The sequence below is a fragment of the Actinosynnema pretiosum genome (genome assembly GCF_024171695.1).
Classification (GTDB): domain Bacteria; phylum Actinomycetota; class Actinomycetes; order Mycobacteriales; family Pseudonocardiaceae; genus Actinosynnema; species Actinosynnema pretiosum.
The window spans coordinates 56,978-107,683 of sequence record NZ_JAMTCF010000027.1; the positions used below are offsets into that span (position 1 = coordinate 56,978).

Below are 50,706 nucleotides of genomic sequence, written 5' to 3' on the forward strand. Positions count from 1 at the left end.
GTGCAGGCGCTGATCGCCCAGGACCCGGCCACGATCGGCAGGACCGGGGTCGAGCACGCGGTCGCCGCGATCGAGGGCAAGGAGGTCCAGCGCACCACCGAGACCGACCTGGTCGCGCTGACCAAGGACGACATGGAGTCCAAGTCGCGGTACTTCTACAAGCAGCGGTGCTGACGCGCGGCGGGGGCGGGGAGGCCTGAGCTCCCCCGCCCCCGCCCGCCGGCGGCCCTCAGCGGCGCCCGGCGCCCGTCACAGGTACTTGTTGGCCAGCTCGGAGTACTCGCGCTCCAGGTCGTCCGCCAGGTACGCCACGTACGCCCACGGCACGTCGTGCACGTGGTCGCGCATCCCGATCAGGTGCCGCTTGGCGCGCGGCGCGTCCTCGGCCAGCGCGAACGCCGCCGCGAACAGGTTGTGCGCCTGCAGCGCCCTGGGGTGCGACTGGAGCTGCGGCAGGGTCTGCGCGTCGGCCGAGGTCCACCGGTCGGCGGCGGCGGCCAGCTCGTCGCGCACCCGCCCGAAGTAGCGCATCTTCAGCGACGCGATCCGCAGCGCGCTGCGGTCCCCGACGGCCTCCTCGAACTTCTCCAGGAACACCTCGAAGTGCGCCAGCGGCAGCATCGCCACCACCGGGTTGCCGGGGGGCGCGGCGTCCACGCTGCCCTGCGCGAACGCCATCATCTCCTCGGCCGAGCCGCCCCACTTGGCGGCCAGTATCTGCAACCGGGTCCAGTGCGCCGGGTAGAGCGTCGGGCAGCGGGCGACGATCTCCCGCCACACCTCGTCCTTCTGCTCCCGGTCCACCTGCAGGCCGAGCCCGGCCACCTGGAGCTGCGCCCACGGCACCGCGTCGGCGGGCAGCAGCTTGGCCGACTCGTGCAGCGGGGCGACGGCCTTGCGCAGCGTGGCGAAGAAGACCTTGAACCGGTCCTTGCCCACCGAGTCGGCCCGCCCGGTCCCCCGCACCGCCCAGGCCTCGCGGATGAAGGCGGTGCCCGCCAGCAGCCACAGGTCGGGGTCCTCGTTGGACTTGGCCAGTTCGAGCAGCTCGTCGGCGTGCCCTATGGCGTGCTCGCCCAGCACCTCGACGCGCAGCGCCCTGACCTCGGGGTCGTCCCGGCACTCGGCGAGAACGGTGGTGGCGGCTCTGAGGTGCCCCGCGTCCATCTCCTCGGCGGCGATGTCCAGGATCGCGTCGTCGTAGGTGTGGTCGCGCACCACCTCGCGGGCGACCGCCGCCGGTCGCCTCCTCCGGAAAACTCCCACATCGGCGAGATTACTGACCGGTGGCGTGCCCGTGTCAGCACCACTGCCCACAGCTCAACGCCTTGTGACGTGCGGCACGGTGCGCTGAGGTGGGGCGGGAGAAACCACGGGAGGGGGAGGACATGCGCAGAACGCTCATCGTCGCGCTCGCGGTGCTGCTCGCGGGCTCGTCGTCACCCGCGCTGGCCGAGCCGGAGCAGACCGGTCCGGAGCAGGCAGGCCCGGAGCAGACCGGGCCACCGACGGGAGGCAAGCCGATCGCGGAGCGGTTCCTGACCCAGCGGATCGACTGGACGCCGTGCGCCGAGCCGGACCTGGCAGGCCTGGAGTGCGGCGACTACCGCACACCGCACGACTGGAACGCCCCCGACGACCCCAGGTCGGTGACGATCGCGGTCAGCAGGCTGCGAACAGCGGGCGGGGTCACCAGGAGCCTGCTGACCAACCCCGGCGGCCCCGGCGCCCCCGGCCGGTGGCTGCCGCTGCGGTTCGCCTCCCGCCAGCGGCTGCTCGCGAGCACCGAGATCATCGGGGTCGACGTGCGCGGCACGGGCGCCAGTACGAACCTGACCTGCGGGAACCTCGACTGGACGACGATCGCCGACCCGCGCGACCGCAGCCGGGCGAACACCGACCTGCTGTACGACGCGGCGCAGCTCCAGGCCCGCGCGTGCCAGTCCAGGTCGGGCGACACGGGCCGGGTGGTGACCACCGAGCAGACCGTGCGCGACCTGGACCTGCTGCGCCACCTGCTCGGCCGCCCGCAGGCGGACTGGGTGGGCTACTCGGGCGGGACGTGGATCGGCGCCTACTACGCGACGTTCTTCCCGAAGCGGGTCGGCCGGTTCGTGCTCGACTCGAACGTGGACTTCACCGCCCCCTGGAAGAAGATCCTCAACGACTCCTTCGGCCCCGGCTTCCAACGCCGGTTCGAGGTCGACTACCTGCCGTGGGTCGCGAGGCACGACGCCCACTACCGCCTGGGCTCGACCCCGCAGGAGGTGCTGAGGGTCTACGAGGCGGTGCGCGCGAAGGTCAAGGCCGAGCCGGTCGCGCTGGAGGACGGCACGGTCGTCAACGAGATCCTGTTCGACCTGCTGTTCGCCCAGACCCAGTACCTGAAGGAGCTGTTCCCCCAGCTCACCCCGCTGCTGTCCTACCTGGCGCACGCGCTGGGCGTGGTGGGCGGCGCCGAGGCCACCGGTTCCGCGACCGCGTCGAACGCGCTGGCGGCGCTGGCGGCGCGCCACCCGGACGCGTCGAACGCGACCCTGCACGCGATCGCCTGCAACGACACCCCGTTCCAGGGCGACCGCAGGAGCTTGGCCAGGGACGCGGAGCGCTCCGGCGCCCGCTACCCGTTCTTCGGCTACTACCAGCCCGTCGCCCCGTGCGCCTTCTGGAACCGCCCGCAGATCGCGCTGCCGACCCCGAACGGGAAGGGCGTGCCGCCGGTGCTGATGGTGCAGTCCGAACGCGACCCGGCGACCCCGGTCGAGGGCGCGACGCGGGCGCACCGGGCGTTCGCGGGCTCGCGCCTGCTGACCGTGGTGAACGAGGGCGACCACGGCCTGTACGCGAACGGCAACGCCTGCGTGGACGACGTGGTGGAGGCGTTCCTGGTGGACGGCGCCGTCCCGAAGCACGACCTGACCTGTGCGGGCCTCCCCCTCCCCGAGCCCGTCACGACGGAGTCCGCACCCACGCTCAAACCGGGTCTCACGTTCCCCCTGTGACCGCCACGGGGTGACGGGCAGCCTCGCGCTCCCGTCACCCCCGATACCACCACCCTGACCGTTCCAGGTCAGCACCTGTGCCCACGGGTGACTCCCTTGTGCCGTTCGGACACCGTGCGTTGAAGTTGGCGGCGGACCGAACCTCGAAAGGGGAGCACATGCGCACAACGCTCATCGCGGTGCTGACCGCGCTGCTCACCGCCCCCCTGTCACCCGCCCCCCTGTCACCCGCGCCCTTGTTACCCGCGCCCTTGTTACCCGCGCCCCTGTTACCCGCGCCCTTGTTACCCGTGCCCGCCTCGGCACAGCAATCCCCCGAGGCGGGCGCGGGGACGGCGGACAAGCCGGTGCCCGAACACCTGCTGCGGCAGCGGATCGACTGGACCCCGTGCGCGGAACCCGACCTGGCGGGCCTGGAGTGCGGCGCCTACCGCGCCCCGCGCGACTGGACCACCCCGAAGGACGCCAGGACCATCACCATCGCGGTGAGCAGGCTCCGCAACGACGGCGCGACCCGCAGCGTGCTCACCAACCCAGGCGGCCCCGGCGGTCAGGGCAGGTTCACCCCCCTGATGCTCCAGTCGAGGCAACGCCTGGTCGACTCGGCCGAACTGATCGGCTTCGACGTCAGGGGAACCGGCGCGAGCACCAACCTGACCTGCGGAAACCTGGACTGGGAACTGGTGGCCGACCCCCGAGACCGCAGCCGCCCCAACGTCAAGCGCCTCTACGACGCGGCAGAACTGCAAGCACAGGCCTGCCAAACCCTCTCCGGCGACCTGCACCGCGTGGTCAACACCGAGCAGACCGCCCGCGACCTGGACCTCCTGCGCCACCTCCTGGGCCGCGACCGGATCGACTGGGTCGGCTACTCCAGCGGGAGCTGGCTGGGCGCGCACTACACGGCCCTCTTCCCCAGGCGGGTGGGCCGTTTCGTGCTCGACTCGAACCCAGACCTCACCGCCACCTTCCAGACGATGTTCCACGACTACTTCGCCCAAGCCTTCCAACGCCGCTTCGACGTGGACTACCTGCCGTGGATCGCGAAGCACCACGACACCTACGGCCTGGGCAGAACCCCGGAGGAGGTGCGGCGGGTCTACGAGGCCGTGCGCGCGAAGCTGGCCGAGGCCCCGCTCCCCCTCCCGAACGGCACAACCCTGGACACGATCGCCTTCGACCGGGCCATGTTCCGCACGCAGTACCGAAAACTCCTGTTCCCCCTGGTCACCCCAGACCTGGCCGACCTAGCCCGCCTCTTGGGCGTGGTGTCCTCCTCCAAGGCACAGCAACCCAACCCCCCTGCCCCTGACGCGCTGACCGAACTCCACGCACTGACCGAACTGACCCGCCGGTACCCGGACGCGGAAACCGCCACCCTGTTCGCGGTGGCCTGCAACGACACCCCGTTCCACGGCAACCGCAAGACCTTGGCCAGGGACGCGGAACGCACCGGCACCCGCTACCCGTTCTTCGGCTACCACCAACTACTGGCCCCGTGCGCCTTCTGGCCCCGCCCAGAACTCACCCTCCCGAAGCCCACCGGCGAGGGCGCACCCCCGATCCTGATGGTCCAGTCGGAACGAGACCCGGCAACCCCAATAGAGGGCGCCCAAAAATCCCACAAGGCCCTCAAAAACTCCCGAATGCTGACCGTGCAAGACGAGGGCGACCACGGCATGTACGCGGTGGCGAACAACCCGTGCGTAGACCAAGCAGTGGAGTCCTACCTGGTGGACGGAACCACCCCACCCCAAGACCTGACCTGCCCAGGAATGCCCCTACCGGCACCAGCCGACCTGGGTGAAGCGGTCATGCTGCCGTTCCTGCCGATCGGCTCCCCGCTGTGACCTCGCGTTGAGCAGCAGAGGATTTCGGGGACATTTCGCAGGGACAATGCCCTCGACACCCTGACCAAAACATTACCAAAAGAATGACTTAACCATAACAGACACCATTGCAACCCGACTACGAAATGAAAAATCAGGCCTACACGCCACTTTTAGACAGCAAGAGCGGCTCGCCATACCTGCTCTCGCGCCATGTTCTCCCAACAACCGAGTCCAAGACACCACCATCGAGCTCGTAACCAAGCGCAGCTGCCAGGACATGCGCAGCCAGCCTGGGAGGAATAGCGTTCCCGATCTGCTGGGAAACATCTCTGCCCGACCACGGATAGTCAAGAGGAAAGGTCTGCAACCTGCCAGCCTCCGAATTAGTGAACCGGCTCAGTTCAACCCCGGATTCCGAAACAAGCCTATTTCTAGAAATTTTACCAGTCACAGTGGCCGAGGGCTCGAAAGAAGTTCGACGACCGCGCGCTTTAGGATCTCCACCAGTTCCGTAGTTTGAAATGACGGTGAAATTTTCACTTCTCCCAAGCGCCGCCCCCATGCTCTCCCATGGTCGAAGTTTTCCACCAACCACAGCACGGGGAACCCCCTTCCTGTACGGATGGTGGGTAGCTCCGGGAAGAGAAGGCTGCCGATCTCGACGTGCGATCAAAATGGCCCGCTTGCGCGTTTGTGGAACTCCAAATTCTTCAGTTTTCAAGATCCCACAACACGCCTTGTACCCAATACCTTCGAAAGCTTCCTTAAACCCTTCCCAGACTGGCAGCACGGCTGGAACCTGCTCCAGCACCACCACCTCGTAAGGGCGATTAATCCTGTGCGCTTCCAGCACCCAGCGCAATGGTTCGAGGACAAGGCCAGTGCGCTCGTCGTCCAGCGACTTCAAGTCCTCAAAAACACCGTCGTCCCCAGCCGCCATCCTTTTAGCGAAGGAGAGCACTTGATCCAACGCGCGACGCCCGGCACCACCACCGGCGACAGTATACGTTTGACAAGGGGGCCCTCCGGCAAGAATCGTCGCCTTCGGAAAGTCAGCAGGCCCATAGTCGCGAACATCGCCTTGACGTGTGCCAAGCCCGGCAGCAGCACGAGTCGCGCACGCGTTCGAGTCCCACTCGACCCCGTCCACCTCTACCCCGAGCCAGTGCGCGGCGACGTCCAACCCGCCCGGCCCCGCGAAGAGGTCAACCATGCGCCCCTGCGACCGTAGGGGGATCTGCAACTGCGAGGAGGACATGGCCACAGATTTTAGACGGTGACGCACAGAACACCCCGCTCGCAACGCCGCCGAGAAAACCCGTGATCAGAGGGCGATCGCGAAGGGACAGCCGGTAGCCCCGTCCGAGCCACGGGACTGCCGCAGAGGCTCTGCCACGCCCCTCGAAGACACTTGCGACACCAGCGGGGCTTCACTCCACCACCCACTCCTCAGTCCTCGATGCCCGCATCTTCCGAACAGCTCGACGTCACACGGGATACGGTTCACCGGTGACCGACGAAGCAACCCTGTTCAGCATCGAGGCCGCCGTTGGACCCACCGGTGGTGAAGATACCCGGACAGCACCCTCAGCTGATCCACCACTCAGCGCAGTCGAAGCCTGGTTCTCCAGCGAGAAAAACTACAAAGATCGTTTCGGCATGCTGCTGCGACAGTCTCTGGACGAGGTTCTTGACGGGCAGCGCACAGGACGCTACGACATTGAAAAACTTGAGAAAACAGAAAAAACTTACCTAGGCACCAAGGTGGAAATTCTGATACGACACGAGTTCGGCCTGCTAGCCGGCAATCAGATGGACTACCTGATCAGCGGACATGAAGTTGATTCAAAGTTCTCCATTCGCGGATCATGGTCGATCCCCACCGAAGCAGTCGGACACCTTTGCCTGCTCTCATCTGCGGATGACCGCAAAGGAATATTCAGCGTCGGCATCATTAGAATCACCGAAGAAATCTTGAATAAAGGAAAAAATAAAGATCAGAAGACAACCATCCGAGCTTCGGAAAGAAACCGGATACGCTGGCTCGCCCAGGAAGAGGCGCTCCCCGAGAACATCCTCCTCAAGCTGCCCCCGGCAACTGCCGATGCAATCATGCGGTCAAGTTCGGGACAGCAGAGAATAAACGAGCTCCTCAGGCGAGTACAAGGAAGGGTAATCGACCGAAATACGGCTATCACCGTAGCGAGGCAAGCTGACGGTCTCAAGCGGTGTCGTGACGCGCGCATACACCTCGCAAAAGAGGGGCTAGTCGTCCTGGGACATCAGGGAAATTCTCCAATAATCGCAGAAAGTCTAGGCCTCCCTACCCCCAGGAAGGGGACCTTCATCTCGGCTCGCTTGGTTCAAGTGAACGACAGTACTCCAGAAAGATCAGCCGCTAAAATCGGAGAAAAATATTACGCCCTGGCGCACGAGGACGACCCGGTTCACATCGCACCCAACATCAACTACTAGCCACCACAAATCCGACAAAACTCCAAACTGCCGAGGCGGTAGTTGACCAAAACTCGCTCTAGTAATGCTGGTACCCACCGGCCTGCCGCCGCTTGGCCGCGTAAACCCCGGCTTCCGTCCTCCGGTCAAACCCGAGCTTGTGCAGCAGCGACGACACGTAGTTCTTCACCGTCTTCTCCGCGAGGAACAACCTCCCCGCGATCTGCCGGTTGGTCAGCCCCTCCGCGATCAAATCCAGGATTCGCCGCTCCTGCGGGCTGAGCGACGCGTACCGGGGATCCTCCACCGGCCCCCCGCGCAACCGCTGCAGCACCGTCGCCGTCACCCCCGCGTGCAACAACGACCCGCCCGAGGCCAAAGTCCGAATCGCCGAGACCAGGTCATTCCCGGATACCTGCTTCAACATGTACCCGGCAGCCCCGGCCATGATCGCCCCGAACAGCGCCTCGTCATCGTCGTAAGACGTCAACATCAAACAAGCCGGCGGCGGCTGGTTGCCCGACCTGATATCCCGGCACACCCCCACCCCCGACCCGTCCGGCAGGCGCACGTCGATCACCGCCACGTCCGGCTTCAGCTCCGCCGCCGCGGCGACCGCGTCCGCCGCCGTCCCGGCCTCGCCGATGACGGAGATGTCCGCCTCCACCTCCAACAGCTGCAACAACCCCCGCCGGACGATCTCGTGATCGTCCACCAGCAGCACCGAGATCGTCATCCCGCGAGCACTCCCCACGTCGTCCGAACCCCGAGGGCTAGGCGGCCACCAGCGGAACCGACCACCGGATCACCACCCCCTGCCCCGCACCGCTCTCCACCTCGCACACCCCGTCCCACCGCTCGGCCCGCGCCCGCATGTTCACCAGCCCGCCGATGTGCCGCCCCTGCACACCGGGCAGCCCCGCCCCGTCGTCGGACACCACCAGCCGCACCGAGGTCGCCGCGCCGTCCACCGACAGCCGCACCCACACCCGCTCGGCCCCCGAGTGCCTGGCCGCGTTGGCCAGCGCCTCCCGCAGGGTGGCCAGCAGGTCGGGCCGGATCTCGTCAGGCACGAGCGAGTCGATCGCGCCCTCGACCACCAGCTCCGGCTCGAACCCGAGCATCCGCACCGACTCCTGCACGGCCGCCAGCACCTGCGAGCGCAGGCTGGACACCCCGGACGGCTCCTGCAGCGAGAAGATCGTCCGCCGGATCTCCCTGATCGTCTGGTCGACCTCGCTGACGAACTCCCCCAGCCGCTGGGCCACCACCGGCTGCTCGATCAGCCCGTTGAGCCCCTGCAACCCCAGCCCCAGCCCGAACAGCCGCTGCACCACCAGGTCGTGCAGGTCGCGGGCGATGCGGTCGCGGTCCTCCAGCACCGCGATGCGCCGCCCCGCGCCCTGCGCCTTGGTGAACTCCAGGATCAGCGCGGCCTGCCGGGCGAACGCCTCCACGAGCGCCACGTCGGCCCGGTCGAACGTGCTGCGCTCCGGCCCCCGGACCACGAGCAGCACGCCGAGCACCCGGTCGCCCGCCGCGAGCGGCACGATCACCACGGGGCCGGCGCGCCCGGCGTGGCCGGGCAGCTCGTCCAGCACCTTGGGCCTGCCGCTGGTGAACACCTCGCGGCTGGCGCTGCCCTCCCTGGACACCGTGAACCCGCGCAGCGCCCCGTCCTCGACCCGCACGTGCAGCTCGCCGTCCGCGTCGGGCATGGCCATGGCCGCGCTGACCGCGTCGGCGGCGATCCTGGCGCGCACCGCGACCAGGCGCAGCGCGTCGCGGTCCGGGGTGCCGGTGAGCAGCGCGTTGGTGACCTCGTTGGACGCGCGCAGCCACACCTCGCGCTGCCGCGACTCCTCGTAGAGCCGGGCGTTCTCGATCGTGATGCCCGCCGCGGCGGCGATGGCCGTGACGACCTCGCGGTCGGGGTCGGTGAACCCGCCGCCGCCGATCTTGTCGGTGAGGTAGAGGTTGCCGAACACCTCGCCGCGCACCCGCACGGGCACGCCGAGGAACGCCGGGTCTCCGGGGTCGAACGAGGTGGGCGCGCCACCGGCGCGCGCGGCGCCGTCCTCGCCGACGGTGAACTCCAGCAGCTTCCGGTCCGGTCCGACGACGGCGAGCGCGCCGTAGCGGGCGCCCGCGAGGTCGCACGAGGACTCGACCAGCCTGCGCAGCACGTCGGGCAGCGACAGGTCGCTGGCCAGCGACACGACCGCGCCGAGCAGCCTGCGCATCCGCTCCTGGGAGTCGACCACCTCGGCGGAGCGCTCGGTCAGCAGACCGACCAGCGCTTCTAATCGCGTCGCGTTCGGGTCCCCCACCGGGTCGAGGTTATCGGTCACGGCGCTGGAATGCGACGACCCGTCATGAGCTCGACGACCATGCTCAGGTAGTGGTCACCGCCCTCGATACCCCTGGTGGGCAGCTCCAGCGCGCGGGCCCGAGCCAGCGACCCCTCGTCCAGCAGCTCGGTGACGTGCCCGACCACCAGCACCGACCAGCCGGACGACAGGTCGTCGGCGATCTGGTCGACCTCGAACGCCACGATGCTGTCGCGGGTCCCCGCCGCGGCGCTGCCGCGCGGGACGCGCATGACCAGCGCTCCCCGGTCGACGACGTAGACCACCGGGTGGACGACGGGCAGCGCGTTGGCGGTGTACACCAGCCTGCCGACGCCCTGGGTGGCGAGCAGCCGCAGGCACTCCTCGTGCGGGAGCACCTCCAGCCCAGCCGAGTCCAGCATCGCACCCTCTTATCCATCCCCCGGATCGACCACGCCCCCGTTGCCGGGTGTCTAAGTTCGGGCACGGAGGGTGGAGCTGCCTAGGGGCATAAGACCCCCTGTCGTCATCTCAGCCCGTTGGTTCACCTGATCGGGGGATAGCGAATGGGCCTGCTCGACGTCGCGGGGCTGCTGCGGCGACTGCGCGTGGTGGCCGAGCCGCCGAGCGCGGACGCGCTGACCCGGTTGCACCGGGCGTTCGTGGCGCGGGTGCCGTACGAGAACTCGGAGATCCAGCTGGGCCGCCCCACCTCGGTGGACCCGGCGGAGACGGCGGCCAGGATCGTGGACCGGGGGCGCGGCGGGTACTGCTTCCACCTGAACGGGGCCCTGTCCGCACTGCTGCGGGAGCTGGGCTACCGGGTGACCGAGCACGCCGGGCACGTCCAGGGCCGCGCCGGGGAGCCGCCGGAGCTGAACCGCTCGCACCTGGCGCTGATCGTCTCCGGGCTGCCGTCCCCGGACGCCCCGGACGGCCGCTGGCTGGTGGACGTCGGCCTCGGCGACGGCCTGCGCTCCCCGCTGCCGCTGCGCGCGGGCGAGCACCGGCAGGAGGTCCTCGGGTTCGGCCTCGCCGAGTCGGCGCTGGTGCCGGGCTGGCGGTTCGCGCACGACCCGAGGGGCAGCTTCCACGCCGTGGACGTCGAGTCCGAGCCGACGACCACCGGGACGTTCGCGGCGCGGCACCACCACCTGTCGACGTCCCCGGACTCGCCGTTCGTCCGGGCGTTCACCGCGCAGCGGGTGGACGCGACCGGGCTCGACCTGCTGCGGTCGCTGACCCTGACCAGGCGCGAGGCCTCAGGTGACCGGACCCTGCTGCTGGAGTCGCGCCGGGACTGGGCGGCGGCGCTGGCCGACGTGTTCGGGCTGGTGCTCGACCCAGCGGAGCTGGACGTGGTGTGGCCGAAGGCGCTCGCCCAGCACGAGGCGCGCCTCGCGGTCCGGGAACGGCTCAGGTGAGCCCGATCGTGATCTGCTCGTCGACCACGCCCCGGTAGCGCGGCCCGGCGGCCTGGCGCAGCGCGCCGTCCAGCACCGGCAGCGCCGCGAAGCTGTCCGCGACCGGCAGCCGGTAGCGGCCGTCCTCGCGGCGCAGCAGGTGCGCCATCTCCGGGTGCCGCGCGGCGAAGCCGGGATCGCCGGGGAACAGGTCGAGCCGCAGGAACGTCCTGGGCACGCTCCTGCGCGCCATCCCGCCGTCCACCGACCGGGAGACAGACACCGCGCCCAGCTCGCCCCAGGCGACCGCCCACGGCTTGCCCTGCGGGTCGTCCCAGCGCACCCCCTGCGCCTCCACGACGAGCGCGCGCGGCCTGCTGAGCTTCTTCCAGGCGAGCAGCGGCAGCAGGCCGAGCGCGACGAGCCCGCCCCCGATCACCAGCAGGGCGAGCCCGCCGGTCGAGGCGAAGCCGACCAGCCCGAGCACGCCGAGCGCGAGCGCGACGCCCGCGCCGACCAGCGCCTTGCGGGTGGACGGGCCTGCGACGTCGATGACCACCGGGTGCACGGTGCTTCCTCCTGGACTGGCTGGTGGGGCTGCTCGGGACCGGGTCCGGGGTCTCAGGTCAGGCCGACCGAGAACCCCTCGTCGACCACACCCCGGTAGCGCGGCCCGGCGGCCTGGCGCAGCGCGCCGTCCATGACCGGGATCAGCCCGGCGGAGTCGCCCAGCGGCAGCCGGTACCGGCCGTCCGGCAGGGCGAGCCGCGCCATCTGCGGGTGCCTGGCCGCGAACCCGGCCGGGTCGGCGGGGAACAGGTCGAGCCGCACCATGGTCCGGCGCACGAGGTTGGACGGGGACACGATCGGCTCCTTGGTGCGGGAGACCGACACCGCGCCCAGCTCGACCCACCCGACCGCCCAGGCCGCGCCCTGCGGGTCGTCCCAGCGCACGCCGGGCGCCTCGAAGACGAGCTTGCGCGGTCGGCTGAGCTTCTTCCAGGTGATGATCGGCAGGATCCCGATGCCGGTGAACACCACGCCGATGACCAGGGCGATCGTGCCGCCGCCGAACTCGCCGTCCCCGTACGCCGACACCGCGCCGACCAGCGCCATGACGCCCAGCACGAGCGCGACGACACCGCCGATCAGCGCCTTGCGGGTGTCCCTGGTGCCGACGTCGATGACCACGGGGTGCACGGGGTTCCTCCTGGGGGTCTGCTGCCCGCCAGCCTCCCAGAAACCGCACCGCGCCCGCCGGGAGTCCGAAGCATTCCCCGCGCCGGGGGCGTGACCACGCTTACGCGGGGAGCCGCCCCGCCTCCTCAGCCCTTCGGCACCCGCACGATCAGCGCGTCGCCCTGCCCGCCGCCACCGCACAGCGCCGCCGCGCCGACGCCGCCGCCCCGCCTGCGCAGCTCCAGCGCCAGGTGCAGCGCGATCCGCGCCCCGGACATGCCGATCGGGTGGCCGAGCGCGATCGCCCCGCCGTTGACGTTGACCTTGTCCGCGCTGATCCCCAGCTCGCGCGTGGACACCAGCCCGACCGCCGCGAACGCCTCGTTGATCTCCACCAGGTCCAGGTCGGCGGGGCTGATGCCCTCCTTGGCGCAGGCCGCCTTGATCGCGTTGGACGGCTGCTCGTGCAGGCTCGCGTCGGGCCCGGCGACCACGCCGTGCGCGCCGATCTCGGCCAGCCACTCCAGCCCGAGCTCCTCGGCCTTGTCCTTGCTCATCACCACGACGGCCGCCGCGCCGTCCGAGATCTGGGAGGCCGACCCGGCGGTGATGGTGCCGTCCGCCGCGAACGCGGGCCGCAGCCGCGCGAGCGTCTCGACGGTGGTGTCGGCGCGCACGCCCTCGTCGGTGCTGACCAGCACCGGGTCGCCCTTGCGCTGCGGGACGGCGACGGGCGCGATCTCCTCGGCGAACAGCCCGGCCTCGGCGGCGCGCGCGGCGAGCCGGTGCGAGCGGGCGGAGAACTCGTCCTGCTCGGCGCGGGTGACCCCGTGCCCGGCGTTGTGCTTCTCGGTGGACACGCCCATCGCGACCTGGTCGAACGCGCAGAACAGCCCGTCGTTCGCCATGTGGTCGACCAGGGCGGTGTCGCCGTACTTGAACCCGCCGCGCGAGTCCTTGAGCAGGTGCGGGGCCTGGGTCATGGACTCCTGGCCGCCCGCGACGACCACGTCGAACTCGCCCGCGCGGATCAGCTGGTCGGCGAGCGCGATGGCGTCCACGCCGGACAGGCACACCTTGTTGATCGTCAGCGCGGGCACGGTCATCGGGATGCCCGCGTGCACCGCGGCCTGCCTGGCCGGGATCTGGCCCGCACCGGCCGTGAGCACCTGACCCATGATCACGTACTGGACCTGCTCGGGCGCGACGCCCGCGCGCTCCAGCGCGGCCTTGATCGCGACGCCGCCGAGCTGGGCGCCGGAGAAGTCCTTGAGCGAACCGAGCAGCCGCCCCATCGGGGTGCGGGCGCCGGCGACGATGACGGAACCACGGGACACGACGGCCTCCACGCGAGTGAACACTGGTTAACTCAGCGCCACCACGGTACCGGCCCCCGCAGACCACTACGGGTGTGAGGCAGGGCACAAGCCCCTCGGGGGGACCGCCGCTACGCTCCGCGAGCATGGAGCTGCTGAGCGGGTTGGTCACGGCGGTGGACCACGTGGGCATCGCGGTGCCCGACCTGGACGAGGCGATCGCCTTCCACCGCGACACCTTCGGCCTCGTCGTCGCGCACGAGGAGGTCAACGAGGAGCAGGGCGTGCGCGAGGCCATGCTGCGCGCCCCCGGCGACGACGGCGGCGGCACGGCGGTGCAGCTCCTGGCCCCGCTCAGCCCGAAGTCGACCATCGCGAAGTTCCTCGACCGCTCGGGCCCCGGTCTCCAGCAGCTGGCCTACCGGGTGTCCGATGTGGACGCGGCGGCCGAGCGGCTGCGCGCGGCGGGCCTGCGGGTGCTGTACGCGAGCGCCAAGCGCGGCACGGGCGGCAGCCGGGTGAACTTCGTGCACCCCAAGGACGCGGGCGGCGTGCTGGTCGAGCTGGTGGAGCCCGCCGAGCACTGATCCCCGGCCCGCCGGAGCCGCCGAGGGGGCGTTCCCGACCCGTCCGGAGCGCCCCCGAACGGACCACGCGCGGCGGCCCGCCCAGGTCCATGATCCTGATCTCGCAAGGGAGATCCGTCCCGCTGTGCGGCCTTCGAGTGCCGGTGGGACACCCGGAGCGGGTAGCGTTGGCGGCATGGGCCTCGCCGACGACCGTGACCTCGTTCCCCTCGGCTCCGGCTTCGACATCGTCAAACGCGGGTACGACCGCGGGCAGGTCGAGGAACACCTGGAGCGCCTCGATTCCGACCTCCGCCTGCTCGCCGCCGACCGCGACGCGGCCATGTCGCAGACCAGCGACCTGGCGCGCCAGCTGGAGGCCGCGCGCTCCGAGATGGCGGACCTGCGCAACCAGATCGACCGGCTGTCGATGCCCCCCACCACGCTGGAGGGGCTGAGCGAGCGGTTGCAGCGGATGCTGCGGCTGGCCCAGGACGAGGCCAACGAGATCAAGGCGCGCGCCGAGGCCGAGGGCGGGCACATCCGGGCCAAGGCCGAGTCGGACGCGGGCGCGCTGCGCAGCCGGTACGACGCGCTGATCGGCGAGCTGGACCAGCGCCGCGCCGACATGGAGAACGAGCACCGGGGCGTGCTGGAGGGCGCGCGCGCCGAGGCCGAGAAGATCGTCGCGGACGCGCGCGAGCAGGCGGGCCGGATCGACCAGGAGGCGCAGCAGCGCCGCACCACGGTCGAGGAGGACTTCGAGATCGCGATGGCGGCCCGTCGCGTCGAGTCGATGAAGACGCTCGCCGAGCAGGAGGCGGGCAGCAAGAACGAGGCCGAGCGCAGGCTCCGCGAGGCGACCGACGAGGCGGCCCGGATCAGGGCGCAGGTCGCCCAGGAGCAGGCGGCGGCGAACGCGGAGGCCCAGCGCCTGGTGCGCGAGGCCACCGAGGAGGCGAACCGCAGGCGGCACGACTCGCTGTCCGAGGCGACCGCGCGCGTGCAGGAGGCCACGGACGAGGCGAACCGCCGGGTCCGGGAGGCCACCGAGGAGTCCAACCGCAGGGTGACCTCGGCGACGCAGAAGGTCGAGGCGCTCAAGCAGCTGCGCAACCGGCTGTCGCAGCAGCTGCACTCGGTCCGCTCGGCGCTGCTCGACGTGACCCCGCTGCTGGACCCGCTGGACGACGAGCAGCAGGCCCGCGCCGCCGAGGAGGCCTCGGGCGCCCAGCCGCAGGTGGCGGCGACGCAGGTGGCCGCCTCGATCGCGACGTCCCAGGTGACCGCCGGTTCGCCGCCGAAGCCCGCGGGCGCGGAGGCGACCCAGCTGATGGCGCGCCCGAAGCCGGTGGACAAGAAGGCCGCCGAGGTCGACCCGGTGACCGTGCAGCTCGCGGGCAAGCAGGCCGAGCAGCAGGAGAACAAGCCCCCGCAGGCCCCGGACGGCCCGACCCAGAAGATGGTCCGCCCGATCCCGCCGAAGGCGCAGCCCGCCCAGCGCTGACCCCCGCGCCGAGCGGCGCAGACCCCGAAGGCAAGGCCCAGCGAAGAACCCCCGGCTCCGGTCGGGGGTTCTTCGCGTCGGGGGGTGGGCCGGGCGGGACGGCGACCGGACCGCCGCCCCGGCCCTACCTCCCGCAGCTCACCCCCCGCCGCTCACACCCCCGTCGCACGCCGCCACGCCAGCACCGCGTCCGCGAACGCCTCCGGCGCCTCCCAGGGCGAGAGGTGCCCGACCCCGGCCAGCTCGACGCACGTCCCCCCGACCTCCTCGGCCAGCGCGCGCGCCTGCTCCGGCGGGGTGAGCGCGTCGTGCTCGCCGACCACCACCAGCACCGGCACGCCCGCCTCCCGCAGCGCCCCGGTGGAGTCCGGCCGCGCGGCCATCGCCCGCTGCGCCCAGGCCACGTCCTCCGCCCGCTGCTCCAGCACCACCGCCCTGACCTCGTCCACCAGCGGCGACCCCGGCGCGAGCAGCCCGGTCACCGAGCCGACCACCGCGCCCACCCCGTCCTCCTCGACCTCGCGCGCCACCGCCAACCGCTTGTGGCGGGCATCCTCGGTGTCGGCGACGGCCTTGGTGTCGACCAGCACCAGCCCGGCCACCCGCTCGGGCGCGATCCGCAGCAGCGCCATCGCGACGTACCCGCCCATCGAGCACCCGCCGAGCACCACCCGCCCGATCCCGCGCCCGTCCAGCTCGGCCAGCACCCGTCGGGCCGCCCCCTCCAGGTCGGGCTCGCCGTGGGCGCGCTGGTCGGGCGTGATCGCGGAGAGCCGCTCGCGGACGCCGTCCCACATGCGGGAGTCGACGGGGAAGGCGTGCAGCAGGACCAGCGGCGCGTTTTCCATGCCCCCAATCTGTCAGACCCCACCGCTACCGTCGCCGCATGAGCGATCACGCGGCGCGCTACCCGGAGCGGGCGCGGACCGAACGCCTGCTGCTGCGCAGGACCACCGGGGCCGACCTGGGCGCGGTGACCGAGGTGCTGTCCGACCCGGCGGCGCACGCCCACAACCCGGCGCGCCCGAGGACGCCGGGGGAGGTGGCCGACCTGCTGGCGAGCTGGGAGGTCCACTGGCGGGACGACGGCATCGGCTACTGGGCGGTGCTCTCGCGGGAGGGCGGGGAGCTGCTCGGCGTCGGCGGCCTGCGCGCGCACGACCTTGGCGGCGAGCGGGTGCTGAACCTGTCGTACAGCTTCCGCCCGAGGCACTGGGGCCGGGGCTACGCCACCGAGATGGCGGGCGCGGCGCTGGGGCACGCGGCGGTCAGCCACCCGGCCTGGCCACCGGTGATCGTCACGGCGGCGGAGAACACCCCGGCCCAGCGGGTGGCCGAGAAGCTGGGCTTCGCGCACGCCGGCGAGGTGGCGCAGGACCCGGAGGAGGGCGAGCTGCGCGTCTACCGCAGGCCGTGAGGCCGCGCGTCCGGCCGGGCCCCGGCCCCCGCGACCAGCCCGGCTACCACCGCCGGGACGACGGTCCTCGCCGCGCGCGGGCGCTCCAGCAGGACTGGTGCCAGTGCCTGCGGTCCTCGACCGAGCCGTAGTCGGCGGCGGGCCAGGCCACCACGTGCGGGGTGCCCGGCCGGATCTCGTGGTCGCAGCCGGGGCAGCGGTAGGTCTTCGTCGTGCCCGCGCCGGAGATGTTGCGGACCAGCCACTCGCCGTCCGAGCCCGACTCGGACCGCGCCCAGCCGTGCCCGCCCGGAGTGGACGGCTCTCCGGTGTGCTTGGGGCGGTTGCGGCGCGGCACGCGACAACCGTATCCGCACCCGGCATCCCCCGAACGCACCAAGCCCCCCGACGGGCGGCGCACGGTCGGAGACCTCCATCACGCGACCGGGTTCACCCGTCCGAGGAGAGCCGGGGACCCTGGTGCCCACCGCGCACCCCGCGCGACAATGGTGCGGTGCCGACCTACGAGTTCCGCTGCCGCGCGTGCGGCTCGACCTTCGACGTCCAGCGCCCGATGAGCGAGGCGTCCGCCCCCGCGAGCTGCCCGGACGGGCACGAGGACACGGTGAAGCTGCTGTCGATGGCGGGCCTGAGCTCGGGTGTCAACGCGCCCCAGGGCGGTGGTGGCGGCGGCTGCTGCGGTGGCGGCTGCTGCGGCTGACCGCCCCCGGCTCCGCAGGGACCGGCCGGGCACGCGGCCCGACCGGTCCCGGAGCACGGCTCACCGAGGGGCCGGGCAGTCGAACGGGGCCGGTCCGGCGCTCGCGCGGGGCCGATGCCGCCGCTCCGAAGTCGTCGGTGCCGACCGGGACCGGCCCGGCGCACGGAGCCGGCCCCGGCTCACCTCGGGCCGATCACGGCTCCTCGGCCAGCAGCTTCTCCGCAACGGCCTTGCCCTGCTCGCAGATCGCCCCGTACTTGGCCGACCCGTCGATCACGATGATCCCGACCCCGCCCCCGGCGTAGTCCATGACCATCACGCACGACGGCTGCACGCTGGAGTCCGTGGTCCGGTCGAAGTAGGTGATCTTGCGCCCGTCGACGGTGTACTCGCCGTTGGTCTTGTCCAGCGTGATCGGCCGGTCCTCGCGGAAGCGCAGCGTCACGCCGACGTCCAGCGTGCCGGTGCTGTGCTGCCACTTGCAGGACTGGTCGAACTCCTTGTCGTAGCCGACGTCGGTGGGCGGGGCGGACTTGTCCGCCACCTCGTACGGCAGGTCGCGCCAGCTGATCAGGTCGCAGTAGTCCTGCGCGCTCGCGCTGTCGTCCCCGCTCGGCTTGGTGCTGCTGGGGCTGGTCGACGAGAACGGCTGCTCCACGTCGAGCACTCCCGGAACCGGGGTCCCGTTGACCGAGTGGGTGCACGCGCTCGTCGCGCCGAGCACCAGCACCATGAGTGAGATCACCGCGCGCCGCATGGCACCACCATGCCAAAAGGGTGAGCGCCTTGTCCCGCCAGGTGCGCCCACCGGCCCAACCTCCGCCGCCGAACCGCGCTGACCAGGGCTTCCGCGCACCCCCACCGACCGCTCCGCTCCGCCATCCGCCGGACCCCGGCCGGACGACCCCGCCCAGGTCCGGCTACGTCGGGTAGTCCGCCGCCGCTCACTCGCCGAACCCGCGCGCGGCCAGCGCGGTCACCCGCCGCACCGCCTCCCCGGCGTCGGCCCCGACCGCGACCACCTCCACCCGGTCCCCGCCGGTCGCACCGAGCCCGATCAGCTCCAGCACGCTGCGCGCGTCGACCTCCCGCCCGCCGTGCCGGACGACGACACGCGCGTCCAGCCCGACCAGCGCCCGCACGAGCAACCCGGCGGGCCGGGCGTGCAACCCGACGTCGTTGACCAGCGCCACCACCGCCCGCACCGCGCCATCCCCGGCAGCGGCATCCCCGGCAGCGCCACCGCCTGCCGCACCACCGCCGACCGCAGCGGCGCCGGCCGAGCTGCCACCGCCCGCAGTCCCGACCGCACCGCCGCCATCCGCACCGCCACCGCCCAGGCCTTCACCAGCCGCACCACCGGCAGGGCAGCCATCACCAGCGCCATCCCCGGCGACGCCACCGGTCACGCCACCGGCCCCCAGCGCAGCCGCCACCACCGCCTCCAGCGCCGCACCGCCCTGGGCCGCCACCGCCGCCGCGACGGCCCCGGTCACCAGCGGCGCGTCCACGACCACCGCGCCCCCGCCGCACTCCTCGACCGCCAGCTCGGCGACCATCCGGGCGCTCCCGAGGTCGAACAGCACCACGACCCCGTCGTCCCCACCACCCCCGGCGACCCCGAGCCCCTCCACCACCGCCGCGTAATCCGTCCCGAGCCCACCGCTCCCGTCCCCGCCGACGGCGACGAGCCGCACACCGGGCGCCATCTGCCCGGCCAGCTCCACCACCCCCTCGGCGAGCTTGCGGCTGTGCGACACCACCACGATCCCCACGCTCACCCGGCGGCCACCCGAGCCAGCGCCGCCAGCAGCAGCGCGGTCGACCGCGCGCCGGGGTCCACGTGCCCGACCGCCCGCTCCCCCAGGTACGAGGCCCGCCCCTTCCGCGCCACCAGCGGCGCGGTCGCCCGCGCCCCCTCGTCCGCCGCGGCGGCGGCAGCCGCCAGCACCTCGCCCACCCCGGCCGCGCCCAGCCCGGCCGCCGCCGCCGCGGCCGGGCTCAGCGCGTCCACCATCGTCTTGTCCCCGACCTGCGCCTTGCCCCGCGCCACCACCCCGTCCAGCGCCGCCCGCAGCGCGTGCGCGACGTCGTCCCCGGACAGCTCGGCCACCTCGCCGAGCGCCGTCGCGGCCCGCAGCAGCGCCGTCCCGTACAGCGGCCCGGCCGCCCCGCCCACGGTGGAGATCAGCGTCGTGGCGACCAGCTTCAGCACCGCCCCCGGCGTCGCGGGCGCGGCCAGCTCGACCTTCTCGGCGGCGGCCAGGAACCCCCGGCTCAGGTTCTCCCCGTGGTCCCCGTCGCCGATCTCCCGGTCCAGCCGCACCAGCTCGTTCCGGTGCTCCACCACCACGTCCGCCAGCACCCGGACGGCCCCGGCGACCTCGCGCGCCCCGCAGCCCATCACAGCCCCCAGCGCAGCGCGGCGGTGTGCACGGGCGCGTCCCACAGCTCGACCAGGTCGTCGTCCAGCTTCAGCAGGGTCAGGCTCAGCCCCTGCATCTCCAGGCTCGTCACGTACGACCCGACCAGCCGCCGCCGCACCACGATCCCGCGCTCGGCCAGCCGCGCCTCGGCGATCCCGTGCGCCAGGTACAGCTCGACCAGCGGTGTCCCGCCCATCCCGTTGGTGAGCAGCAGCACCTCGTCCCCGGCGGCGAACGGCAGGTCCTCCAGCACCGGCCCGAGCAGCGCGTCGACCAGCTCGTCGGCGCTGCCCAGCGGCGCCCGGCTGCGGCCGGGCTCGCCGTGGATGCCGATGCCGAGCTCCACCTCGCCGTCCCCGAGCTCGAAGCTCGGCTCGCCGACGTGCGGCACGGTGCCGGGCGCGAGCGCCAGCCCCATCGTCCGCACCCGGCCGACCACCTTGCGCGCGAGCGCCTCGCACCCGTCCAGGTCGACCCCGCGCTCGGCCGCCGCGCCGACGATCTTCTCCACCAGCACGGTCCCGGCGACCCCGCGCCGACCGGCGGTGTGCAGCGAGTCCGTCACCGCCACGTCGTCGTCGACCAGCACGGTCCGCACGTCCAGCCCCTCGGCGGCGGCCAGCTCGGCGGCGGTCTCGAAGTTGAGCACGTCGCCGGTGTAGTTCTTGACCAGCAGCAGCGCGCCGACGCCGCCGTCGGTGGCGGTGAGGGCGGCGAGCACCTGGTCGGGCGTCGGCGAGGTGAACACCGGGCCGGGGCAGGCCGCGTCGAGCATCCCGCGCCCGACGAACCCGCCGTGCAGCGGCTCGTGCCCGGACCCGCCGCCGGAGACGAGGGCGACCTTGCGGGACACCGGGGCGTCGGCGCGCAGCACGAGCGCCGGGTCGAGCCGCACGTCGAGCAGGTCGGGGTGCGCGGCGGCCACACCGCGCAGCGCGTCCACCACCACGGTCCCCGGATCGTTGATGACCTTCTTCACTGGAGCCTCCGATCGCCGCTGACCGTCCCTCCCATTCCTACCCGCTGGGAGGAGCGGGCACCGAGGGCCGAGGTCGACCGGGAACGCGGCCCTTCGGTGCTTGCGCCGGGGCCTCCGAGTGATCAGGATGGAGCGTTCGCCACGCCGGTCACCGCCCGCGCAGCACCCGCACCAGCCGCAGCACGCGCCGCACCGTCCGGTTCCCGCGCTCGTAGCTCATCGGGTCCAGCGCCCCGGCGAACCGCTGCCGCGACACCGCGTGCGCGTAGGTGAACTCGCGCAGCCCGTCCGCGCCGTGGATGCGCCCGAACCCGGAGTCGCCGACCCCGCCGAACGGCAGCGCGGGCACCGACGCGAACGCCAGCACCGCGTTGATCGACACCACCCCGCACCGCAGCCGGGCCGCCAGCTCCTCGCCGCGCGCCTTCGAGTACACCGCCGCGCCGAGCCCGTACCGCAGGGCGTTGGCCCGCCGCACCGCCTCGTCCGCGTCGGCCACCCGGTTGACCACCAGCGTCGGCCCGAACGTCTCCTCGGTGACCGCCGTCGAGTCCTCGGGCACGTCGAGCAGCACCACCGGCTCCACGTACGGCGGCCGGATCGACTCGCGCCCGCCGACCGCCGCCGTCGCGCCCCGGTCGAGCGCGTCGGCCACGTGCGCGGCGATGACGTCGACCTGCTTCGGCATGGTGATCGGCCCGAAGTCGGCGTCCGGCGACCCGCCGGGGCGCAGCTTCGCGGCCTTGCGGGTGACCAGCTCGACGAACTCGTCGGCGACGGCCTCGGCCACGTACACCCGCTCGACCCCGGCGCAGGACTGCCCGGCGTTGAACAGCCCGCCCCACACGGCCCCGCGCGCGGCGGCCTCCAGGTCGGCGTCCTCGGCGACGATCAGCGCGTCCTTGCCGCCGCACTCGACCAGCACGGGCGTGAGGGTGCGCGCGCACTCGGCCATGACCCGCCGCCCGGTGGCGGTGGACCCGGTGAACGCGAGCTTGTCGACGCCCGCGCCGCACAGCGCGGCCCCGGTCGGCCCGTATCCGGTGACCACCTGGAAGACCGGCTGCTCGGGCACGACCTCGGCGAACGAGTCGGCCAGGAACCGCCCGACGGCGGGGGTGTGCTCGCTGGGCTTGAACACCACGGCGTTGCCCGCCGCGAGCGCGTACGAGATGGACCCCATGGGCGTGAACGCCGGGTAGTTCCACGGCCCGATGACGCCGACGACGCCGAACGGCCGGTACTCCAGGGTCGCGGCGTGGTTGTGCATGACCAGGCCGGAGGCGACCTTGCGGCGGCCGAGGGTCTTGCGGGCGTGCTTGGCGGCCCAGTGCAGGTGGTCCAGGACGAGGGCGACCTCGATGCGCGCGTCGTCGGCGGACTTGCCGGTCTCGGCGCTGATCAGCGCGCACAGCTCGTCGGCGCGGCGGCTGAGCAGCCTGCGCCAGCGGTCGAGCCGGGCGCGGCGCCCGTCGAAGCCGAGGGCGGCCCAGTGGACCGACGCGTCGCGGGCCCTGCGGACGGCGGTGGCGACCTCGTCCGCGCCGTGCACGGGGTACCGGCCGACGACCTCGCCGGTGCGCGGGTCGTGCGAGGTGAGCTGCTCCGGCTCGTCCCCGCCTCGCTCGGACTTCGCCTCCGCGGTCTGCGTCATCGGGGGACCTCCACGATCGGGTGTTACCGAACGGTAACGGGTTGTGCTCCCCCTGTCACGCCCCGGTTCAGCCGCGCGGCAGCTTGGCGACCAGCGACTTGGCGACGGTGGTGATCGTCCCGCACCGGTCGTACTGGACGTCCTTGGCGCCCGAGGTCGTCACCCTGACGATCTCGGCGCCGCCGGTCCCGAGGTCGCGGTGCGTCCACTCGATCTTGCAGGAGGGGAACGCCGAGCCGCTCTCGTCCAGCACGCGCCCGGTGACGCCGCCGCCGAGGTCGACGTCGGTGGTCTTGTCGCCGGGGAGCTTCCTCGGCGCGGAGGCGAGCTGCTGGAAGGCGAGCATCAGGCTGCGCTCGCTGCTGCTCCAGCTGCACGTGGGCAGGCCGATCGGGACCTCCAGGACCGTCGAGCCGGACGCGCTGATCGCGGCCTCGACCACGGCCGGGTCGGGGGCGCGGCACGGGTCGACCGAGGCCAGCGAGCCCTTGGTGCTGGACTTGAGCGCCGAACCGGCCTTGACCCGCTTGATCGCCGAGGTCAGGAGCTCGCGGCCGATCTCGCAGTTGTTGTCGCTCTTGTAGCCGATCTGCGCGGTGAGGTCCATGGGCGGCTCGTCCTGGAACACGCCGGAGACGAAGCAGGCCTGCCCCTCCAGCACGTTCTCGCCGAGCTTGAGGCCCTCGATCCGCTTGTCGGACTTCGCGTACAGCGCGGACGAGCTGCGGAACGCCAGGGTGACGGACAGGCTCTTGCCCGCCTTGTCCTTCATGTAGTTGCTGCACTCGCCGAAGTTGTTGCTGTTCAGCTCGGCGGGCGTGCCGTACTTCCTGAGCACGGTCTCGTCCACCAGCTTGCACACGTCCGTGGCGCGCAGCTTCTCGCCGGTGAACTCGGCGGACACCGGGGCGCCGACCGAGCCGGGCGGGACGCCCTCGTCGTTGCCGCCGCCGTTCTCGTCCGCGCTGTTCGCGGCCGCGGCGTCGAGCGTCTCCCTCGGGTACGGGGAGTGCTTGGCGAGGTCGGTCCCGGAGCACCCGGCCACGACGAGGAGCAGGGCGCAGAGCACGGCGGCGGATCGGTGCACGAACTGCACGGTAGCGACCGTTCGGGTCCGGCGTGGCGGCATCGGGGTGTTCCGCCTCACGATGCGATCACAACACGCCTCGGAAACGATTCAGACGCCCCGTTCCCACGCGTCCGCGCCCTCCGCTCCGCCCACGTCCTCCGGGTCGGGCACCACGAGCGGTCGCAGCGCGGTCCACGCGCCGAACACCGCCGCGACCACGACCATGCCCGCCCCGGACCACAGGTTCACGTTCCACCCGTCCGCCTTCGCGAGGTCCGCGTCGTCGGTGAAGCCGAGCCCGACCACCACCAGCACCACCCCGTACACCGCGAACAGCGCCGCGATCACCAACCGCAGGTCGAACAACCCGGCAGTTCCGCGTGCCACGACTTCCCCCTCAGCTGAAAACGACGTTGAGCACGGCGGTCAGCAGCAGCACCCCGCCGCCGAGCAGCGCGGGCGACCGGTACCAGCCCGCGTCCTCGCCCTGCGTGCCGTGCGCGAGGTCGCCCTTGGGCGTGAGCCCGTAGACCAGTCCGGGCAACCGCTCCTGCGGCACCGGCTTGGTGAACAGGGTGACGACCACGCTGACCACGATGTCCACCACGAACGCGGCGGCGGCGCCCAGGAAGCTCGCGCCCTGGCCGGGCAGGTCGAGCACCCCGGTCTCGGCGAGCGCGAACACCAGCACGGCCGCGAGGGTGCCCGCGACCAGGCCGATCCAGCCCGCCGCGGCGGACATCCGCTTCCAGAACATGCCGAGGATGAACGTGGCGAACAGCGGGGCGTTGAAGAACGAGAACAGGGACTGGATGTAGTCCATGATGTTCCCGTAGCCCGCCGCCAGGAACGCGGTGCCGATGGCGATGACCGTGCCGCCGATCGTGGCCCAGCGGCCGACCTTCAGGTAGTAGCCGTCCGGCCGGTCCTTGCGGACGTAGTCCTGCCACAGGTCGTAGGTGAACACCGTGTTGAACGAGGACACGTTCGCCGCGACGCCCGCCATGAACGACGCGAGCAGGCCGGTGATGGCGATGCCGAGCATCCCGTTGGGCAGCAGGTCGCGCATGAGCAGCGGCAGCGCGTTGTTGTAGGTGACCCCGCCCGCCGCCTCGCCCGCCTTGAGCGCGCTCATCTCGGGCACGACGACGGCGGCGATGATGCCGGGGATCACGATGACGGCCGGGATCAGCGCCTTCGGGTAGGCGCCGATGATCGGGGTGCGCTTGGCCGCCGACATGCTCTTGGCCGACAGCGCGCGCTGCACCTCGGCGAAGTTCGTCGTCCAGTAGCCGAAGGACAGCACGAACCCGAGGCCGAACACGATGCCGATGACGCTCAGCACCGGGTTCTCGAACCCGGTCAGCTCGGTCGCCGGGTACGCGGACAGCTGCTCCTCGCCGCCGGGACCCGCGGTGACCTTGTCGACCAGGCCCTGCCACCCACCGACCTTGTGCAGGCCCGCGATGGTGAGCGGCAGCAGCGCGGCGATGATCACGAAGAACTGGAGGACCTCGTTGTAGATCGCGGCCGAGAGCCCGCCGAGGGTGGTGTAGGCCAGCACGATCAGCGCGGCGATCACCACGGACAGCGGGATGGGCCAGCCGAGCAGCAGGTTCAGCAGCAGGGCCAGCGCGTACAGGTTCACGCCCGCGATGAGGACCTGGGCGACGGCGAAGCTGATCGCGTTGACCAGGTGCGCGCCCTTGCCGAACCGGCGGCGCAGGAACTCGGGGACGCTGCGGACCTTGGAGCCGTAGTAGAACGGCATCATCACCAGGCCGAGGAACACCATCGCCGGGATGGCGCCGACCCAGTAGTAGTGCATGGTCGCCATGCCGTACTGGGCGCCGTTGGCGGCCATGCCGAGCAGCTCGATCGCGCCGAGGTTGGCGGAGACGAACGCCAGGCCGGTGACCCAGGCGGGCAGGGAGCGCCCGGACAGCAGGAAGTCCAGGCTCGTGGACACGGATCGGCGGGCGAGGAACCCGATCCCGAGCACCACGACGAAGTAGAGGGCGAGCAGGGCGTAGTCCAACGCCCCGGCATCCAGGCGAAGATCAGCTTCCGCGGCCAGCACGGGCACCTTCCGTTCACCTCCGGTGACGCACAGCGTCGCAGGGCCTCCGGGGTCTCGCGACCCGGAGTGGCGTCGAGCACCGGTATGAACTACCCACCTTCAAACCACGTACTCCATTAGGTGGACCAAGAAACCGAAAGCGCTGCTCAGGGGGTCGCGTACCGGTCGCGGGAGCTGCTGCCCAAGGAGCTGGACGCCTACACCGCCGCAGGTGGGTACGACCTGCGGTTCCTGATCCGCGACATCGGCTACCCCGAGGACCCGGTGTGCGTGAGCCACCACCCCGGCGCGCTGTCCGCCCACCAGGACGCGGGCAGGCTGGTGCTGCTGCGGCACCGCAGCGGTCCGGCGGACTTCGCGGGCGGCTACAACGCGGGCGTGGTGCACGCGCGGGCCGCGCTGATCGACGCCAGGACCCAGGGCTACCCGGAGCACCTGCCGCTGCTGTTCACCTGCGAGGCGAGGCCGAGGGGCGGCCCGGTGGACTACCTGCGCGGCGCGGCGGCCGTGCTGGGCGTGGAGCGGACGTGGCTGGCGGGCCAGCGGGACGTCGTGCACCTGGCCCAGGACGAGGGCGCGGCGGGCGGCTTCCTGCTGCTCGACGGCGGCGACCCGAGGGAGGGCATCGCGCTCTCCCGCAGACCGGACAGCCACATCTACCCCGGCCGGGTGCGGGCCGACCTGATCGACTGCCACGTGCCGCTGTCGGTGTTCGACCGGGGCACGGTCCTGGAGCAGCTCGCGGCGAGGCTGGACCTGTCCAGGGAGGGCATCCACGAGGCCCTCCTGCACGCCCGCGCAGGCGGTCGCGCCTGCGCTTGAGCCCAGGGGCGGGGACGGCTCAGCCGTCCTCGCCCTCCTGCTCGGAGTTCCCCCCGAGCCAGACGAGGCGCGCCCGGTTCCCGCAGGTCACCTCGAACACCTGCCGAGCAGCTTCGGCGTCCTCCGACGCGATCCGCACCCCGCCCACCAGCATGGCGCTCTCGGCCCGGTCCGCGTGCTCCAGCCCGTAGCCGATCACGCGCGCGTCGCTCCGATCACCGATCTCCTCCACGACGGCGAACAGCCGGGGCGCGTCGGCCTCGGCGATCTCCCGCACGTAGGCGTCGAACGCCGCGTCCAACGCGACGTCCCAGTCCCCGATGCCCCCGATGCCCGCTGTGCTCGCCGTGCTCGCGCTCTGGTTCACGAATACGTCCCTCTTCCGGGTCAAGCCCTGCCGAGTTCCCAGGTGACTACGGCGGGTTTACGGATCATCACCGCAGCGTCATGCAAGGATGCCTGCACAAGAAGATAAGTGCAAGCCTTGCATAAGCGAGGGTTGCACTTGCGTTCGAGTTTGAGGTGATCCCGAAACACAGCCACACTTGCGTGGCTCCCGAGGGGAGTTGGGGAAGAATTGGAGATCGTGGCCGCGAAGAAGAGCACTCCGACGATCCGCCTGCGCAGGCTGGCTCGTCAGCTCAGGCTGCTGCGCGAGGAAGCCGGCCTGAGCCGCGAGGAGGTCGAGGAGCAGACCGGCATCAACCAGGCCACCATCTACCGCATCGAGACCGCGAAGGTCCGTCCGCAGAACCGGACGCTGATGACGATGCTGACCACGTACGGCTGCCCCGACGAGGAGCAGGCGGCGATGCGGGCGCTGTCGAAGGAGTCGACCAAGCCCGGTTGGATCCGCCCGTGGCACGAGGGCCTGCCCGAGGGGTACACGACCTACATCAGCTTCGAGGACGAGGCGCAGGGCGTCCGGAACTACTCGTCGCTGTTCATCCCCGGGTTGCTCCAGACCGAGGACTACGCCCGAGCGGTCGTCCAGGGCGACCCTCACACCGCCGGGCCGGAGCAGGTCGAGGACCGGGTCAAGACGCGGGTGGAACGCCAAGCCGTCCTGCGCAAGGAGAAGCCGCTCAAGCTCTGGGCGGTGATCGACGAAGCGGCGCTTCGACGTGTGGTCGGCACCCCGGAGGTCATGCGCAGGCAGCGGGAGCACCTGGTCAAGGCCGCCGAGGAACCCAACATCACCATCCAGGTGATCCGGTTCAGCGATGGCGCCCACCCAGGGATGCCGGGGCAGTTCATCGTCATGGACTTCGAGGACCCGATGGACGGCGACCTGATTTACGTGGACAGCCAGGCGGGTGAGCTGTTCCTGGAGTCCGATGCCGACATCAGCCGCTTCAGGGCCAACTTCGACCACTTGGTCGCGATGGCGGCCAGCCCCAAGGACTCCGCGAGGTTCATCGCCGAGATCGACGCGAGTGACTGAGAAGGGCTAGAGATCATGCACGAGACAGGCCTGTCGAACGCGCCGTGGCGCAAGAGCAGCTACAGCGCCAACGGCGAGAGCTGCGTCGAGATCGCTCCCGCCGATGACGCGATCGCGACCCGCGACTCGAAGAACCCGACAGGCCCGGTGCTGCACTTCACCGCCACCCGTTGGACGGCTTTCCTGCGCGCGGCGGAGACCGGCACCCTCAAGCCGAGGTAGCCGACCGGGAGGTGTCGTCCATGCGCGACCTGAGGCCGTGGCGGAAGAGCAGCCACAGCGCCAACGGCGCGAGCTGCGTCGAGATCGCTCCCGCCGATGGCGCGATCGCAACCCGCGACTCGAAGAACCCGACGGGTCCCGTGCTGCTGTTCCCCAAGGCGAGCTGGTCGACCTTCCTGCGCACCGTCCGCTGATCACCGCGTGAGGACGAACGGGGCCTGGGCGTGCACAGGTCCGGCCCCGGCGTCGATGAACACCTGAGCCCCAACCCCGCGCAACGATCCGGGCACCTTCACCGCAACCCGCTCGAACCGCCCCGCGCCATCCACCACCCCATCCCCCACGGCAACCCCGTGAAAGGTGATGACCACCCGCTCCCCGGCGGGAAACCCGTCCCCGCTGACGAACACCTCGTCCCCACCCCCACCGGAAACGGGCTCGGCCACGATCCGCCCGTTCCCGACCACGGGCGCGGAAGCGGGCGCGACGGACAAGCTGACCGGCGAACTGAGCGGCAAGGCGGACGGCAACGGCATCCCCCCACCCCCGTCCCCGACGCACCCACCGGCAGCACCCACCACCAGCCCGACCGCCACGACGAGCACCAACCGTCTTCGCACCGAGGACCTCCTCAGCCACCGGGTCAGGGGCTCAGCAGCGTATCCCCGCGAAGGGCCCCCACCACGCGCCCGAACAGGCCATCCTCGAACTCTGCCCACGGGGGCAGTTCGGAGAACGACCTGTTCGGCGCAGCGGTGGCAGCCTCGGTCTCGATCAGTCGCGCGTCAGAACAACCGGAACTCGTCCGGCTCGATCCCCCGCAGCGCGTCGTAGTCCAGCACCACGCACCGGATCCCCCGGTCCTCCGCCAGCACGCGGGCCTGCGGCTTGATCTGCTGCGCCGCGAACACCCCCCGCACCGGCGCCAGCAGCGGATCCCGGTTGAGCAGCTCCAGGTACCTGGTCAGCTGCTCCACCCCGTCGATCTCACCCCGCCGCTTGATCTCCACGGCCACCGACTTGCCATCCGAGTCGCGGCACATCAGGTCCACCGGCCCGATCGCCGTCGGGAACTCGCGGCGCACCAGGGTCCACCCGTCGCCGAGGGTGGTCACGTGCTGGGCGAGCAGTTTCTGCAGGTCGGCCTCGACGCCGTCCTTCACCAGGCCGGGCTCGGGGCCGAGCTCGTGCTTCGAGTCGTGCAGCACCTCGTGCAAGGTGATGATCAGCTTCTCGCCCGCCTTGTTCTGCACGACCCACACGTCCGGGTCCTCGATGAGCCAGCACGGCGGGCTCATCCAGTTCAGCGGCTTGTACGCCCGGTCGTCCGAGTGGATCGACACCGAGCCGTCCGCCTTGATCAGCAGCAGCCGCTGGGCAGGCGGCAGGTGCGCCGTGAGGCGTCCGACGTAGTCGACCTGGCAGTGAGCGATGACGAGGCGCACGCGGGACAGGCTACGGGGTGCGACCGCCACCGCACCGGCAGGTACCTTGCGGGTGTCGCGCGCGGGCGGGGTCCCCGGTGGCGCCGCACGTGCCTTCGGCCTCCGGTCCCCCTACCGGGTGGTGGTGTACTTCGGGCTGCGGGCGGGGGCGCCCGCTGGTCGGCACAGGGAGAGTGAGAGTGGAGACGCTCGGGTCACGCCAGGTCTACGCGAACCCGTGGATGACGGTCCGCGAGGACCCGGTCCGCAGGGGCGACGGCAGCACCGGGATCTACGGCGTGGTGGACAAGCCGGACTACGCGCTGGTCATCCCGCTCGACGGGGAGCGGCTGCGCCTGGTCGAGCAGTACCGCTACCCGATCAAGCTCCGCCGCTGGGAGTTCCCGCAGGGCACGGCGCCGAACCTGGCCGCCGAGCCGCCGTCGGTGCTCGCGGCGCGGGAGCTGCGGGAGGAGACCGGGCTGCGGGCTGGTCGGATGGTGGAGCTGGGGATGCTCGACGTCGCGCCGGGCATGTCCAGCCAGCGCGGCCGGGTGTTCCTCGCGACGGACCTCGTGGAGGGGTTCCACGAGCGGGAGCACGAGGAGCAGGACATGCGCTCGGCGTGGTTCCCGAGGGCGGAGTTCGAGGCGATGATCGCGCGCGGGGAGATCACCGACGCGCAGTCGATCGCCGCGTACACCCTGCTCCTGCTGCACGAGAACTCGCAGCCGTGAGGCTGGTGACCGGGGACGGGCTGGGCGGCGCGGCGCCCGCGGGCGGCGGCGGTCCGGTGCGGGACGGCGCGGTGGAGCTGGGTTCCCCGCAGGTGCTGGCCGAAGCGCCCGCGCTGGCGGGGGTGCTGGTGGACGCGGTCGCGGGAGGCGCGTCCCTGGGCTTCCTGGCCCCGCTGACGCACGAGGCCGCCACGGCGTGGTGGCGGGCGCGGGCGGCGGCGGTGGCGAACGGGCGGCAGGCCGTGTGGGCGGCCAGGCGCGGCGGCGAGGTCGTCGGCACGGTGCTGCTGACCATGGCGCAGGCGGAGAACGGCCGTCACCGGGCCGAGGTGGGCAAGCTGGCGGTCCGCCGCGACGCGCGCGGCGCGGGCGTGGGCAGGTCGCTGCTGCGGGCGGTGGAGCGGGGCGCGGTCGCGCGCGGCGTCACCCTGCTCGTGCTGGACACCGAGACCGGTTCGCCCGCCGAGGGCCTGTACCGGTCGGCGGGCTGGTCGGAGGTCGGGTCGATCCCCGGCTTCGCGGCCGCCCCGTCCGGTGAGCCGCGCGCCACGACGGTGTTCTACAAGGCGCTGTGACGGTGCTCCGCGAGGCGCCGTGAGGCCGGTGGCCTGCGGGACCGCTCCGGTGGTCCCGCAGGCCACCTCACCTCAGTCGCGCCACTCGGCGTCCCGCTTCTCCAGGAACGCCGCCATCCCCTCGCGCGCGGCGGGGGTCTGCGACGAGGCCGCCATGACCTCGGCCGCGATCGCGTAGGCCTCGGCCTCCGGCCGGTCCAGCTGCGCGTAGATCGTCTGCTTGCCCACGGCCTTGCTCGCCCGGCTGCCGCGCGTGGCGCGGGCCATCAGCTCGTCCACCGCCGAGTCCAGCCACGCCGACGGCACCACCCGGTTCACCAGGCCCCACTCCAGCGCGGTCTGCGCGTCGATCGGGTCCCCGGTGAGCGCCATCTCCATCAGCCGCTTGCGCCCCACCGCGCGCGCCACGGGCACGGCGGGCGTGTGGCAGAACCAGCCGCCCTTGCCGCCGGGCAGCGCGAACGAGGCGTCCTCGGCGGCCACCGCCAGGTCGCACGAGGCCACCAGCTGGCACCCGGCGGCCGTGGCCACCCCGTGCACCCGCGCGATCACCACCTGCGGCACCGACTGGATCGTGCGCATCAGCTCTACGCACACCCGCAGCAGCTCCTGCACCCCGCCGAGGTCCCGCTCGGCGACGTCGGCGAAGTCGTGCCCCGAGCAGAACTCGGGCCCGTCCCCGGCCAGCACGACCCCGGCGGCGTCCGTGGCGGCCACCGCCCGGAACGCGGCCAGCAGCTCGGCGAGGTGGTCACCGGACAGCGAGTTCCGCCGCCGGGCCCGGTCCATGGTGATGCGCACGACGTCACCGGTGCGCTCGACGCTGATGTGCTCGCCCATGCTTCGACGCTAGTGCCGCGTGATCGTCCCCGCACGGCTCCGGTCACACTCGTCGCATGGACGACACCGCGCTGATCGTGATCGACGTGCAGCAGGGCTTCGCCGACCCGGTGTGGGGCGCCCGCAACAACCCGGACGCCGAGGCGAACGTCGAGGCGCTGCAGAACGCCTGGCGGGGCCCGGTGGTGCTGGTGCGGCACGACTCGGTGGAGGAGGGCTCCCCACTGCGCCCGGACCGGCCGGGGAACGCGCTGCAGGGGTTCCTGGACGTGGAGCGGGCGGATCTGGTGTTCGGCAAGTCGGTGAACTCGGCGTTCCACGGCGAGGTCGACCTGGACGGCTGGTTGCGGGCGCGGGGCGTCGAGGAGGTGGTGCTGGTGGGGATCCAGACGAACATGTGCGTGGAGACGAGCGCGCGGGTGGCGGGGAACCTGGGGTACCGGGTGACTGTGGCGCTGGACGCGACGTGCACGTTCGACCTGGAGGACCTCACGGCGGACCAGCTGTCCCACGCGACGGTGGTCAACCTGAGGGGCGGCGGCTTCGCCCGGATCGCGTCGACGGCGGAGGTCCTGGCGGCGCTGCGCTGACCACTGCCCGCTGACCGCAGCCCGCCGCCCACCACCCACGCGCGCCATTGCCGACCGGTGCGGGCGTGGAGGACCATTCAGGACCGTGACGACGCTCACCCCCGTGCTGCTGCTGGCGGTCGCCCTCGGCCTGCTGGCGCTGGTGCTGCGCTGGGCGTTCGGCGACGACAAGCGGGCCGTGCCGGACCACACCGGCACGGACTTCGGTCTGCTGCGCGAGGTCGCCCTGGTCCCGACGGAGGAGGCGGCCCAGGTCCTGCTGGCCCGCCTGCGCGCGGCGGGGTTGCGCGCGACCGCCGTCCGGCGGGACGGGGCCCATTTGCTGCTGGTGTTCCCGGCGGACGTGGCGGACGCGAAACTGCTGTTGCGCCGAGGGGCGTGAGAGCGCCGATTCCGGGTCCACGGGCTGAACGCGCGTCCTAAGCTGAGGCCGGGGGAATCACCGGAATCACCAGCTCAGGGGGGCAAGATCATGGAAGCGTGGAGCGCGCAGGCGATGGGCGCGATGGCGACGAGCGCCAACGCCTTGAAGGCACTGGCGTCCTCGGGCGGCTTCGCCATCTCGGGCAAGGGGGCGGAGCTCTACATCAAGGCGATCGACGAAGCACTGGTTGATCTACGAGGCATCCGTAGGGCGCTCGACAACATCCAACAGGAAACGAAGCTGGGAACGAGTCCTGACGCGATCGCCATGAGCAAGTACAACCTGGAGAACGCCACAGGCGGAAGAGGGACCATCGGCATAGTTCCAGCGATCCAGCAGCTCACCAAAGCCCTGACCGAGGCCAGAGCCGCTATGGAGAAAGCGGTGGAAAACTATGGAGAAGTCGAAACCGACGTTTCCGCCGGCCTCAAGTATTAGCAGATTGGTCTATACCGTGAAGCTCTCCAGGGCTCTGCCCGTCCTGCTCTGCATCGCAGCCCTCTCCGCGTGCACCAGCACCGAACGTGGAACCGCCTCACCGGCTGGAACTCCGACGCAGGCATCTCCCACCGGTTCGCCCTCTGCCTCTTCCGGTCAGGGCCTGAACGCGCTCGACGCCTGCGAACTGCTGAAGGGCATCAGCAGCACCGTCCCGACTCAAACCCCCAAGGAACTGGGGCAGCACGAGTGCGAGGCGGTCGTCAACCGCGACCACACGATCGCCGTCAACATCCGCCCGGAACTCGGCTTGGCCGACTACAACCTCGGCAGCCAGGCAGAGCCCTCGGACACCACTATCGGCTCCCACGAGGGCAAACTGGTCAAGAAATCACTGACCGACCTCGACTGCACCGTGGTCATCGGTGTCGGTGAGAAAGCTCGGGTGGACGTGGTGGGCATCTCGGACGCGTCGCTGGACGAGGCCTGTTCGCTCGCCACCGAAGTCGCCACCGCGATCGAGCCCGAACTCCCCTGAAAAGCGAAAAGCCCGGCGCCCCCCAAAAAACCAGGGCGCCGGGCCGACCCGCCAAACCTCAGACCGAAACCCGCTCCACAGTCGCCCCGAGCTTCCGCAGGTTCTCCACGAACCCCGGATACCCCCGCTCGATGTGGAAGATCTCGTAAACCTCCGTAGCCCCGTCCGCGCACAACCCGGCCAGCACCAACCCGGCCCCAGCCCGAATATCACTGGCCCACACCGGAGCGCTGGACAACCGCTCCACCCCCCGCACCACCGCGTGGTGCCCATCGGTCCGGGCGTCGGCCCCCAGCCGAACCATCTCCTCGATGAACCGGAACCTCGCCTCGAACAGGTTCTCCGTGATCATCGACGTCCCCGCCGACACCGCCGACAGCGCGATCGCGAACGGCTGCAGGTCGGTCGCGAAGCCCGGGTACGGCAGGGTCACGAAGTCCACCGACTCCGGTCGCCCCTCCTGCACCACCCGGAACTCGTTCTCCCCGGTCGTCACCGTCGCCCCGGCCGTCCGCAGCTTCTCCAGCACCAGGTTGATGTGCTTCGGGTCCACCCCGCGCACCGTGATGTCACCCCTGGTCATCGCCGCCGCGAACGCCCAGGTCGCCCCCACGATCCGGTCACCGATCACCCGGTGCTCGGTCGGGTGCAGCTCGGGCACCCCGTGCACGGTCAGCGTCGACGTCCCGGCGCCCTCGATCCGCGCCCCCATCTGCTGCAGCATCACGCAGATGTCGACGATCTCCGGCTCACGAGCGGCGTTGTCGATCACCGTCGTGCCGTCCGCCAGGACGGCCGCCATCAGGATGTTCTCCGTCGCCCCGACGCTCGGGAAGTCCAGCCACACCTGCGCCCCGTGCAACCCCTGGGCCTCGGCGACCACGCACCCGTGCTCGATCTCGCTGTGCGCCCCCAGCTTGCGCAAGCCGCTCTGGTGCATGTCCAGCGGCCTGCTGCCGATCGCGTCGCCGCCCGGCAGCGCGACCACGGCCCGCTTGCACCGGCCGACCAGCGGCCCCAGCACGCACACGCTGGCCCGCAGCTTGCCCATCGCCTCCGAGTCGGCCCGGTGGTTCAGCTCGGCCGGGGTGGTGATGGTCGCGACGTCGCCCTCGATCGTCACCTCGCACCCGAGGCTGCGCAGCACGTCCGCCATCAGCGGGACGTCCAGGATCTCGGGGCAGTTCGTGATGGTGGTGGTCCCCTCGGCCAGCAGCGCGGCGGCCATGAGCTTCAGGACGCTGTTCTTCGCCCCGACGACGTCGACCTCGCCGACCAGGCGCGCGCCGCCCTGGACCCGGAAGTGCTCACTCACCAACGAACTCCTCGACTCTGGGTGGCGCTCATCCTACGGAGCGACCGGAGCCCCCTGGTTCCGGGCGGCCTATGGTGCCCGCATGGCCGTTCACCTCACGAAGATCTACACGCGGGTAGGCGACGACGGGACCACCGGTCTCGGCGACTTCTCCAGGGTCCCGAAGACCTCCCCCCGCATCGCGGCGTACGCGGACGCGGACGAGACCGGCGCGGTGCTGGGCGTGGCGATGGCCCTCGGCGACCTCGCGGACGACGTCAAGGCCGTGGTCCTGCGCGTCCAGAACGACCTGTTCGACGTCGGCGCGGACCTGTGCGCCCCGATCGTCGAGAACCCCCAGTACCCGCCGCTGCGCGTCACCCAGGCCTACGTGGACCGCCTGGAGGCCTGGTGCGACGAGTTCAACGCCCGCCTCGGCAAGCTCGACTCGTTCATCCTCAGCGGCGGCACCCCCGGCGCGGCCCTGCTGCACCAGGCGCGCACGGTCTCCCGCCGGGCCGAGCGCAGCACGTGGGCGCTGATCGAGGCCGAGCCGGACACCACGAACCCGCTGACCGCGAAGTACCTGAACCGGCTGTCCGACCTGCTGTTCATCCTCGCCAGGGTCGCGAACCCGGACGGCGACGTCCTGTGGAAGCCCGCCGACAACGCCTGAGCGGCCCCACGCCCCGGAAAGCGCGAAGACCGCCCCGACCAGGTGTCGGCGGCGGTCTCGTCGCGTTCAGGGCCGTTCAGGAGGCCCAGGGGATGGATCGTCCCGGCGGGGCCGACTCCAGCCACGACAGGAACCCGGTCAGCGCGTCGGGCCCCATCGCGATCTCGACCTCGCCGGAGGCGGTCGTGCACCTGAGCACCTGGGCGCCCGCGGGCATCGCGTACGCCTCGGGCTCGGTCGGCTCGCGCCGGGTGTCGATCTCGAAGTCGGACCGGTGGATCGTCCGGTCGGGCCCGGCCCGCAGGCTGAACACCCGGTACCAGGCGAACTCGTCCCCCCGGTACCGCCCGACCCCGAGCTGCCAGCCGCGACCGTTCTCCTCGGCCCGCACGCGCAGGGCCACGTGCACCCCGCCCGCGCGCAGCAGGCGAACCCGCCGCCAGGCCGTGTAGGTCAGCACCAGCGCCGCGAGGAACAGGACCACCCCGACCACTTCGGCGATCCCCACCACGGCGCTGCCCCGTCTCCTCGGTCCAGGCCCGTCAGGCCGTGTGCCCGGCCGCCTTGATGCGGGCCTGCGCCTTGAGCCGGTCCGCCCCCTCGGCGGACTCCAGCTCCCGCTTGGCCGCGTCGACGTCGATCTCGCGGGCGAGGTCGGCCTCCTCGGCGAGCACGCTCACGCTGTCGGCGGTCACGGACAGGAACCCGCCGTGCACGGCCGCCGCGACGACCTCGCCGTCGGTGGTCCGCACCTTGACGATGCCGCCCTCGACGAGCTGGGCGAGCATGGGCTCGTGACCGGGCAGGATGCCGATCTCACCCTCGGTCGTCTTCGCGACCACCGACTTCGCAGAGCCGGACCACAGGCGGCGTTCGACGGCGACGAGCTGGACGGTCATCTCGGCCACGTGCATCTCCCTCACTACAGGTCGAGTCGAACGCAGTCTAAACGGTCGCCACGACCGCGTGCCGCACCAGCCACCCCAAGCAGGCCCGCAGGGGCGCGGAACGCGGCGGAACCGGTCAAGAACCGGGCAGGACCGCACAGGCTCCCCCGCACGAACCCGCCCTGACCTGCGCAAACGTCGACACCGCCGGACCAGCCCCGCACCACCGCGATTCCACTGGAAAAACGAATAGCACCCATAAGGCCCCGACCGCCCGGCCAGTGACGTCACGCAGTGGAGTGCGTCACACGAACGAGGGGCCCTCACCTCGGGAACGACCGGGGAAAAGCGAAGAGGACCGCCCCCGAAGGGACGGCCCTCTCAGCGAGAACCAGCGGGCGGAGCTCAGTTGCCCGCGAGCTTCTTGGCGTTGGCCTCGACGTCGTCCAACCCGCCGCAGGAGAAGAACGCCTGCTCGGGCAGGTGGTCGAACTCGCCCTTGCACACGCGGTCGAACGCCTCGATCGTGTCCTTGATCGGCACGAAGGAGCCGGGCTGACCGGTGAACTTCTCGGCCACGATGAAGTTCTGGCCGAGGAAGCGCTCCAGGCGACGCGCGCGACCGACGAGGACCTTGTCCTCCTCGGAGAGCTCGTCCATGCCGAGGATGGCGATGATGTCCTGCAGCTCCTTGTACTTCTGCAGGATGCGCTTCACCTCCTGGGCGACCCGGTAGTGCTCCTCGCCGACGATCGACGGCTCGAGGATCCGAGACGACGACGACAGCGGGTCGACGGCCGGGTAGATGCCCTTCTGGGAGATCGGACGGGAGAGCTCCGTCGTCGCGTCCAGGTGGGCGAAGGTGGTGGCGGGCGCCGGGTCGGTGTAGTCGTCCGCGGGCACGTAGATCGCCTGCAGCGAGGTGATCGACTTGCCTCGGGTCGACGTGATCCGCTCCTGCAGCTCACCCATCTCGTCGGCCAGCGTCGGCTGGTAGCCCACGGCGGACGGCATGCGGCCCAGCAGGGTCGACACCTCGGAACCCGCCTGGGTGAACCGGAAGATGTTGTCGATGAACAGCAGCACGTCCTGGTTCTGGACGTCGCGGAAGTACTCCGCCATCGTCAGAGCCGAGAGCGCGACGCGCATGCGGGTGCCGGGCGGCTCGTCCATCTGGCCGAAGACGAGCGCGGTGTCGCCGAGCACGCCCATCTCCTCCATCTCCAGGAGGAGGTCCGTGCCCTCACGGGTGCGCTCGCCGACGCCGGCGAACACCGACGTGCCGGAGAACTCGCGGGCGATACGGGTGATCATCTCCTGGATGAGCACCGTCTTGCCCACGCCCGCGCCGCCGAACAGGCCGATCTTGCCGCCCTTGACGTACGGGGTCAGCAGGTCGATGACCTTGATGCCCGTTTCCAGGATCTCGGTCTTGCCCTCGAGCTGGTCGAACGACGGCGCCTTGCGGTGGATGCCCCACTGCTCGCCGTCGCGGCCGAGGCCGGGGCTGTCGAGGCAGTCGCCGAGCGCGTTGAACACGTGGCCCTTGACGACGTCGCCGACGGGGACCGAGATGGCCTTGCCGGAGTCGGTCACCGGGGCGCCGCGGACGAGGCCGTCGGTCGGCTGCATGGAGATCGTGCGGACCAGGTTGTCACCCAGGTGCTGGGCGACCTCCAGGGTCAGCGTCTTGGCCACGGCCTCGTAGGTGATCTCGGCGTGGCAGGCGTTGAACAGCTCGGGCACGGCGTCGCGCGGGAACTCCACGTCGACGACCGCGCCGATCACCCGGACCACACGGCCGGTGCGGGTGGTGGTGGCAGTAGCACTCATGTCACTCATCACTTCCTGCGCCACCGGTAAGCGCGGAGGCGCCACCGACGATCTCGCTGATCTCCTGGGTGATCTGGGCCTGGCGGGCCGCGTTCGCCTGGCGGCTCAGGTTGCGGACCAGCTCGGAGGCGTTGTCAGTCGCCGCCTTCATCGCGGTCCGCCGAGCAGCCGACTCGGACGCGGCGGCCTCCAGCAGCGCGGAGAACAGCCTGGTCTTGATGTACTTGGGGAGCAGCGCGTCCAGCAGGCTGTCCGCGTCCGGCTCGAACTCGTACGACGCGTGCAGCCCCTCGTGCGGCTCCGCGTCGTACTCGACGGTGAGCGGGGCGATCCGCTTGGCCACCGGCTGCTGGCTGAGCATGGACTTGAACTCGGTGTAGACGACGTGCAGCTCGTCAACGCCCAGCACGCCGTCCGGCCCCGGCTCGTCGCCCTCGTCGTCGCTGCCCGCCATGAACGCCGTGACGAGCGCGTCGCCCGCCTCGGAGGCGTTCACGTAGTTCGGCGCCTGCGAGAAGCCGCTCCACTCGCCCGCGATCGCGCGGCGGCGGAAGTTGTAGTACCCCGCCCCCTTGCGCCCGGCGACGAAGAGCACCGGCTCCTTGCCCTCCGAGCGCAGGAGGGCGAAGAGCTCCTCGGCGGCCTTGAGCACGTTGGCGTTGTAGCCGCCGCACATGCCCTTGTCGCTGGTGACGATGAGGACGCCCGCGCGCCGGGGGTTCTTGCGAGCCTCCAGCAGCGGGTGGTCCAGGCTGGAGGCGCCCTCGGCGAGAGCGCGCAGCACGTGGGTGATCTCGTCCGCGTACGGGCGCGACGCCGCGACCCGCGACTGGGCCTTGGCCAGTCGCGAGGTCGCGATGAGCTCGTACGCCTTGGTGATCTTCTTGGTCGAGTTGACCGAGCGGATCCGCTGGCGAAGCTCCCGAATCTGTGCCGCCATGCCTACGTCACTTCTCGGTCGGAGCGGATCGGCTGGTCTTCACCGACTCCTGTCCGACCTTGTCGGCGGCCATGGCTTCTGCGGCGGCCTCGTTCACGACCGGCGCGCCACCGGTGGCGGTGAACTGCTTCTTGAACGCGTTGACCGCGTCCACGATGCCCTTCTCCGCGTCGTCCGACAGCTTCTTCGTGTCGCGGATCGAGGACAGCACCACGTCGTGGTTGCGACGCAGGTGGTCCAGGAACTCGCCCTCGAAGCGACGCACGTCGCCGATGGCGACCGAGTCGAAGTGGCCCTTGGTGCCGAGGTAGATGGAGACGACCTGCTCCTCCATCGGGACCGGCGAGTACTGGCCCTGCTTGAGCAGCTCGACCAGGCGGGCGCCTCGGTCCAGCTGGGCGCGCGAGGCGGCGTCCAGGTCCGAGGCGAAGGCGGAGAACGCCTCCAGCTCGCGGAACTGGGACAGGTCCAGGCGCAGCGAGCCGGAGACCGTCTTCATCGCCTTGGTCTGCGCGGCGCCACCGACGCGGGACACCGAGATGCCCACGTTGACGGCCGGGCGCACACCGGCGTTGAACAGGTCCGACTCCAGGAAGCACTGGCCGTCGGTGATGGAGATGACGTTGGTCGGGATGTACGCCGACACGTCGTTCGCCTTGGTCTCGATGATCGGAAGACCGGTCATCGAACCGCCGCCGAGCTCGTCGGACAGCTTCGCGCAGCGCTCCAGCAGGCGCGAGTGCAAGTAGAAGACGTCACCGGGGTAGGCCTCGCGGCCCGGCGGGCGGCGCAGCAGCAGCGAGATCGCGCGGTACGCCTCGGCCTGCTTGGTGAGGTCGTCGAAGATGATGAGGACGTGCTTGCCCTCGTACATCCAGTGCTGGCCGATGGCGGAGCCGGTGTACGGCGCCAGCCACTTGAAGCCCGCCGAGTCGGACGCGGGAGCCGCCACGATGGTGGTGTACTCCAGGGCCCCGGCCTCCTCCAGCGCGGACTTGACGCCCGCGATGGTGGAGCCCTTCTGGCCGATGGCGACGTAGACGCAGCGGACCTGCTGCTGCGGGTCGCCGCTCTCCCACGCCTTCTTCTGGTTGATGATCGTGTCGATGCAGACCGCGGTCTTGCCGGTCTTGCGGTCGCCGATGATCAGCTGGCGCTGGCCGCGGCCGATGGGGGTCATCGAGTCGATGGCCTTGATGCCGGTCTGCATCGGCTCGCCCACGGGCTGGCGCTGGAGCACCGTCGCGGCCTGGAGCTCCAGGGCGCGGTTGTCGTCGGCGACGACGTCGCCGAGACCGTCGATGGGCTGGCCGAGGGGGTTGACCACCCGGCCGAGGAAGCCGTCGCCGACCGGGACCGAGAGGACCTGGCCGGTGCGCTTGACCTCCTGGCCCTCCTCGATCTTGTCGAAGTCACCGAGGATGACCGCGCCGATCTCGCGGACCTCCAGGTTGAGCGCCACTCCGAGGACGCCGCCGGGGAACTCCAGCAGCTCGTTGGTCATCGTGCCGGGCAGACCCTCGACGATGGCGATGCCGTCGTAGGTCTCGGCGACGACACCGACCTCTTCCCGGTTGACCTCCGGGGAGTAGCTCGAGACGTACTTCTCGATCGCACTGCGGATCTCGTCCGACGAGATCGTCAGCTCCGCCATGTCGTTCCTGCTCTCACTTCGTTCATGGGAAAGGGGCTGGGCAAGCCGCGGTTCCGGGTTCGGGTCAGCCTGCGAGGTCGCGGCGGAGTGCCGCCAGGCGACCTGCGACGCTCCCGTCGATGACCTCGTCACCGATCTTGATGACCAGGCCGCCGACGAGCGAGGCATCGACCTCGACGTGCAGTGCGATCGGTCGTGAGTAGATGCGGGTCAGCGAGGCCGCGAGGCGGTCCTGCTGGTCCGCGGTCAGCTCGACCGCCGAGCGGACGTGGGCGACCGAGCGCTCGCGGCGCTTGGCCGCGAGGCCCGCCAGGAGGGTCAGGCCGTTGACCACGCCGAGGCCCCTGGGGAGCTGGACGAGCTGGGTGACCAGTGCCTCGGTCACCTTCTCGACCTTGCCCCTGATGAGGCCGTTCAGCAGGGCGAGCTTGCCGTCGGGCGAACCGGCCGGGTCGGTGAGGACCCGCTCCAGCTCGGAGTTCCCGGCGACGATGCGGCCGAGGCGGAACAGCTCGTCCTCGACGGCGTCGAGCCTGCCGTCGCGCTCCGCGTGCACCAGCAGCGCGGTGCGAGCCAGCGACTCGACCCCGTCCACCAGCTCGCGCGGGCTCGACCACTTGGCGGTGACCGCCGTGACGAGGACGTCCAGCGTGGCGTCCGCGACCTTGCCCGCCAGCAGGGAGCGCAGGAGGCGCTCCCTGCCCGCGGGATCGGACGAGGCGTCGCCGAACGCGCGCCGCAGCTGCGGCTGCGCGCTCAGCAGACCCACCACGGAGAACAGCTCCTGCCCCAGCGCGGACGGGCCGGTGGCGCCCTGGGCGCCCTCGACCAGCTCCAGCAGCCGCAGTTCAGCGGCTGCCAGAGCTTCGCGACTAGCGGCGTGCAGCGTCATGGACTCCCCTACTTCGCCGCGGGCGCCGCTGCGGCGTCCAGCTCGTTGAGGAAGCGGTCCACGGTGCCGCGGCGCAGCGCCTGGTCCTCCAGCGACTCGCCGACGACCTTGCCCGCGAGGTCGACGGCCACGCGGCCGAGGTCGGCCCGCAGCTCGGAGACGATGCGGGCGCGGTGCGCGTCGAGCTCGTTGTGGCCGTGGGCGACGATGCGGTCGTACTCCGCCTGCGCCCGGTCCCGCATCTCCTCGACGATCTGCTGGCCCTCGGCCCGCGCGTCGTCACGGATGCGGGCCGCCTCGGCGCGAGCCTCGGCGAGCTGCTCCTTGTACTCCTCCAGCTTGCGAGAAGCCTCGGCCTGAGCGGCCTCGGCCCTGGCGATACCGCCCTCGATCTTCTCGGTGCGCTCGGCCAGCACCTTCTGGAAGAGCGGTAGCACCTTCTTCCAGAAGACGAAGCCGATGATCGCCAAGCAGACCGCGGACCACACGATGTCGTAGACGGCCGGGATGAGGGGGTTAACGGGCCCCTCGGCCGCCAGGATCAGCGGTTCGGTCATGGTGGTCACCGCCTTGTCTGGGTCCGGTCGATCAGCTGAAGAGGAAGCCGGCGACCAGGCCCAGCAGGGCCAGGGCCTCGGTGAACGCGATGCCCAGGATCATCGTGGTGCGCAGCTGGCCAGCCATCTCGGGCTGACGGGCCATGGCCTCGACGGTCTTGCCCGCGACGAAAGCGACACCGATGCCGGGGCCGATCGTGGCGATGCCGTAGCCGACGGCGTTGAGGTTGCCTGCGACCTCAGCAAGGATCATTTCTGTCGTTCCCTTTCCGGTTGGCCCGCGCCGGTTCTCGGTGGCGCGGGTCGTCCAAGACCCTGGGTGTCCCCGGATCTCGGTGGGTCTCAGTGCTCCGCGTGGAGCGCACCGTCGATGTAGACGGCGGTGAGCAGGGTGAAGATGTACGCCTGGAGGAACTGCACCATCAGCTCGAACAGGGTGAACATCAGGCCCATGACGAGCGACAGGAAGCCTGCCGGCGCCAGGACCAGGTCCCCGGCCTGGAACATCAGGTACCACGCGGCGCTGAAGAACAGGACCAGCGCCATGTGCCCGGCGAGCATGTTCGCCATGAGGCGGATCATCAGCGTTCCGGGACGGATGAGGAACACCGAGACGAGCTCGATGGGCGTCACCAGAACGTAGAGCGGCTTGGGAACCCCCGGCGGGAACAGGTTCGACTTGAGGTAGCCGCCGACACCCTGCGCCTTGATGCCCGCGTAGTTGAACGCCAGGTAGGCGACCACCGCGAGCGCGAGCGGGAGCCCGATGCGGGCCGTGCTCGGCATGTTCAGGAACGGGATGATCCCGGAGAGGTTCGTCGCCCAGATCAGGAAGAAGAAGGTCGTCAGGAGCGGCAGGAACCGCTTGCCGTTCTCCTTGCCGAGGACGTCCTCGGCGATGTTGATGCGGACGAAGTCCAGCGCCATCTCGCCGAGGTTCTGGATGCCCCTCGGGACGAGCTTGGGCCTGCGCATGGCGATCAGGAAGAACGCCGCGAGGAGGACCGTCATCAGGATGCGGATCAGCATGACCCGGTCGAGCTCGAACGGCGTGCCTTCAAACAGCAGGGCAGGCGGGAAGAACTCTTCGATCGCCGGCTTGTGGAACTCCCCACCCTCGGCAAGCACCAAGGTGTCCAACTGGTCTCCCTGCGTCGCGGCCGGCACTTCCTCAGCCCTGACCGTGGCGTACATAGACGATGTAGAACCCCGTGACAAAGCCCACCGTTAGCCCGATCGGAGTGAAGATCTGGCTCTCGGTGGTCTTGTCGATTAGGAAGCCGATACCGCCCCACACCGCGGGGCCGGACACCAGCGTGCCGATGATCGACCAGACAGCACCGTCACCCCTTGGGGGTGGTTTGTCTGACTTGTCACTCATCTACGCGCACCCTACCAACCGGTGGTCCCAGGTCTGCACACGGGGGGTTAACGCGCATCGCCCTGACCAGTGCTGGAGGGGTTGAAGTACAGCATCCGGGCCTTGACCACGACCCAGGTCTCCGAGGCCAGGACGACGACGACCGCGATCATCACGACGGCGCCGAACACCGGTTTGGAGTAGAACGTCGCGTCCTTCAACAGGGCGAGTGCGACGAGCAGGACGATCACCTTGAGTAGCCAACCACCCATCATCGCCCCGCCGGTGACGGTCGGCGAGGCCTTGGCCGTCAGCAGCACCGTCAGCAGGGTGATGAGCAGGAAGCCACCGGCGATCCCGGCGCCGAGGAGCGCGCCCCACAGCCCTTCCCGGCCCGCGGTGAACCAGCCGACGAGCGCGGCGATCACCACCACCGGGGCGAGCACGAGGGCGGACTGGCGAAGCGCTTTGCGCGCTACGTCAGCGGCGTCGAGGAGTCGCGTCACCCCACCATTGTGGCTGCCCGCCCCCGCCGACACTCACCGGGTGTGCTTTAGACCTCACCCGGACGGTGCGCCGGGTGCCTGGCGCTGATCTGGGCGAACAGTGGGCGAACTTCGGGTGGCGCTGCGGTGGCGCGTCCTCCTGGGACATTTTTCGCGGCGGGTCCCGCGTACGTTCGAGGCTACCCGAAGGTGTGTTTCCCAGGAATGGTTCCGGGGTGATCCGACAGCGTTTTCACAGGGTAATGCGCGCGGTTCCGGAGGGTAATGCGCCGGTAATGCGGAAAACCCCGCCGCCGAGCGGAACCGGGCGGTACCGGCTGCTCAGGGGCGGGGTGGCGGGGTGGCGGCCTGCGGTCCCGGCCGCGCGATCCGGCGGACGATCTTGTCGCGGAGGGTGTTCCCGCGTCGCGGATGTCCACATTCTTCCCGGAAAGTGGAACGGTGGGCCGCCCGATCGGGCGACCCACCGTCACGCTCGGTTCTTGCGCGACTCGCGAAGTCTCGGCACCGCCGAGATGAAGAACGCGAGCAGCAGCCCGATGAGGAAGCACCAGGCGACCACGCCGGTGTCGAACACGGTCAGGGAGACCGCGCCGAACGCCAGCAGCCCGGCCCACAAGTAGATCAGCAGGACGGCGCGGCGCTGGGAGTGGCCGATCTGGAGCAGCCGGTGGTGCAGGTGCATCTTGTCCGCCGAGAACGGGCTCTGCCCCTTGCGGGTGCGCCGGACGATCGCCATCAGCAGGTCGAGCAGCGGCACGAACAGCACCGCGGCGACGACCAGCAGGGGCGACATCAGGCCGAGCACGTCGCTGGCGTTCAGCGACTCGTAGTTGAGCTTGCCCGACGCCGAGGTGGTCGCGGCGGCGAGCATCAGGCCGATCAGCATCGAACCCGAGTCGCCCATGAAGATCCGGGCCGGGTTGAAGTTGTGCGGAAGGAAGCCGAGGCACGCGCCCGCCAGGCACGCGGCGATCAGCGCGGGCGGGTAGGCGCCGACGTCGCCCTCGTTGTTGGCGAGGACGCCGCCGATGGAGAACGCGCAGGTCGCGGCGGCGGCGATCAGCCCGATGCCCGCGGCGAGGCCGTCGAGGCCGTCCACGAAGTTCATCGCGTTGATCATCGTGACGGCGAGCAGCACGCTCAGCAGCGCCCCCTGGTTCTGGTCGAGCACCAGCAGCGAGCCGGTGCCGGAGCCGTCGTCGCCCCACGGCACCCAGAACACGAACCACTGGAGGCCGTAGAGGACGAGCACGCCCGCCGCCGTCACCTGGCCGGCGAGCTTGGTGAGCGAGTCGAGCTCGAACCGGTCGTCGACTATGCCGACCAGCACGATGATGCCGCCGCCGAGGACGACGGCGTAGGGGTCGTAGGAGAAGTCGAAGGCTGAGCGCAGCACCGGCAGCTGGTGGGCGAGCATCATCCCGCCGAGCACGCCGCCGTACATGGCCAGGCCGCCCATGCGGGGCATCGGCTTGACGTGGACGTCGCGTGTTCGGGGGTGGGCGACCGCGCCGATCCGGAACGCGAGCGCGCGGACCAGTCCGACGAGGAGGAAGGTCACCACTGCGGCGGTGAGCGCGACGAGCAGGTACTCCCGGACCGGGAGGACGTTGGACGCGGCAGGCAACTGGCCCACGGGAGGCTATCCCCTCGGGGATTCCGGTTCGGACACTGGACCCACCACGCTACTCGGCTGCTGAAGATCCACTAGCGCGCGACCTCGACTTCGACGCCGAGCACCGAGGAGATGTCGGCGACCGGGACCGCGCCCTCGCGCAGCACCAGCGGGTCCGCCCCGGTGAGGTCGACGATCGTGGAGGCCACGTTCTCGCCGGAGGGCCCGCCGTCCAGGTAGACCTGCACGTCCTCGCCCAGCTGCTCGCGCGCCTGGGCGGCGCTGGAGGCGGGCGGGAAGCCGGACTTGTTGGCGCTGGAGACGGCCATCGGGCCGACGTCGCGCAGCAGTTCGAGCGCGACGGGGTGCAGCGGCATGCGCAGCATCACGGTGCCCCTGGTCTGCCCGAGGTCCCAGGCCAGCGAGGGCGCGTGGTGCAGCACCAGCGACAGCCCTCCCGGCCAGAACGCCTCGATCAGCGAGCGGGCCTGGCGCGGCACCGACAGCACGAGGCCGTCGATCGTGGTCCAGGAGCCGACCAGCACCGGGACGGGCATGTCGGGCCCGCGCCCCTTCGCGGCGAGCAGCGACCGCACGGCGGCAGCGTCGAAAGCGTCGCAGCCGATGCCGTAGACGGTGTCGGTGGGGAGGACGACGAGCCTGCCCGAGCGGACCGCTCCGGCGGCGGCGGCGAGACCCGCCACCCGGTCGTCCTGAACTCGGCAGTCGTAGACCGTACTCACCCGAGGAATCCTGGCACAGCGCGTGGAGTGACGGCCGTCAGCCTCCGCACCCACCCGAAATGTCGTCCTACCACGCAGGTGGGTAGGGGTGGCGGAGCGCGGAGGGCCGGGGTGGTGACGGGGAGTGGGGGTGGGGACCAGGCGGGGAGTGATGGACGGGGCGGGGTGGCGGGCTGCGCCGGAGGACGCGGTGGCGGGTGGGAACCGCGACGTGGGCGGAATTCAGCTCATCCGGCAGCCGGATCACCATCCACCCGGTGCATGGTCGGGGCGGGGGTTCGAGCGGGCGGATCGGGGCGCCGGGCTCCACGGTGGACCGCTGACCAGCGCACGTTCCGCGCACGGAAGCCATTTCATGCACCGGGTGCATGACCCTCATTCAGCGGATGCCGGTAGCGGATGGAGAACATGCGGCGGTCGCGGGGAGGTTCATGCGCCTGACGGGTTAACCCGACCGGGCCGGGGGCGTCGTCCTGGCCGCAGCAAGCGCTTTCCCCTGGGCACCGGCCCGGATCGGCCTCCGGGCGTGCCCGGTTCGAGGCGCGGATGAGGGGCAGGCCCATGCACGGCGCGCATGGATTCCGCTTCCGGCCACTCGCACCCGCACCGCCGTTGTCCGGTTCGCGGTTGCCCGCACCGTCCCGCGCCCTCTCCCTCGGAACACGGTGGTCCGGCCCCGCTCACGGGCGCTCAGCAGGTCCAGCGGGCGGCTGGTCAGCCGATGCAGCGAGTGCTCAACGGGTCCAGTGAGTGGCCGGTGCGGCGGGCGACCGGTCAGCCCGTCCAGCGGGCGGCCGGTACGACGGCCGGTCAACCTGTCCGATGGACGGTCAGCCGGTCCGGCGGGCGGTCGCGAAGCGGGAGCGGCCCGCCAGGTCGCGGTGCGGGGTCGCGTCGGTGAGGACCTTGCGGGTGGCCAGGAGGGCGGGCACGGCCTCGCCGTGGGTGTCGTCGTGCTCGATCGCCACGTGGCCGCCGGGCTTGAGCAGCCGGGCCGCCAGGGTCACCACGTGGCGGATGACGTCGAGCCCGTCCGGGCCGCCGAAGACCGCCGCGCGCGGGTCGTGGTCGGCCACCTCCGGCTGGACCTCGGTGGCGTCCGGCACGTACGGCGGGTTGCACACCACCAGGTCCACCGCGCCGTCCAGGTCGGACAGCACGCCCGGCGCGGTCACGTCGCCGTGGTGCAGGCGGATCGGGGTGTCGCCCGCCGCGCTGCGGGCGTCCGCGTTGCGGCGGGCCCAGGACAGGGCGGTCGGGTCCTTCTCCACCGCGTGCACGACCGCGTCCGGGCGGTGGTGGGCGATGCTCAGCGCCAGCGCGCCGGACCCCGTGCACAGGTCGACCACGACGGGCCGCTCGGCGCCGCGCACGGCGTTCAGCGCCCACTCCACCAGCAGCTCGGTCTCCGGGCGCGGGATGAACACGCCGGGCCCGACCGCGAGGTCGACGCCCCACAGGTGCGCCTCGCCGGTCAGGTGCTGGAGCGGGACGCGGGTGGCCCGCTTCGCCACGAGCGCGCCCAGCTCGTCCAGCACGCGCGGTTCGACCATGGGCGTGAGCACGAGCTTGCTCGGCGGCACGCCCAGCAGGTGCGCGGCGAGCAGGTGCGCGTCGGTGCGCGGGCTGTCGACACCCGCCGCGGCCAGCAGGCGCTCGGCCTCGATCAGCGCGGGCCGCAGCGGGTGTCGGTTCATGCTCGGAACTGTAGGCCGATCAGAAGTTGATCATGTGCCCGGCCAGGCCGTGCACCGCTTCCTTGACGGCCTCGCTCAGCGTCGGGTGGGCGTGGACGTTGCGCGCCACCTCGTGCACGGTCAGGTCCCACTGCTGGGCCAGGGTCAGCTCGGGCAGCAGCTCGGTGACGTCCGGGCCGATCATGTGGGCGCCGAGCAGCTCGCCGTGCTTGCCGTCGCTGATCAGCTTGACGAAGCCGCTGGAGTCGCCGATGCCGTGCGCCTTGCCGTTCGCGGTGAACGGGAACTTGGCGACCTGGACGTCGAAGCCCTTCTCGCGGGCCTGCGCCTCGGTCCAGCCGAAGCTGGCGATCTGCGGCTGGCAGAACGTCGCGCGCGGGATCATCGGGAAGTCCAGCTCCATGGTCTCCGCGCCCGCGATGGTCTCGGCGGCGATGATGCCCATGGACTCGGCGGCGTGCGCGAGCATGAGCTTCGCGGTGACGTCACCGATGGCGTAGATGTGCGGCACGTTGGTGCGCCCGCGCTCGTCGACCGCGATCGCGCCGCGCTCGGTCAGCGCCACGCCGGTCGACTCCAGGCCGTAGCCCTCGACGCGCGGCTGGAAGCCGATGGCCTGCATGACCTTGTCGGCTTCGAGCACCTCCTCCTTGCCGCCCTTGGAGACGGTGACGCGGACCTTGGCGCCGGAGTCGTCGATGGACTCGACGCGGGTGCCGGTGCGCACGTCGACGCCCATGCGCTTGTAGCGCTTGGCCAGCTCGGTGGAGACCTCGACGTCCTCCAGCGGCACCATCCGGTCGAGGAACTCGACGATGGTGACCTTGACGCCGTAGTTGTGCAGCACGTAGCCGAACTCGACGCCGATGGCGCCCGCGCCCGCGATGATGATGCTCTCGGGGAGGTCCTCGGTGAGGATCTGCTCCTCGTAGGTGACGACGCGCTCGGAGAGCTCGGTGTTCGGCAGCAGGCGGGTGGTGGCGCCCGCGGCGATGATGGCGTGCCCGAAGGTGATCGACTCGCCGTTGACCTCGATGGTGTTGGCGTCGGTGAAGGTGCCCCGGCCGTTGTACTCGGTGATGCCGTTCTTCTTCATCAGGAAGTGCACGCCCTTGACGCGCCCGTCCGCGACCTTGCGGCTGCGCTGGAAGGCAGCGCCGTAGTCGAACTTCACCGTGCCGTCGACCTGGATGCCGAAGGTCTTCTGCTCGTGCGTGAACAGGTGGGCCAGCTCGGCGTTGCGCAGGAGCGCCTTGGAGGGGATGCACCCGACGTTGAGGCACACCCCGCCCCAGTACTTCTCCTCGACGACCGCGGTCTTCAGCCCCAGCTGAGCCGCGCGGATGGCGGCGACGTACCCGCCGGGCCCAGCACCGAGGACCACGACGTCAAAGTGTGCGCTCATGCCGCACAGATTAGTGCGGTGACGGTGGGCGTTCGCCGGGTCAGGGGTGAGACCCCGGTGGCCCCGCCCACACCCGGCCACGGGAGTGGCCGGTACGGGTGTCGCTGGGGTGGGGAGGGTGGGGGCGGGGGTGTGGTGGTTGGTGGGCTGAACGGTAGCTGCGTGTGACCGGGGAGGGGGCGCGTCCGCCTTTGGTGGCGGGGGTGTGGGGAGGGTGGGGAGAGGGCTTGGAGAGGGCTGGAGGGGGCAGTTGGGAAGGGCGGGGAAACGGGCCTGAGGGCGGTGGACGGCGGGGGGTGGAGGAGCTGGGACGGGGGCGGGGCGGAGCCGAACGGACAGGGGCGCAGAGGCGGCGGCTGACGGCTCGCGACTGGCAACTGGCGGCTCGCGGGCAAGCGGCGGTTGGCAGGCGGCTCACGGGCGGGCGGCTCACGGCAGGCTGGCTGGCGGTGGGCGGGCTGGCGACGGGCTGGCTGGCGGCGGGCAGCTCGCGGCAGGCAGGCAGGCAGGCAGGCGGTGGGCGACTCACGGCGGGCAGCTCACGGCGGGCGGTCAGGCGCGGCGGGCTGCGGTCAGGCGCGGCGGGCTGCGGGCTGCGGGCTGCGGGCTGCGGGCTGCGGGCTGCGGGCTGCGGGCTGCGGGCTGCGGGCTGCGGGCTGCGGGCTGCGGGCTGCGG

59 protein-coding genes (1 of these 59 running past the window's edge) are annotated in these 50,706 nt (G+C 71.2%); 21 read left to right on the forward strand and 38 right to left on the reverse strand.

Features of this window, described 5'->3' with window-relative positions; genetic code table 11:
* Positions 1 to 174, forward strand: the 3' portion of a protein-coding gene (locus tag LV78_RS36950; RefSeq protein ID WP_253850819.1) for an ABC transporter substrate-binding protein. The gene continues 798 nt to the left of window position 1, outside the view; only the last 174 of its 972 coding nucleotides appear in the window; its start codon lies beyond the left edge, outside the window; it ends in the stop codon at positions 172 to 174.
* A gap of 75 nt (positions 175 to 249) precedes the next feature.
* Here the strand turns inward: LV78_RS36950 and LV78_RS36955 are convergent, their stop codons facing one another.
* Positions 250 to 1,266 carry a hypothetical protein gene (locus tag LV78_RS36955; protein WP_253850821.1) on the reverse strand — a complete coding sequence of 339 codons (1,017 nt, stop codon included), beginning with the start codon at positions 1,264 to 1,266 and terminating at the stop codon, positions 250 to 252.
* A 122-nt stretch (positions 1,267 to 1,388) separates the two neighbouring features.
* On the opposite strand from LV78_RS36955, the gene LV78_RS36960 reads away from it, so the two are divergent.
* Together LV78_RS36960 and LV78_RS36965 are read left to right on the forward strand one after the other, a co-directional pair.
* The gene (locus LV78_RS36960; RefSeq protein WP_253850823.1) at positions 1,389 to 3,002 is read left to right on the forward strand and encodes an alpha/beta hydrolase; all 1,614 of its coding nucleotides are present in this window, start codon (positions 1,389 to 1,391) and stop codon (positions 3,000 to 3,002) included.
* Between the two features lie 158 nt (positions 3,003 to 3,160).
* Positions 3,161 to 4,852 carry an alpha/beta hydrolase gene (locus LV78_RS36965; RefSeq protein WP_253850825.1) on the forward strand — a complete coding sequence of 564 codons (1,692 nt, stop codon included), beginning with the start codon at positions 3,161 to 3,163 and terminating at the stop codon, positions 4,850 to 4,852.
* A 139-nt stretch (positions 4,853 to 4,991) separates the two neighbouring features.
* Here LV78_RS36965 and LV78_RS36970 read toward each other — a convergent pair whose 3' ends face one another.
* Positions 4,992 to 6,047: a DNA cytosine methyltransferase gene (locus LV78_RS36970; RefSeq protein ID WP_253850826.1), complete on the reverse strand. Its 1,056-nt coding sequence runs from the start codon at positions 6,045 to 6,047 to the stop codon at positions 4,992 to 4,994.
* A 296-nt stretch (positions 6,048 to 6,343) separates the two neighbouring features.
* On the opposite strand from LV78_RS36970, the gene LV78_RS36975 reads away from it, so the two are divergent.
* Positions 6,344 to 7,309, forward strand: coding sequence for a NaeI family type II restriction endonuclease (locus LV78_RS36975; RefSeq protein ID WP_253850828.1), 966 nt, complete (start codon positions 6,344 to 6,346; stop codon positions 7,307 to 7,309).
* A gap of 58 nt (positions 7,310 to 7,367) precedes the next feature.
* Here the strand turns inward: LV78_RS36975 and LV78_RS36980 are convergent, their stop codons facing one another.
* The 3 genes from LV78_RS36980 to LV78_RS36990 are packed head-to-tail and all read right to left on the reverse strand — an operon-like array spanning position 7,368 to position 10,040.
* Complete coding sequence (locus LV78_RS36980) at positions 7,368 to 8,024, reverse strand: response regulator (RefSeq protein ID WP_253850830.1); 657 nt, start codon at positions 8,022 to 8,024, stop codon at positions 7,368 to 7,370.
* A 37-nt stretch (positions 8,025 to 8,061) separates the two neighbouring features.
* Positions 8,062 to 9,618 carry a GAF domain-containing protein gene (locus LV78_RS36985; protein WP_253850832.1) on the reverse strand — a complete coding sequence of 519 codons (1,557 nt, stop codon included), beginning with the start codon at positions 9,616 to 9,618 and terminating at the stop codon, positions 8,062 to 8,064.
* A gap of 17 nt (positions 9,619 to 9,635) precedes the next feature.
* Positions 9,636 to 10,040 (reverse strand): pyridoxamine 5'-phosphate oxidase family protein, encoded by a 405-nt coding sequence (locus LV78_RS36990; RefSeq protein WP_253850834.1) that lies wholly within the window; start codon positions 10,038 to 10,040, stop codon positions 9,636 to 9,638.
* 144 nt (positions 10,041 to 10,184) lie between these two features.
* On the opposite strand from LV78_RS36990, the gene LV78_RS36995 reads away from it, so the two are divergent.
* Positions 10,185 to 11,042 carry an arylamine N-acetyltransferase family protein gene (locus tag LV78_RS36995; protein ID WP_253850835.1) on the forward strand — a complete coding sequence of 286 codons (858 nt, stop codon included), beginning with the start codon at positions 10,185 to 10,187 and terminating at the stop codon, positions 11,040 to 11,042.
* On the opposite strand, the gene LV78_RS37000 is transcribed toward LV78_RS36995, so the two are convergent.
* From LV78_RS37000 to LV78_RS37010, 3 genes are all read right to left on the reverse strand, one after another.
* Positions 11,035 to 11,589, reverse strand: coding sequence for a hypothetical protein (locus LV78_RS37000; protein WP_253850837.1), 555 nt, complete (start codon positions 11,587 to 11,589; stop codon positions 11,035 to 11,037). The genes LV78_RS36995 and LV78_RS37000 overlap by 8 nt on opposite strands.
* Positions 11,590 to 11,642: 53 nt before the next feature.
* A complete protein-coding gene (locus tag LV78_RS37005) occupies positions 11,643 to 12,221 on the reverse strand; it encodes a hypothetical protein (RefSeq protein ID WP_253850840.1) in 579 nt (192 codons plus the stop codon).
* A 125-nt stretch (positions 12,222 to 12,346) separates the two neighbouring features.
* Complete coding sequence (locus tag LV78_RS37010; RefSeq protein WP_308208797.1) at positions 12,347 to 13,537, reverse strand: acetyl-CoA C-acetyltransferase; 1,191 nt, start codon at positions 13,535 to 13,537, stop codon at positions 12,347 to 12,349.
* A 125-nt stretch (positions 13,538 to 13,662) separates the two neighbouring features.
* Between LV78_RS37010 and mce the strand changes: the two genes are divergently transcribed.
* Together mce and LV78_RS37020 are read left to right on the forward strand one after the other, a co-directional pair.
* Positions 13,663 to 14,103: a methylmalonyl-CoA epimerase gene (gene mce / locus LV78_RS37015; RefSeq protein WP_253850842.1), complete on the forward strand. Its 441-nt coding sequence runs from the start codon at positions 13,663 to 13,665 to the stop codon at positions 14,101 to 14,103.
* A 175-nt stretch (positions 14,104 to 14,278) separates the two neighbouring features.
* Positions 14,279 to 15,589: a coiled-coil domain-containing protein gene (locus LV78_RS37020; RefSeq protein ID WP_253850843.1), complete on the forward strand. Its 1,311-nt coding sequence runs from the start codon at positions 14,279 to 14,281 to the stop codon at positions 15,587 to 15,589.
* 152 nt (positions 15,590 to 15,741) lie between these two features.
* Here the strand turns inward: LV78_RS37020 and LV78_RS37025 are convergent, their stop codons facing one another.
* Complete coding sequence (locus tag LV78_RS37025) at positions 15,742 to 16,437, reverse strand: alpha/beta fold hydrolase (protein WP_253850845.1); 696 nt, start codon at positions 16,435 to 16,437, stop codon at positions 15,742 to 15,744.
* 38 nt (positions 16,438 to 16,475) lie between these two features.
* Here LV78_RS37025 and LV78_RS37030 point away from each other — a divergent pair, with 38 nt between their 5' ends.
* Complete coding sequence (locus LV78_RS37030) at positions 16,476 to 17,006, forward strand: GNAT family N-acetyltransferase (protein ID WP_253850847.1); 531 nt, start codon at positions 16,476 to 16,478, stop codon at positions 17,004 to 17,006.
* Between the two features lie 43 nt (positions 17,007 to 17,049).
* Here LV78_RS37030 and LV78_RS37035 read toward each other — a convergent pair whose 3' ends face one another.
* Complete coding sequence (locus LV78_RS37035; protein ID WP_253850849.1) at positions 17,050 to 17,343, reverse strand: Rv1322 family protein; 294 nt, start codon at positions 17,341 to 17,343, stop codon at positions 17,050 to 17,052.
* Positions 17,344 to 17,499: 156 nt separating this feature from the next.
* Between LV78_RS37035 and LV78_RS37040 the strand changes: the two genes are divergently transcribed.
* Positions 17,500 to 17,706 carry an FmdB family zinc ribbon protein gene (locus tag LV78_RS37040; protein WP_253850852.1) on the forward strand — a complete coding sequence of 69 codons (207 nt, stop codon included), beginning with the start codon at positions 17,500 to 17,502 and terminating at the stop codon, positions 17,704 to 17,706.
* 193 nt (positions 17,707 to 17,899) lie between these two features.
* On the opposite strand, the gene LV78_RS37045 is transcribed toward LV78_RS37040, so the two are convergent.
* From LV78_RS37045 to LV78_RS37080, 8 genes are all read right to left on the reverse strand, one after another.
* A complete protein-coding gene (locus LV78_RS37045; RefSeq protein ID WP_253850853.1) occupies positions 17,900 to 18,463 on the reverse strand; it encodes a DUF3558 family protein in 564 nt (187 codons plus the stop codon).
* Between the two features lie 187 nt (positions 18,464 to 18,650).
* Complete coding sequence (locus tag LV78_RS41905; protein WP_253850855.1) at positions 18,651 to 19,487, reverse strand: HPr family phosphocarrier protein; 837 nt, start codon at positions 19,485 to 19,487, stop codon at positions 18,651 to 18,653.
* Positions 19,484 to 20,110: a dihydroxyacetone kinase subunit DhaL gene (dhaL, locus tag LV78_RS37055; protein WP_253850908.1), complete on the reverse strand. Its 627-nt coding sequence runs from the start codon at positions 20,108 to 20,110 to the stop codon at positions 19,484 to 19,486. Before dhaL ends, LV78_RS41905 begins: the two co-directional genes overlap by 4 nt.
* Complete coding sequence (gene dhaK / locus LV78_RS37060; protein WP_253850856.1) at positions 20,110 to 21,111, reverse strand: dihydroxyacetone kinase subunit DhaK; 1,002 nt, start codon at positions 21,109 to 21,111, stop codon at positions 20,110 to 20,112. Before dhaK ends, dhaL begins: the two co-directional genes overlap by 1 nt.
* A gap of 148 nt (positions 21,112 to 21,259) precedes the next feature.
* A complete protein-coding gene (locus tag LV78_RS37065) occupies positions 21,260 to 22,765 on the reverse strand; it encodes an aldehyde dehydrogenase family protein (RefSeq protein WP_253850858.1) in 1,506 nt (501 codons plus the stop codon).
* A gap of 67 nt (positions 22,766 to 22,832) precedes the next feature.
* On the reverse strand, positions 22,833 to 23,852 hold the full coding sequence (locus LV78_RS37070; RefSeq protein WP_253850860.1) for a DUF3558 domain-containing protein: 1,020 nt from the start codon (positions 23,850 to 23,852) through the stop codon (positions 22,833 to 22,835).
* A 90-nt stretch (positions 23,853 to 23,942) separates the two neighbouring features.
* A complete protein-coding gene (locus tag LV78_RS37075) occupies positions 23,943 to 24,221 on the reverse strand; it encodes a hypothetical protein (protein WP_253850862.1) in 279 nt (92 codons plus the stop codon).
* Between the two features lie 10 nt (positions 24,222 to 24,231).
* Entirely contained in the window at positions 24,232 to 25,920 is a 1,689-nt protein-coding gene (locus LV78_RS37080; protein WP_253850864.1) for a sodium:solute symporter family protein, read from the reverse strand.
* Positions 25,921 to 26,034: 114 nt separating this feature from the next.
* On the opposite strand from LV78_RS37080, the gene LV78_RS37085 reads away from it, so the two are divergent.
* Positions 26,035 to 26,736 (forward strand): hypothetical protein, encoded by a 702-nt coding sequence (locus tag LV78_RS37085; protein WP_253850866.1) that lies wholly within the window; start codon positions 26,035 to 26,037, stop codon positions 26,734 to 26,736.
* A gap of 19 nt (positions 26,737 to 26,755) precedes the next feature.
* Here the strand turns inward: LV78_RS37085 and LV78_RS37090 are convergent, their stop codons facing one another.
* Positions 26,756 to 27,103 (reverse strand): hypothetical protein, encoded by a 348-nt coding sequence (locus tag LV78_RS37090; RefSeq protein WP_253850867.1) that lies wholly within the window; start codon positions 27,101 to 27,103, stop codon positions 26,756 to 26,758.
* A 219-nt stretch (positions 27,104 to 27,322) separates the two neighbouring features.
* Here LV78_RS37090 and LV78_RS37095 point away from each other — a divergent pair, with 219 nt between their 5' ends.
* The 3 genes from LV78_RS37095 to LV78_RS37105 are packed head-to-tail and all read left to right on the forward strand — an operon-like array spanning position 27,323 to position 28,596.
* Positions 27,323 to 28,180: a helix-turn-helix domain-containing protein gene (locus tag LV78_RS37095; RefSeq protein WP_253850868.1), complete on the forward strand. Its 858-nt coding sequence runs from the start codon at positions 27,323 to 27,325 to the stop codon at positions 28,178 to 28,180.
* Between the two features lie 15 nt (positions 28,181 to 28,195).
* Positions 28,196 to 28,402, forward strand: coding sequence for a DUF397 domain-containing protein (locus LV78_RS37100; RefSeq protein ID WP_253850870.1), 207 nt, complete (start codon positions 28,196 to 28,198; stop codon positions 28,400 to 28,402).
* 20 nt (positions 28,403 to 28,422) lie between these two features.
* Positions 28,423 to 28,596, forward strand: coding sequence for a DUF397 domain-containing protein (locus tag LV78_RS37105; RefSeq protein ID WP_253850872.1), 174 nt, complete (start codon positions 28,423 to 28,425; stop codon positions 28,594 to 28,596).
* On the opposite strand, the gene LV78_RS37110 is transcribed toward LV78_RS37105, so the two are convergent.
* Positions 28,597 to 29,022, reverse strand: a complete 426-nt coding sequence (locus tag LV78_RS37110) for a hypothetical protein (protein WP_253850874.1) — start codon at positions 29,020 to 29,022, stop codon at positions 28,597 to 28,599.
* Positions 29,023 to 29,187: 165 nt separating this feature from the next.
* Positions 29,188 to 29,847: an endonuclease NucS gene (gene nucS, locus LV78_RS37115; protein ID WP_253850875.1), complete on the reverse strand. Its 660-nt coding sequence runs from the start codon at positions 29,845 to 29,847 to the stop codon at positions 29,188 to 29,190.
* 179 nt (positions 29,848 to 30,026) lie between these two features.
* Here nucS and LV78_RS37120 point away from each other — a divergent pair, with 179 nt between their 5' ends.
* Complete coding sequence (locus tag LV78_RS37120) at positions 30,027 to 30,563, forward strand: NUDIX domain-containing protein (RefSeq protein WP_253850877.1); 537 nt, start codon at positions 30,027 to 30,029, stop codon at positions 30,561 to 30,563.
* Complete coding sequence (locus LV78_RS37125) at positions 30,560 to 31,138, forward strand: GNAT family N-acetyltransferase (protein ID WP_253850879.1); 579 nt, start codon at positions 30,560 to 30,562, stop codon at positions 31,136 to 31,138. The genes LV78_RS37120 and LV78_RS37125 overlap by 4 nt, the downstream gene beginning before the upstream one ends.
* A 72-nt stretch (positions 31,139 to 31,210) precedes the next feature.
* On the opposite strand, the gene LV78_RS37130 is transcribed toward LV78_RS37125, so the two are convergent.
* A complete protein-coding gene (locus tag LV78_RS37130) occupies positions 31,211 to 31,978 on the reverse strand; it encodes an enoyl-CoA hydratase-related protein (RefSeq protein WP_253850881.1) in 768 nt (255 codons plus the stop codon).
* Between the two features lie 56 nt (positions 31,979 to 32,034).
* On the opposite strand from LV78_RS37130, the gene LV78_RS37135 reads away from it, so the two are divergent.
* The 4 genes from LV78_RS37135 to LV78_RS37150 all read left to right on the forward strand — a co-directional run bounded on the left by LV78_RS37135 (position 32,035) and on the right by LV78_RS37150 (position 33,968).
* Positions 32,035 to 32,568, forward strand: coding sequence for a cysteine hydrolase family protein (locus LV78_RS37135; RefSeq protein ID WP_253850882.1), 534 nt, complete (start codon positions 32,035 to 32,037; stop codon positions 32,566 to 32,568).
* Between the two features lie 85 nt (positions 32,569 to 32,653).
* A complete protein-coding gene (locus LV78_RS37140) occupies positions 32,654 to 32,950 on the forward strand; it encodes a hypothetical protein (protein WP_253850884.1) in 297 nt (98 codons plus the stop codon).
* A gap of 90 nt (positions 32,951 to 33,040) precedes the next feature.
* The gene (locus LV78_RS37145; protein ID WP_253850886.1) at positions 33,041 to 33,430 is read left to right on the forward strand and encodes a hypothetical protein; all 390 of its coding nucleotides are present in this window, start codon (positions 33,041 to 33,043) and stop codon (positions 33,428 to 33,430) included.
* Positions 33,431 to 33,446: 16 nt separating this feature from the next.
* Positions 33,447 to 33,968 (forward strand): DUF3558 domain-containing protein, encoded by a 522-nt coding sequence (locus LV78_RS37150; RefSeq protein ID WP_253850888.1) that lies wholly within the window; start codon positions 33,447 to 33,449, stop codon positions 33,966 to 33,968.
* Positions 33,969 to 34,026: 58 nt separating this feature from the next.
* On the opposite strand, the gene murA is transcribed toward LV78_RS37150, so the two are convergent.
* On the reverse strand, positions 34,027 to 35,283 hold the full coding sequence (gene murA, locus LV78_RS37155) for a UDP-N-acetylglucosamine 1-carboxyvinyltransferase (protein WP_253850890.1): 1,257 nt from the start codon (positions 35,281 to 35,283) through the stop codon (positions 34,027 to 34,029).
* A gap of 82 nt (positions 35,284 to 35,365) precedes the next feature.
* Here murA and LV78_RS37160 point away from each other — a divergent pair, with 82 nt between their 5' ends.
* Positions 35,366 to 35,938 carry a cob(I)yrinic acid a,c-diamide adenosyltransferase gene (locus tag LV78_RS37160; protein WP_253850892.1) on the forward strand — a complete coding sequence of 191 codons (573 nt, stop codon included), beginning with the start codon at positions 35,366 to 35,368 and terminating at the stop codon, positions 35,936 to 35,938.
* Between the two features lie 76 nt (positions 35,939 to 36,014).
* Here the strand turns inward: LV78_RS37160 and LV78_RS37165 are convergent, their stop codons facing one another.
* From LV78_RS37165 to lpdA, 15 genes are all read right to left on the reverse strand, one after another.
* A complete protein-coding gene (locus LV78_RS37165; RefSeq protein WP_253850893.1) occupies positions 36,015 to 36,446 on the reverse strand; it encodes a DUF2550 domain-containing protein in 432 nt (143 codons plus the stop codon).
* Positions 36,447 to 36,480: 34 nt separating this feature from the next.
* Positions 36,481 to 36,846, reverse strand: a complete 366-nt coding sequence (locus LV78_RS37170; RefSeq protein WP_253850894.1) for a F0F1 ATP synthase subunit epsilon — start codon at positions 36,844 to 36,846, stop codon at positions 36,481 to 36,483.
* Between the two features lie 384 nt (positions 36,847 to 37,230).
* A complete protein-coding gene (atpD, locus tag LV78_RS37175; protein WP_015804827.1) occupies positions 37,231 to 38,667 on the reverse strand; it encodes a F0F1 ATP synthase subunit beta in 1,437 nt (478 codons plus the stop codon).
* On the reverse strand, positions 38,660 to 39,598 hold the full coding sequence (locus LV78_RS37180) for a F0F1 ATP synthase subunit gamma (RefSeq protein ID WP_253850895.1): 939 nt from the start codon (positions 39,596 to 39,598) through the stop codon (positions 38,660 to 38,662). The genes atpD and LV78_RS37180 overlap by 8 nt, the downstream gene beginning before the upstream one ends.
* Before the next feature lie 7 nt (positions 39,599 to 39,605).
* Complete coding sequence (gene atpA / locus LV78_RS37185; protein WP_253850896.1) at positions 39,606 to 41,252, reverse strand: F0F1 ATP synthase subunit alpha; 1,647 nt, start codon at positions 41,250 to 41,252, stop codon at positions 39,606 to 39,608.
* 64 nt (positions 41,253 to 41,316) lie between these two features.
* Positions 41,317 to 42,144: a F0F1 ATP synthase subunit delta gene (locus LV78_RS37190; RefSeq protein WP_253850897.1), complete on the reverse strand. Its 828-nt coding sequence runs from the start codon at positions 42,142 to 42,144 to the stop codon at positions 41,317 to 41,319.
* Positions 42,145 to 42,152: 8 nt separating this feature from the next.
* Positions 42,153 to 42,701, reverse strand: coding sequence for a F0F1 ATP synthase subunit B (locus LV78_RS37195; RefSeq protein ID WP_253850898.1), 549 nt, complete (start codon positions 42,699 to 42,701; stop codon positions 42,153 to 42,155).
* A 31-nt stretch (positions 42,702 to 42,732) separates the two neighbouring features.
* Positions 42,733 to 42,954 (reverse strand): ATP synthase F0 subunit C, encoded by a 222-nt coding sequence (locus LV78_RS37200; protein ID WP_015804832.1) that lies wholly within the window; start codon positions 42,952 to 42,954, stop codon positions 42,733 to 42,735.
* 89 nt (positions 42,955 to 43,043) lie between these two features.
* Positions 43,044 to 43,841: a F0F1 ATP synthase subunit A gene (gene atpB, locus LV78_RS37205; protein WP_253850899.1), complete on the reverse strand. Its 798-nt coding sequence runs from the start codon at positions 43,839 to 43,841 to the stop codon at positions 43,044 to 43,046.
* Between the two features lie 31 nt (positions 43,842 to 43,872).
* Positions 43,873 to 44,082 carry an AtpZ/AtpI family protein gene (locus LV78_RS37210; protein ID WP_015804834.1) on the reverse strand — a complete coding sequence of 70 codons (210 nt, stop codon included), beginning with the start codon at positions 44,080 to 44,082 and terminating at the stop codon, positions 43,873 to 43,875.
* Positions 44,083 to 44,129: 47 nt separating this feature from the next.
* Complete coding sequence (locus tag LV78_RS37215) at positions 44,130 to 44,567, reverse strand: Cg1360 family ATP-synthase-associated protein (RefSeq protein WP_041837137.1); 438 nt, start codon at positions 44,565 to 44,567, stop codon at positions 44,130 to 44,132.
* Positions 44,568 to 45,036: 469 nt separating this feature from the next.
* A complete protein-coding gene (locus tag LV78_RS37220) occupies positions 45,037 to 46,206 on the reverse strand; it encodes a glycosyltransferase family 4 protein (RefSeq protein WP_015804836.1) in 1,170 nt (389 codons plus the stop codon).
* Positions 46,207 to 46,277: 71 nt separating this feature from the next.
* On the reverse strand, positions 46,278 to 46,928 hold the full coding sequence (locus LV78_RS37225) for an L-threonylcarbamoyladenylate synthase (RefSeq protein ID WP_253850900.1): 651 nt from the start codon (positions 46,926 to 46,928) through the stop codon (positions 46,278 to 46,280).
* A gap of 830 nt (positions 46,929 to 47,758) precedes the next feature.
* Positions 47,759 to 48,625 (reverse strand): peptide chain release factor N(5)-glutamine methyltransferase, encoded by an 867-nt coding sequence (gene prmC, locus LV78_RS37230; protein WP_253850901.1) that lies wholly within the window; start codon positions 48,623 to 48,625, stop codon positions 47,759 to 47,761.
* A gap of 19 nt (positions 48,626 to 48,644) precedes the next feature.
* Positions 48,645 to 50,030, reverse strand: a complete 1,386-nt coding sequence (gene lpdA / locus LV78_RS37235) for a dihydrolipoyl dehydrogenase (RefSeq protein WP_253850902.1) — start codon at positions 50,028 to 50,030, stop codon at positions 48,645 to 48,647.
* 449 nt (positions 50,031 to 50,479) lie between these two features.
* Here lpdA and LV78_RS37240 point away from each other — a divergent pair.
* A partial coding sequence (locus LV78_RS37240) for a hypothetical protein (RefSeq protein WP_253850903.1) occupies positions 50,480 to 50,706 on the forward strand: 227 nt, incomplete at its 3' end.

Bases quoted from the DNA above. Each gene is read 5' to 3' on its own strand.
- atpA (WP_253850896.1), bottom strand. From the start codon at position 41,252: ATGGCGGAGCTGACGATCTCGTCGGACGAGATCCGCAGTGCGATCGAG.
- LV78_RS37130 (WP_253850881.1), bottom strand. From the start codon at position 31,978: ATGGGCGAGCACATCAGCGTCGAGCGCACCGGTGACGTCGTGCGCATC.
- LV78_RS37025 (WP_253850845.1), bottom strand. From the start codon at position 16,437: ATGGAAAACGCGCCGCTGGTCCTGCTGCACGCCTTCCCCGTCGACTCC.
- LV78_RS37190 (WP_253850897.1), bottom strand. From the start codon at position 42,144: ATGACGCTGCACGCCGCTAGTCGCGAAGCTCTGGCAGCCGCTGAACTG.
- LV78_RS36965 (WP_253850825.1), top strand. From the start codon at position 3,161: ATGCGCACAACGCTCATCGCGGTGCTGACCGCGCTGCTCACCGCCCCC.
- LV78_RS37145 (WP_253850886.1), top strand. From the start codon at position 33,041: ATGGAAGCGTGGAGCGCGCAGGCGATGGGCGCGATGGCGACGAGCGCC.
- atpD (WP_015804827.1), bottom strand. From the start codon at position 38,667: ATGAGTGACATGAGTGCTACTGCCACCACCACCCGCACCGGCCGTGTG.
- LV78_RS37100 (WP_253850870.1), top strand. From the start codon at position 28,196: ATGCACGAGACAGGCCTGTCGAACGCGCCGTGGCGCAAGAGCAGCTAC.
- LV78_RS37135 (WP_253850882.1), top strand. From the start codon at position 32,035: ATGGACGACACCGCGCTGATCGTGATCGACGTGCAGCAGGGCTTCGCC.
- LV78_RS36970 (WP_253850826.1), bottom strand. From the start codon at position 6,047: ATGGTTGACCTCTTCGCGGGGCCGGGCGGGTTGGACGTCGCCGCGCAC.
- LV78_RS37020 (WP_253850843.1), top strand. From the start codon at position 14,279: ATGGGCCTCGCCGACGACCGTGACCTCGTTCCCCTCGGCTCCGGCTTC.
- LV78_RS37030 (WP_253850847.1), top strand. From the start codon at position 16,476: ATGAGCGATCACGCGGCGCGCTACCCGGAGCGGGCGCGGACCGAACGC.
- LV78_RS36990 (WP_253850834.1), bottom strand. From the start codon at position 10,040: ATGCTGGACTCGGCTGGGCTGGAGGTGCTCCCGCACGAGGAGTGCCTG.
- LV78_RS37195 (WP_253850898.1), bottom strand. From the start codon at position 42,701: ATGACCGAACCGCTGATCCTGGCGGCCGAGGGGCCCGTTAACCCCCTC.
- LV78_RS36995 (WP_253850835.1), top strand. From the start codon at position 10,185: ATGGGCCTGCTCGACGTCGCGGGGCTGCTGCGGCGACTGCGCGTGGTG.
- LV78_RS36980 (WP_253850830.1), bottom strand. From the start codon at position 8,024: ATGACGATCTCGGTGCTGCTGGTGGACGATCACGAGATCGTCCGGCGG.
- LV78_RS37065 (WP_253850858.1), bottom strand. From the start codon at position 22,765: ATGACGCAGACCGCGGAGGCGAAGTCCGAGCGAGGCGGGGACGAGCCG.
- LV78_RS37180 (WP_253850895.1), bottom strand. From the start codon at position 39,598: ATGGCGGCACAGATTCGGGAGCTTCGCCAGCGGATCCGCTCGGTCAAC.
- LV78_RS37200 (WP_015804832.1), bottom strand. From the start codon at position 42,954: ATGATCCTTGCTGAGGTCGCAGGCAACCTCAACGCCGTCGGCTACGGC.
- LV78_RS36960 (WP_253850823.1), top strand. From the start codon at position 1,389: ATGCGCAGAACGCTCATCGTCGCGCTCGCGGTGCTGCTCGCGGGCTCG.
- LV78_RS37210 (WP_015804834.1), bottom strand. From the start codon at position 44,082: ATGAGTGACAAGTCAGACAAACCACCCCCAAGGGGTGACGGTGCTGTC.
- LV78_RS37045 (WP_253850853.1), bottom strand. From the start codon at position 18,463: ATGCGGCGCGCGGTGATCTCACTCATGGTGCTGGTGCTCGGCGCGACG.
- dhaL (WP_253850908.1), bottom strand. From the start codon at position 20,110: ATGGGCTGCGGGGCGCGCGAGGTCGCCGGGGCCGTCCGGGTGCTGGCG.
- mce (WP_253850842.1), top strand. From the start codon at position 13,663: ATGGAGCTGCTGAGCGGGTTGGTCACGGCGGTGGACCACGTGGGCATC.
- LV78_RS37105 (WP_253850872.1), top strand. From the start codon at position 28,423: ATGCGCGACCTGAGGCCGTGGCGGAAGAGCAGCCACAGCGCCAACGGC.
- LV78_RS37160 (WP_253850892.1), top strand. From the start codon at position 35,366: ATGGCCGTTCACCTCACGAAGATCTACACGCGGGTAGGCGACGACGGG.
- lpdA (WP_253850902.1), bottom strand. From the start codon at position 50,030: ATGAGCGCACACTTTGACGTCGTGGTCCTCGGTGCTGGGCCCGGCGGG.
- prmC (WP_253850901.1), bottom strand. From the start codon at position 48,625: ATGAACCGACACCCGCTGCGGCCCGCGCTGATCGAGGCCGAGCGCCTG.